This window comes from Blastococcus carthaginiensis, assembly GCF_030731085.1.
GTDB classification, from domain to species: Bacteria; Actinomycetota; Actinomycetes; order Mycobacteriales; family Geodermatophilaceae; genus Blastococcus; species Blastococcus carthaginiensis.
Window position 1 is genome coordinate 1 of record NZ_JASNFN010000032.1, and the last position, 57,671, is coordinate 57,671.

51 protein-coding genes (1 of these 51 running past the window's edge) are annotated in these 57,671 nt (G+C 75.5%); 28 read left to right on the plus strand and 23 right to left on the minus strand.

Features of this window, described 5'->3' with window-relative positions; translation table 11 throughout:
- Nucleotides 1-56 precede the first annotated feature (56 nt).
- A complete protein-coding gene (locus QOZ88_RS19585; RefSeq protein WP_305998273.1) occupies nt 57-1,514 on the plus strand; it encodes an IS110 family transposase in 1,458 nt (485 codons plus the stop codon).
- A gap of 4 nt (nt 1,515-1,518) precedes the next feature.
- Here QOZ88_RS19585 and QOZ88_RS19590 read toward each other — a convergent pair whose 3' ends face one another.
- Both QOZ88_RS19590 and pheA read right to left on the minus strand, forming a co-directional pair.
- Nucleotides 1,519-1,869, minus strand: coding sequence for a hypothetical protein (locus QOZ88_RS19590; RefSeq protein ID WP_306001383.1), 351 nt, complete (start codon nt 1,867-1,869; stop codon nt 1,519-1,521).
- A gap of 60 nt (nt 1,870-1,929) precedes the next feature.
- Entirely contained in the window at nt 1,930-2,877 is a 948-nt protein-coding gene (pheA, locus tag QOZ88_RS19595) for a prephenate dehydratase (RefSeq protein ID WP_306001384.1), read from the minus strand.
- 107 nt (nt 2,878-2,984) lie between these two features.
- Here pheA and QOZ88_RS19600 point away from each other — a divergent pair, with 107 nt between their 5' ends.
- The 4 genes from QOZ88_RS19600 (at nt 2,985) to yczE (ending at nt 9,381) form a co-directional block, all read left to right on the plus strand.
- Nucleotides 2,985-4,658 carry a GGDEF domain-containing protein gene (locus tag QOZ88_RS19600; RefSeq protein ID WP_306001385.1) on the plus strand — a complete coding sequence of 558 codons (1,674 nt, stop codon included), beginning with the start codon at nt 2,985-2,987 and terminating at the stop codon, nt 4,656-4,658.
- A gap of 101 nt (nt 4,659-4,759) precedes the next feature.
- Nucleotides 4,760-7,357, plus strand: a complete 2,598-nt coding sequence (locus QOZ88_RS19605) for a diguanylate cyclase domain-containing protein (RefSeq protein ID WP_306001386.1) — start codon at nt 4,760-4,762, stop codon at nt 7,355-7,357.
- Nucleotides 7,354-8,559: a nickel pincer cofactor biosynthesis protein LarC gene (larC, locus tag QOZ88_RS19610; RefSeq protein ID WP_306001387.1), complete on the plus strand. Its 1,206-nt coding sequence runs from the start codon at nt 7,354-7,356 to the stop codon at nt 8,557-8,559. The genes QOZ88_RS19605 and larC overlap by 4 nt, the downstream gene beginning before the upstream one ends.
- Nucleotides 8,560-8,646: 87 nt before the next feature.
- Complete coding sequence (yczE, locus tag QOZ88_RS19615; RefSeq protein ID WP_306001388.1) at nt 8,647-9,381, plus strand: membrane protein YczE; 735 nt, start codon at nt 8,647-8,649, stop codon at nt 9,379-9,381.
- On the opposite strand, the gene QOZ88_RS19620 is transcribed toward yczE, so the two are convergent.
- A complete protein-coding gene (locus QOZ88_RS19620) occupies nt 9,274-10,335 on the minus strand; it encodes an MFS transporter (protein WP_306001389.1) in 1,062 nt (353 codons plus the stop codon). The two genes, yczE and QOZ88_RS19620, sit on opposite strands and share 108 nt — an antisense overlap.
- Nucleotides 10,336-10,605: 270 nt before the next feature.
- Here QOZ88_RS19620 and QOZ88_RS19625 point away from each other — a divergent pair, with 270 nt between their 5' ends.
- Both QOZ88_RS19625 and QOZ88_RS19630 read left to right on the plus strand, forming a co-directional pair.
- Nucleotides 10,606-12,105, plus strand: coding sequence for a sensor domain-containing diguanylate cyclase (locus QOZ88_RS19625; RefSeq protein WP_306001390.1), 1,500 nt, complete (start codon nt 10,606-10,608; stop codon nt 12,103-12,105).
- 93 nt (nt 12,106-12,198) lie between these two features.
- Nucleotides 12,199-12,795, plus strand: a complete 597-nt coding sequence (locus tag QOZ88_RS19630) for a TMEM165/GDT1 family protein (protein WP_306001391.1) — start codon at nt 12,199-12,201, stop codon at nt 12,793-12,795.
- Nucleotides 12,796-12,804: 9 nt separating this feature from the next.
- On the opposite strand, the gene QOZ88_RS19635 is transcribed toward QOZ88_RS19630, so the two are convergent.
- Entirely contained in the window at nt 12,805-13,692 is an 888-nt protein-coding gene (locus tag QOZ88_RS19635) for a haloalkane dehalogenase (RefSeq protein WP_306001392.1), read from the minus strand.
- Nucleotides 13,693-13,737: 45 nt separating this feature from the next.
- A complete protein-coding gene (locus tag QOZ88_RS19640) occupies nt 13,738-14,439 on the minus strand; it encodes a class I SAM-dependent methyltransferase (protein ID WP_306001393.1) in 702 nt (233 codons plus the stop codon).
- Between the two features lie 90 nt (nt 14,440-14,529).
- On the opposite strand from QOZ88_RS19640, the gene QOZ88_RS19645 reads away from it, so the two are divergent.
- Nucleotides 14,530-15,282, plus strand: coding sequence for a MerR family transcriptional regulator (locus QOZ88_RS19645; RefSeq protein ID WP_306001394.1), 753 nt, complete (start codon nt 14,530-14,532; stop codon nt 15,280-15,282).
- Between the two features lie 73 nt (nt 15,283-15,355).
- Here QOZ88_RS19645 and QOZ88_RS19650 read toward each other — a convergent pair whose 3' ends face one another.
- From QOZ88_RS19650 to QOZ88_RS19665, 4 genes are read right to left on the minus strand one after another with little or no spacing between them, the layout of a single operon-like run.
- Nucleotides 15,356-16,333: a glycine betaine ABC transporter substrate-binding protein gene (locus QOZ88_RS19650; protein ID WP_306001395.1), complete on the minus strand. Its 978-nt coding sequence runs from the start codon at nt 16,331-16,333 to the stop codon at nt 15,356-15,358.
- Nucleotides 16,333-17,148: an ABC transporter permease gene (locus QOZ88_RS19655; RefSeq protein ID WP_306001396.1), complete on the minus strand. Its 816-nt coding sequence runs from the start codon at nt 17,146-17,148 to the stop codon at nt 16,333-16,335. Before QOZ88_RS19655 ends, QOZ88_RS19650 begins: the two co-directional genes overlap by 1 nt.
- Complete coding sequence (locus QOZ88_RS19660) at nt 17,145-18,332, minus strand: ABC transporter ATP-binding protein (RefSeq protein WP_306001397.1); 1,188 nt, start codon at nt 18,330-18,332, stop codon at nt 17,145-17,147. The genes QOZ88_RS19655 and QOZ88_RS19660 overlap by 4 nt, the downstream gene beginning before the upstream one ends.
- Nucleotides 18,325-18,966, minus strand: coding sequence for an ABC transporter permease (locus tag QOZ88_RS19665; protein ID WP_306001398.1), 642 nt, complete (start codon nt 18,964-18,966; stop codon nt 18,325-18,327). Before QOZ88_RS19665 ends, QOZ88_RS19660 begins: the two co-directional genes overlap by 8 nt.
- A gap of 394 nt (nt 18,967-19,360) precedes the next feature.
- Between QOZ88_RS19665 and QOZ88_RS19670 the strand changes: the two genes are divergently transcribed.
- Nucleotides 19,361-20,449, plus strand: coding sequence for an FUSC family protein (locus QOZ88_RS19670; protein ID WP_306001399.1), 1,089 nt, complete (start codon nt 19,361-19,363; stop codon nt 20,447-20,449).
- Nucleotides 20,450-20,453: 4 nt separating this feature from the next.
- Here the strand turns inward: QOZ88_RS19670 and QOZ88_RS19675 are convergent, their stop codons facing one another.
- Nucleotides 20,454-21,248, minus strand: coding sequence for a methyltransferase domain-containing protein (locus QOZ88_RS19675; RefSeq protein ID WP_306001400.1), 795 nt, complete (start codon nt 21,246-21,248; stop codon nt 20,454-20,456).
- A 146-nt stretch (nt 21,249-21,394) separates the two neighbouring features.
- The gene (locus tag QOZ88_RS19680; RefSeq protein ID WP_306001401.1) at nt 21,395-22,894 is read right to left on the minus strand and encodes a glycerol-3-phosphate dehydrogenase/oxidase; all 1,500 of its coding nucleotides are present in this window, start codon (nt 22,892-22,894) and stop codon (nt 21,395-21,397) included.
- A gap of 38 nt (nt 22,895-22,932) precedes the next feature.
- On the opposite strand from QOZ88_RS19680, the gene QOZ88_RS19685 reads away from it, so the two are divergent.
- Entirely contained in the window at nt 22,933-24,585 is a 1,653-nt protein-coding gene (locus QOZ88_RS19685; protein WP_306001402.1) for an FAD-binding oxidoreductase, read from the plus strand.
- A 159-nt stretch (nt 24,586-24,744) separates the two neighbouring features.
- Here the strand turns inward: QOZ88_RS19685 and QOZ88_RS19690 are convergent, their stop codons facing one another.
- Nucleotides 24,745-26,193: an FAD-binding oxidoreductase gene (locus QOZ88_RS19690; RefSeq protein WP_306001403.1), complete on the minus strand. Its 1,449-nt coding sequence runs from the start codon at nt 26,191-26,193 to the stop codon at nt 24,745-24,747.
- A 384-nt stretch (nt 26,194-26,577) separates the two neighbouring features.
- On the opposite strand from QOZ88_RS19690, the gene QOZ88_RS19695 reads away from it, so the two are divergent.
- Complete coding sequence (locus QOZ88_RS19695; RefSeq protein ID WP_306001404.1) at nt 26,578-29,898, plus strand: AfsR/SARP family transcriptional regulator; 3,321 nt, start codon at nt 26,578-26,580, stop codon at nt 29,896-29,898.
- Nucleotides 29,899-30,034: 136 nt separating this feature from the next.
- On the opposite strand, the gene QOZ88_RS19700 is transcribed toward QOZ88_RS19695, so the two are convergent.
- Nucleotides 30,035-30,802 (minus strand): SDR family oxidoreductase, encoded by a 768-nt coding sequence (locus tag QOZ88_RS19700; RefSeq protein WP_306001405.1) that lies wholly within the window; start codon nt 30,800-30,802, stop codon nt 30,035-30,037.
- 119 nt (nt 30,803-30,921) lie between these two features.
- Here QOZ88_RS19700 and QOZ88_RS19705 point away from each other — a divergent pair, with 119 nt between their 5' ends.
- The 3 genes from QOZ88_RS19705 (at nt 30,922) to QOZ88_RS19715 (ending at nt 35,191) form a co-directional block, all read left to right on the plus strand.
- On the plus strand, nt 30,922-32,148 hold the full coding sequence (locus tag QOZ88_RS19705) for an arginine deiminase (RefSeq protein WP_306001406.1): 1,227 nt from the start codon (nt 30,922-30,924) through the stop codon (nt 32,146-32,148).
- Between the two features lie 119 nt (nt 32,149-32,267).
- Complete coding sequence (locus QOZ88_RS19710) at nt 32,268-33,752, plus strand: MFS transporter (protein WP_306001407.1); 1,485 nt, start codon at nt 32,268-32,270, stop codon at nt 33,750-33,752.
- The gene (locus QOZ88_RS19715) at nt 33,749-35,191 is read left to right on the plus strand and encodes a M20/M25/M40 family metallo-hydrolase (RefSeq protein ID WP_306001408.1); all 1,443 of its coding nucleotides are present in this window, start codon (nt 33,749-33,751) and stop codon (nt 35,189-35,191) included. The genes QOZ88_RS19710 and QOZ88_RS19715 overlap by 4 nt, the downstream gene beginning before the upstream one ends.
- Nucleotides 35,192-35,567: 376 nt before the next feature.
- Here the strand turns inward: QOZ88_RS19715 and QOZ88_RS19720 are convergent, their stop codons facing one another.
- Complete coding sequence (locus QOZ88_RS19720; protein WP_306001409.1) at nt 35,568-36,500, minus strand: DUF5926 family protein; 933 nt, start codon at nt 36,498-36,500, stop codon at nt 35,568-35,570.
- A 184-nt stretch (nt 36,501-36,684) separates the two neighbouring features.
- Here QOZ88_RS19720 and QOZ88_RS19725 point away from each other — a divergent pair, with 184 nt between their 5' ends.
- The 4 genes from QOZ88_RS19725 (at nt 36,685) to QOZ88_RS19740 (ending at nt 40,992) form a co-directional block, all read left to right on the plus strand.
- Entirely contained in the window at nt 36,685-37,893 is a 1,209-nt protein-coding gene (locus tag QOZ88_RS19725; protein ID WP_306001410.1) for a cytochrome P450, read from the plus strand.
- Between the two features lie 120 nt (nt 37,894-38,013).
- A complete protein-coding gene (locus tag QOZ88_RS19730; protein ID WP_306001411.1) occupies nt 38,014-39,630 on the plus strand; it encodes a long-chain fatty acid--CoA ligase in 1,617 nt (538 codons plus the stop codon).
- Nucleotides 39,631-39,709: 79 nt separating this feature from the next.
- Nucleotides 39,710-40,216, plus strand: a complete 507-nt coding sequence (locus tag QOZ88_RS19735) for a SigE family RNA polymerase sigma factor (RefSeq protein ID WP_306001412.1) — start codon at nt 39,710-39,712, stop codon at nt 40,214-40,216.
- Complete coding sequence (locus QOZ88_RS19740; protein WP_306001413.1) at nt 40,213-40,992, plus strand: hypothetical protein; 780 nt, start codon at nt 40,213-40,215, stop codon at nt 40,990-40,992. Before QOZ88_RS19735 ends, QOZ88_RS19740 begins: the two co-directional genes overlap by 4 nt.
- 116 nt (nt 40,993-41,108) lie before the next feature.
- On the opposite strand, the gene QOZ88_RS19745 is transcribed toward QOZ88_RS19740, so the two are convergent.
- A complete protein-coding gene (locus tag QOZ88_RS19745) occupies nt 41,109-41,438 on the minus strand; it encodes a rhodanese-like domain-containing protein (protein ID WP_306001427.1) in 330 nt (109 codons plus the stop codon).
- A gap of 69 nt (nt 41,439-41,507) precedes the next feature.
- On the opposite strand from QOZ88_RS19745, the gene QOZ88_RS19750 reads away from it, so the two are divergent.
- Nucleotides 41,508-42,047, plus strand: a complete 540-nt coding sequence (locus QOZ88_RS19750; RefSeq protein ID WP_091933486.1) for a PH domain-containing protein — start codon at nt 41,508-41,510, stop codon at nt 42,045-42,047.
- 6 nt (nt 42,048-42,053) lie between these two features.
- Complete coding sequence (locus QOZ88_RS19755; protein WP_306001414.1) at nt 42,054-43,604, plus strand: PH domain-containing protein; 1,551 nt, start codon at nt 42,054-42,056, stop codon at nt 43,602-43,604.
- A 75-nt stretch (nt 43,605-43,679) separates the two neighbouring features.
- Here the strand turns inward: QOZ88_RS19755 and QOZ88_RS19760 are convergent, their stop codons facing one another.
- Nucleotides 43,680-44,396: a response regulator transcription factor gene (locus tag QOZ88_RS19760; RefSeq protein ID WP_306001415.1), complete on the minus strand. Its 717-nt coding sequence runs from the start codon at nt 44,394-44,396 to the stop codon at nt 43,680-43,682.
- Nucleotides 44,397-44,457: 61 nt separating this feature from the next.
- Here QOZ88_RS19760 and QOZ88_RS19765 point away from each other — a divergent pair, with 61 nt between their 5' ends.
- The 3 genes from QOZ88_RS19765 to QOZ88_RS19775 all read left to right on the plus strand — a co-directional run bounded on the left by QOZ88_RS19765 (nt 44,458) and on the right by QOZ88_RS19775 (nt 46,545).
- Nucleotides 44,458-45,195, plus strand: coding sequence for a sensor histidine kinase (locus tag QOZ88_RS19765; protein ID WP_306001416.1), 738 nt, complete (start codon nt 44,458-44,460; stop codon nt 45,193-45,195).
- A 106-nt stretch (nt 45,196-45,301) separates the two neighbouring features.
- A complete protein-coding gene (locus QOZ88_RS19770) occupies nt 45,302-46,162 on the plus strand; it encodes a manganese catalase family protein (protein WP_306001417.1) in 861 nt (286 codons plus the stop codon).
- Nucleotides 46,163-46,263: 101 nt separating this feature from the next.
- Nucleotides 46,264-46,545, plus strand: a complete 282-nt coding sequence (locus tag QOZ88_RS19775; RefSeq protein ID WP_306001418.1) for a hypothetical protein — start codon at nt 46,264-46,266, stop codon at nt 46,543-46,545.
- Between the two features lie 192 nt (nt 46,546-46,737).
- Here QOZ88_RS19775 and QOZ88_RS19780 read toward each other — a convergent pair whose 3' ends face one another.
- From QOZ88_RS19780 to QOZ88_RS19810, 7 genes are all read right to left on the minus strand, one after another.
- Nucleotides 46,738-48,351, minus strand: a complete 1,614-nt coding sequence (locus tag QOZ88_RS19780; protein WP_306001419.1) for a solute symporter family protein — start codon at nt 48,349-48,351, stop codon at nt 46,738-46,740.
- Nucleotides 48,344-48,736: a DUF485 domain-containing protein gene (locus QOZ88_RS19785; RefSeq protein WP_091933497.1), complete on the minus strand. Its 393-nt coding sequence runs from the start codon at nt 48,734-48,736 to the stop codon at nt 48,344-48,346. The genes QOZ88_RS19780 and QOZ88_RS19785 overlap by 8 nt, the downstream gene beginning before the upstream one ends.
- A gap of 270 nt (nt 48,737-49,006) precedes the next feature.
- Nucleotides 49,007-50,527 (minus strand): sodium/solute symporter, encoded by a 1,521-nt coding sequence (locus QOZ88_RS19790; protein WP_306001420.1) that lies wholly within the window; start codon nt 50,525-50,527, stop codon nt 49,007-49,009.
- Between the two features lie 25 nt (nt 50,528-50,552).
- Nucleotides 50,553-50,927, minus strand: coding sequence for a hypothetical protein (locus QOZ88_RS19795; protein ID WP_091933502.1), 375 nt, complete (start codon nt 50,925-50,927; stop codon nt 50,553-50,555).
- A 3-nt stretch (nt 50,928-50,930) separates the two neighbouring features.
- A complete protein-coding gene (locus QOZ88_RS19800; protein WP_091933505.1) occupies nt 50,931-51,674 on the minus strand; it encodes a LytR/AlgR family response regulator transcription factor in 744 nt (247 codons plus the stop codon).
- Nucleotides 51,675-51,747: 73 nt separating this feature from the next.
- Nucleotides 51,748-52,872, minus strand: coding sequence for a histidine kinase (locus QOZ88_RS19805; RefSeq protein ID WP_306001428.1), 1,125 nt, complete (start codon nt 52,870-52,872; stop codon nt 51,748-51,750).
- A 126-nt stretch (nt 52,873-52,998) separates the two neighbouring features.
- Nucleotides 52,999-53,148 carry a hypothetical protein gene (locus tag QOZ88_RS19810; protein ID WP_306001421.1) on the minus strand — a complete coding sequence of 50 codons (150 nt, stop codon included), beginning with the start codon at nt 53,146-53,148 and terminating at the stop codon, nt 52,999-53,001.
- Nucleotides 53,149-53,256: 108 nt separating this feature from the next.
- Between QOZ88_RS19810 and QOZ88_RS19815 the strand changes: the two genes are divergently transcribed.
- From QOZ88_RS19815 to QOZ88_RS19835, 5 genes are all read left to right on the plus strand, one after another.
- On the plus strand, nt 53,257-53,844 hold the full coding sequence (locus tag QOZ88_RS19815; protein WP_306001422.1) for a copper chaperone PCu(A)C: 588 nt from the start codon (nt 53,257-53,259) through the stop codon (nt 53,842-53,844).
- Between the two features lie 75 nt (nt 53,845-53,919).
- Complete coding sequence (locus tag QOZ88_RS19820; protein ID WP_306001423.1) at nt 53,920-55,116, plus strand: sensor histidine kinase; 1,197 nt, start codon at nt 53,920-53,922, stop codon at nt 55,114-55,116.
- Nucleotides 55,113-55,808 carry a response regulator transcription factor gene (locus tag QOZ88_RS19825; protein ID WP_306001424.1) on the plus strand — a complete coding sequence of 232 codons (696 nt, stop codon included), beginning with the start codon at nt 55,113-55,115 and terminating at the stop codon, nt 55,806-55,808. Before QOZ88_RS19820 ends, QOZ88_RS19825 begins: the two co-directional genes overlap by 4 nt.
- A 287-nt stretch (nt 55,809-56,095) precedes the next feature.
- Complete coding sequence (locus tag QOZ88_RS19830) at nt 56,096-56,869, plus strand: ABC transporter ATP-binding protein (RefSeq protein WP_319946901.1); 774 nt, start codon at nt 56,096-56,098, stop codon at nt 56,867-56,869.
- Nucleotides 56,870-56,873: 4 nt separating this feature from the next.
- A protein-coding gene (locus tag QOZ88_RS19835; protein ID WP_306001425.1) for an ABC transporter permease crosses the window boundary here: on the plus strand, nt 56,874-57,671 show its 5' end (the start). It continues 1,662 nt past the right edge of the window; 798 of the gene's 2,460 nt are visible here — the first part of the coding sequence; the start codon lies at nt 56,874-56,876; its stop codon lies off the right edge, out of view.

Genomic DNA, 57,671 nt, shown 5'->3' on the forward strand with positions numbered 1-57,671 from the left:
AGCCGCCCGTCTCGGGCCGCCGGAGCGGAATGTCCGGTGGGCTCGAGGAGGAACAGATGCAACGACGGCTGGTCGGGATCGACCTGGGGATCGCCAGCGCGCACACGGTACGGGTGCTGGCCGAGGACGGCCGGGAGGTGTGCCGTCGCCGGTGTGAGCCAACGGTGGCCAGCCTGGCCGCGATCGAGTCCGCGGCGCTGGCCGGCACCGAGCCGGGAACCCACCTGGAGGTGGTGTTCGAGCCGACCGGGCCGGCGTGGTTGCCGGTCGCGGTCTTCTTCACCACCCGCGGCCATCTGGTGTTCCGGGTGTCCAGTGCCAAGGCCGCCGACCTGCGTCGGTTCCTGTCTCGACACGCCAAGAGCAACGGCATCGACGCCGACACCCTGGCCCGGCTGCCGCTGATCGACCCGGCCGGGCTGCAGCCGCTGGAGCTGCCCGGTGCCGAGGCCGCGGCGCTGGATCGGCGGGTTCGTGCCGCTGACCGGCTGACCCGGGCCGCCAGCGAGCACAAGGTGCGGATCAAGGACCTGGTCCGCCAGCTGATGCCGTGCTCGCCGTTGACCGGCGACCTCGGCCAGGCCGACCTGGCGGTACTCGAGCGCTGGGCCGACCCGCGGGCGCTGCTCAAGGCTGGGCCGGCCCGACTGACCGCGCTGATCGCCAAGGCATCGAAGAACCACCTCGGTGCCGACCGCGCCGAAGCGTGGCGCGCTGCTGCCGCCGCGGCCGTCGAGCTCTACGGGGACCACCCGGCGCTCGCCTTCGCTGATCTGGCCGCCGAGGTCGCCACCGAGGTCCGGCTGCTGCGCGCGATCCAGGCCGAGCTCGGCGCCCACGCCGCCAGCCGGGAGGAGGCCTACCGGTGGGCCGATCCAGGCCAGCTGGCCCGCTCGCTGCCCGGCCTGGCCGAGGTCGGCGCGCCGGTCGCGGCCGCCGGCATCGGCCGCCCCGGCCGGTTCCCCTCCGGCCCGCACTTCAAGTCCTACCTGGGGCTCGCCCCGCGGGCCTCCGAGACCGGCGACACCGACCGCAAGGGACAACCCATGTCCAAGGCCGGCTCGTCGCTGATGCGCAGCACGTTCATCCGCGCCGCCGACCACGCCCGCAAGCAGGACCCCCAGCTGGCCCGCGTCTACTACGTGCAGATGGTCGAACGCGGCGCCGAGCACCTCAAGGCTCTCTGCGTGGTCGCCGGCCACCTCGCCGAACGCTTCTGGGCGGTGATGAACCGCGGCATGCCCTACGTCGTCTGCGACACCAACGGCACCCCAGTCACCCCAGAGCAGGCCAAGGCCAACATCGCCGAACAGTGGACCGTCCCCACCGACGTCCGCGCTCGCCGGCGCAGCCGCAAGAAGGCGGGGAAGGCCCCTCAGCAAGCCCCTACGGGACATGTCAGGTCAGGCACTCGAGGTGCCGACGAACGAGGCGACCTTCCCCGCCCCTCATCGTCGAAGAGCGCCCACCGCACCGTCAAGCGCGACCCCCTCTTGACAGCCGATCCCCGATAGGGAATCAGCCGGCGGTGAAGATCCAGGCGAGCACGGCGCCGCCGACGACCACCCAGAGCAGCGGCACCCGGTTCACCCAGCGGGCCGCGGCCTCGTGGCGGGTGCCGAAGAGCACCCAGGCGGTGACCATCGTGCCCACGGCCACGAACGGGTAGCCGAACCAGGCGTAGATCAGCAGCGCCGCGAGCGTGGTGCCCGCGCTGCCCGCGGCCATGACGCCGCCGATGGCCACCATGAACCACGGGAGCAGGAAGAGCACGTAGAGCCCCTGCAGCACGCCCAGCTCGATCGCGGCGCGACGCCGCACCGCCGGGTCGGCCGACGGCAGCGGGACGGGCGGGATCCAGACGGTCACGGCGCCGGAGCGTAGCGGCGAGGACCCCCTGCGTGGCCGCGCGCAGCGGCGAGCCGCGGCTCAGATCTCGCCGGCGCGCACCCCGGCCAGCCACTGCCCCGCCTCGACGAACGCCTCGTCGGACGACTCCGGCGGCACCGCCCGGTTCTCCCGCCCGTCGGCGCGGGCGTAGGAGCCGAGGAAGCGGACGTCGTCGCACACCCGGTGCAGCGCGGCCAGCGCCTCCCCCACCCGGGAGTCCGCGACGTGCCCCTCGCAGTCCATGGAGAAGGAGTAGAACCAGTGGCGCTCCCGGGTCGGCCGGGACTCGATGCGGGTCAGGGAGATGCCGCGGACGGCGAACTCCCGCAGCAGCTCCAGCAGCGCGCCGGTGCGGTCGCCGACGATCGCGACCAGCGACGTCTTGTCGTTGCCCGTGGGCGCGGGCAGCGGGCCGGGGCGGCTCACGAGGACGAACCGGGTCACGGCGCCCGGGTGGTCGGCGACGTCGTCGACCAGCGTGTCGAGGCCGTACCGCTCGGCCGCGATCGCCGCGCAGACGGCGGCGTCCACCTCCCCCGCGGCCACCGCCGCGGCGGCCGCGGCCGTCGAGGCGGAGGGCAGCGGGCTGAGCCCCGGCAGCAGCTCGGCCAGCCGCCCGCTCGTCTGGGCGAGGGCGTGCGGGTGGCTGGCCACCGACCGGACGGCGGCCGGCGCCGTGCCGGGGCGGACGGCGAGCACGAAGGCCACGTCCAGGTAGACCTCGCGGGTGATCACCAGCGGATCGCCGTCGGCCAGCCCGTCCATGGTGGCCGGCACCGAGCCCTCGACGGAGTTCTCCAGCGGCACGAGGGCGGCGTCGGCGTCCCCCGAACGGACGGCGGCCAGCGCCGCGGCGACACTCGGCTGGGGGTCCCGCCGTCCCCCGGCAGTGGCGATCGCCCTGCTCAGGGCCGCTTCGGCGAAGGTACCCTCGGGCCCCAGGTAGGCGAACCGCGGCGACGACGGACTGGGTGGCATCCCGGGCATCCGACGAGGGTAGTGCGCACGGGACGACGCGGTCGCCCGGCCCGGGTAGGGGTGCCGGCGACCGGCACCACCGGCCCTCCGGGGCCCCACCGCGGAGGGAGGGATGCGTGACCCCCGGACCGTCACACGTCGCCCCCGGCGACCTGCAGAGCGCCCTGTGGCGGCTGCTCGACGCCAGCGACCGTGAGGACCACGCCCCCTTCCTGGCCCTCGTCGACCAGGCGGCCGGCACCTTCCCCGACGCCGGCCGGCCGTCCTGGCAGGCCTGGCGGCACGCGTTCGGCGCCCGACGCGCCCTGGTCGACGGCGACGTCGCCGCCGCGGCGGCCGCGATCGCGGCGGCCCGCGAGCAGCTCGACGCCTGCCCGACGTCGGCCGGGACGGCGCTGCTCCTGGCCTACCTGGCGCACGTCGAGACGACCGCCGACCACCTCGACTCCGCGATGCTGCTCGCCGTCGACGCCAGCCTGCTCACCGACGGGCCGTCGGTGCCGCCCTCGCGCGCGCTGCTGCAGGCGCACCGCTGGCTGTCGATGACGCTCTCGGGCCTCGACCTGGAGGAGCTCGCCGTCCACCACGCGGTCCGCGGGCACCAGGTGGCCGCGGCGCTGCCCGACGTCGGTGACCGCGGGTCGCTGCTGCTCCTGGCCGCCCGCCAGCACGTCGAGCTCGCCCAGACGATGCGCCGCCGCGGGGAGGCCGAGCGCGCCGCCGAGCTGGCCGGTGAGGCGATCACCTGCGCCACCGGGGCGCGCGCGCTGGACTGGTCGCCCGAGCAGGCCGACGCCGACCTGCTCGACGTCGTGCAGGCCTGGGCGCTCATGTGCAGCGGTGACCCGGACGCCGCCGTCGGCCCGCTGCGGCGGGTGCGTCGGGCGCTGCAGCGGGACGGCGGGCTCTGGCTGCGCGGGTACACCGACCTCGCGCTGGCCCGGGTGCTGTCGGCGCTGTCCGCCCGCGACGGCCGCGCCGCCACCGGCGAGGAGGCCATCGACCTGCTGGTCGACGCGTCGGGGGCGTTCGCCGCCGCCGGTGACCGCCGCCGCTACCGGCAGAGCCTGCTGGAGCTGGGGCAGGGCAACGCCGACCTGGGCCGGCCCGCCGAGGCGCTGCACTGGCTGGAGGCCTACCGCGCCGACACCGGCCGGGCGCACGCCCGCAGCCGTGAGCTGTGGGCGGAGATGTTCGTCCGCCGCAGCCGGCTGCGCGAGGCCGAGCGGCAGGAGGCGGTGCTGCGCCGGCACGCGCTGGAGGACCCGCTGACCGGGCTGGGCAACCGGCGCAGCGCCGAGCGCCGGCTGGGTGCGATCCGGCTGGGCGAGGAGCCGCTGTCGCTGGCCGTCGTCGACGTCGACCGGTTCAAGGAGGTCAACGACGACACCTCGCACACCCACGGCGACGCCGTGCTGCGCCGGGTCGCCGACCTGCTGCGCGAGCACAGCCGCACCGGCGACGAGGTCTACCGCTGGGCCGGTGACGAGTTCCTCGTGGTGCTGCCCACGGCCACCGAGGGGCAGGCGGTGGTGGTCATGGAGCGGCTGCGGTCGGCCGTCGCCGAGGCCGACTGGGGGGACCTGCAGCTCTCGGCGCCGGTGACGGTCAGCATCGGCGTGGCGACGGCGCCGGCGGCGACCGAGGGCCGGCCGAGCCCGGTCGCCGGCTGGCGTTCGCTGTTCGACACCGCCGACCTGCACCTCTTCTCCGCCAAGCGCCTGGGCCGCAACCGGGTGCGCGCGCACGGGCCCACCGATGCGCCGGCCGACCGCGGGGCGGGCGCGTGACCACCCTGCACGCGTGGGGCGGGAGGGACGCGGCGGACGGCGGACGGCGCGTTTCCCGTGACGTCCTCGACACTGTCGGTGACGACATGCACAGTGCGCTCGTGCCACCGGGAGCCCTGCACCACCGGGTGACCGCCGCCCTCAGCAACTGGCAGCTCGACGACGCCGAGCAGCTGCTCGCCGGGGTCGAGCGGGACCCGTCGCCCTACGTCGCCGCCACCCCGGCCGCCGACGCGCCCGAGGGCACCCCCGTGTCGCTGGGCCGCGCCTGGGCCGACACCCTGCGCGCCGAGCTGCTGGTGCGCCGGCTGCGCGTCGCCGGGTTCACGCTCGTCGGCGACCCCGTCTCCCCCGCCGAGCCGGCCCTCGACCTGCACGCCGGTGTCGCCGGGCTGATCGACGGCGCCACCGAGGGCTCCCCCGACGGCCCGGACGCCGACCCGCGCTCGGAGCAGGCCTCCCGTGCGGCGCTGGCCATCGCGCTGGTGCGCTCGGCGAAGGCCGCGTTCGACGCCTCCGACGACGCCCTGCAGCGGGCCGCCGGCCTGGCCCGGCACGCCCGCATCGAGCTGCTCTCGCGGCGCATCGACGCCGCGATGGACGAGGCCGTGGAGGCCGCGAGCCTGCTCGACCCGGGGCTGACCCCGAGCCCGCTGCTGGTCGACACCCTCGGCACGCTGGCCGGGGTGCTCGCCGACCTGGAGCTGATGCCGCTGGCGCTGGACTACCAGCGGCGCGCGCTGGAGGCCGCGCAGGCGGTCGCCACCGACGCCGCTGCGGAGAGCGACCCCGACGTGCTCGTCGCCGTGGCCGCCACCCGGCTCGGGGAGCTGTGCGCCGAGCTCGGCGAGGGCCTGCTCGACGACGGCGCCCCCGAGTCCGCCGCGCCCTACTTCGCCGAGGCGCGCGCGCTGGCCGAGCAGGCGCTGGTGCAGCTGCCGCCGGAGTCGTCCGGCGTCGTGCCGGCCCAGATCGTGCACGGGTGGGCCCTGGTCGGCATGGGCGAGCAGGCGGCGGCGGTCGGGCCGCTGCGCGCCGCCGTCCGGCTGTCGACCGCCACCGCCGACCGCGACCGCCTGGCCTCGGCCCAGCTGGCCCTGGGCCGGGCGCTGCGCCGGCAGGGCGACGGGCGGACCGCCGACGAGCACCTGGTCGCCGCGCTCACCCTGGCCACCGACCACGGCCTGCCCCGGGTGCGTCGCGCCGCGCTGCGCGAGCTGTGCACCCTGCACGCCGACCTCGACGACGCCGGCCGCGCGCTCCCCTACCTGCAGGCCTACCTCGCCGACGAGCTGGACCGCGTCGACGAGCGGCGCACCCGCTGGGTGGAGCTGTTCGGCCGGCGCAAGAGTCTGCTGGAGACCGAGCGCGCCGCCGGGCAGCTGCGCCGGCAGGCCTACGAGGACCCGCTCACCCACCTGCCCAACCGGCGCTACGCCGAGGCTCGCCTCGACGGGCTGCTGGCCGCCGGCGACGTGCCGGCGCTGGCCGTGGTCGACGTCGACAACTTCAAGACGATCAACGACACCGCCGGGCACCCCGCCGGGGACGCCGTGCTGCGCACCATCGGCGAACTGCTGGTCGCCGGCGTGCGCGACACCGACGAGGTGTGCCGCTGGGCCGGCGACGAGTTCGTCATCCTGCTGCCCGAGACCACCGCGGAGCAGGCCGAGCGGGCGCTGGAGCGCATCCGAGCCTCGGTCGCCCGCTACCCGTGGGTGGACCTCGGCCTCGACGTCCCGGTGACCATCAGCGCCGGCATCGCCTCGGCCACCCGGGGCGACGACCCGAAGACCCTGTTCGCCGCGGCCGACGGGGTGCTCTACGACGCCAAGCGCAGCGGCCGCGACCGCGTGGTGCGGCTCTCCGCGCTCACCCAGACCCGGGCCGCCGACGGCGCCGCCCCGGCACCCGCCCCCGAGACCCCCGCCCCCGAGACCCCTGCACCGGAGGCCCCGGCCGACGACGCCGTCCGCGCCGCCGCCGCCGTCCGCGAGGAGGCCGCCGGCTTCGCCGCGCTGCTGGGCGACCCCCACCCCCCGCTGGGCCGCGCCCGTCCCGGCGAGCCGCTGCTCGCGTCCGACGCGACCGCGCGCCGCCCCGCCGGGGAGGTCGGCCCGGCGGTGGTCCGGGCCGCGGGCCGCAGCACCGCGCAGGTGCTCGCCCTGGTCGGCCAGGCCCGTCGCGACACCCCCGACCGCGCGGTGCTCGTCGTCCGCGCGTCCCCCGAGACGCTGGTGGCGCTGGCCACCGAGCACGGCTCCGGCACCACGGTGGACGGCGCCGCGATGGCCGCCGCCGTCGGTCCGCTGCCCGGGCCGGCCGGCCGCACCACCGTGCTGCGCGCCGACGGTGCCGACGCCGTCGTCGCCGCCGAGGCCGCCTTCGTGGCGCGGGTCGCGGGCACGGAGGTCGTCCTGGTCGACGACGGCCCGTTCCCGGAGGACACCGACTGCCTGGTGGTCGTCGCGGGCGCCGACGCCGCGCAGGCATCCGGGATCGCCGCGCGCACCGACATGCCGGTGGTCGCGGTGCCGACGTCGGCCGCGCACCCCGGCGGGCTGGGTGGCCTGGGGGCGCTGGTGTCGATGCTGCACCCGGCCGGCTCCGGCGTCGTCGTCACCGCGGTCGACGACGGCTGCTCCGCCGGCATCTTCGCCGCCCGCGTCGCCCGGAGGAGCGCACGGACGTCGCCATGACCACCGGGTGGCTGGATCTGGCGGCCGGGGCGTCGGGCGACATGCTGCTGGGCGCCCTGGTCGACGCCGGGGTGCCGCTGGACGTGCCGGCGAGGGCGGTGGCCGCGCTGCCGGTCGAGCCGGTGCGGCTCACCACCGAGCAGGTGACCCGCCACGGCCTCGGTGCCACCCGCGTGCACGTGCACGCCCCGCCGTCGGACGTCCTGCGCACCTGGGCCGACGTCCGCGCGCTGCTGCACTCCTCGGCGCTGCCGCCACGGGTGCGCGACGGCGCGCTCGCCGTGTTCGAACGGCTGGCCGTCGCGGAGGGCCGGGTGCACCGCGTCGAGCCGGCGGAGGTGCACTTCCACGAGGTCGGCGCGCTGGACGCCCTGGCCGACGTCGTCGGCGTGGTCGCCTGCCTGGAGCACCTGGCGCTGTCCCGGTTGACCGCCTCTCCCGTCGCGCTGGGCAGCGGCTCGGCCCGCGGTGCGCACGGCGTCGTCCCGATCCCGGGCCCGGCGGTGCTGGAACTGCTGACCGGGGTCCCGGTGCACGCCGGCGCGGTACCCGCGGAGATGTGCACGCCCACCGGCGCCGCCCTGCTCGCCGCCCGGGTGGACGAGTGGACGACGCTGCCCGCCCTCCGCGTCCAGCGGGTGGGCGTGGGCGCCGGCGGCCGCGACCCGGCGGAGCTGCCCAACGTCGTCCGGCTGGTGCTGGGCGACGCCGCCGAGCCCGCGCCGGCCCGCCCGGTCGTGCTGGAGGCCAACGTCGACGACCTCGACCCGCGGCTGTGGCCGGGCGTCCTCGACGGCCTCCTCGCCGCGGGTGCGTCCGACGCCTGGCTCACCCCGATCCTGATGAAGAAGGGCCGCCCGGCGCACACCCTCTCGGTGCTCTGCCGGCCCGAGGTGGTGCCCGCCGTGCAGGCCGCCGTCTTCGCGACGACGTCGACCATCGGGTTGCGGGTGGTCGAGATCGGGAAGGTCGCCCTGGAGCGGGCGCACGCCACGGTGGAGGTGCTCGGCGCCCCGGTCGGCGTGAAGCTCGCCGTCGCCGTCGGGCGGGTGGTGAACGTGAGCGTCGAGTACGAGGACGTCGCCGCCCTGGCCCGCGACCGGGACCTGCCGGTCAAGGAGGTGCTGCGCGCGGCCACGGCCGCCGCGGAGGCGGCCCACCCGGTGGGGCCGCGGGCCGAGATCCCACCGCTCTGGGGCTGACGCCCACCGACAGGGCCGGCCACGGCACCAGGCCACCTGCGCGATTGGCCTGCAGACGGCCGGCCGCGTCCGGGTGAGGATCACCCGGTGATCGACCGCTTCCTGCTCGCCGGCGCCCCTGCCACCGTCGGCGGCACCGCGCGGCGGCTGCTCCAGCTCTATGCGGGGCTGGCGCTGTACGGCGCCTCGATGGCGCTGCTGGTCCGCTCCGCGCTCGGCGTGATGCCCTGGGACGTGCTCCACCAGGGGCTGGCGGGCCGGCTCGGGTGGTCGCTGGGCACGGTCACCATCGCGGTGGGGGCGCTGGTGCTGCTGGCGTGGATCCCGCTGCGGCAACGCCCCGGGCTGGGCACGGTCAGCAACGTCGTCGTCATCGGCCTCGCCGTGGATGCCACGCTCGCCATCCTGCCCGCACCGACGGCGCCGGCGGCACGGGCGGGGTTCCTGGTCGCCGGCGTCCTGCTCAACGCCGTCGCCACGGCCGCCTACATCGGCGTCCACCTCGGCCCCGGGCCGCGCGACGGCCTGATGACCGGCCTGGTGCTGCGCACCGGGCGGTCGGTGCGGCTGGTGCGGACCTCGGTGGAGATCGGCGTCGTCGCGACGGGATGGCTGCTCGGTGGCACCCTGGGCGTCGGCACCGTGGTCTACGCGCTGGCCATCGGCCCGCTGGTGCAGGTGCTGCTGCCGCGGCTGTCGCTGCCGCTGGCCGGATCAGCACCGGCGACGCAGCCCGACGGCCACGGCGGGGACGACGGCGAGCACGAGCAGCGCGACCGCCCCGCTGCCGCCGCAGGCCCATGCCGCGAAGACCAGCAGTGACGACAGCTCCACCCCGACCCCGGCCACCGAGGTGATCGTGGCGCGGTACGGGCCGCTGATCCGCCGCTGCAGCTCGGCCTCCGCGGCCACCAGCACCGCCAGGTACACGCCGTAGGCCACCCCGAGCGCGGCGACCACCAGCAGGCCGGCGGTCGCCGCGGCGAGCAGCAGCCCCGCGCCCGCGGCCACGAGCAGCGCACCCAGGAGCCGGCCCGGGGGCCGCACCAGCCGGCCGCCCAGCGCGGCGCCGGCGGCCCCGGCGAGCGAGACGACCAGCACCGCGGTGGGCACCGCGAGAGCGGGCACACCGCGCTCGGCCACCAGCACCGGGAAGTACTCCTCCATCCCGTCCAGCCCGCCGACCAGCGCGACGGCCACGACGGCGGCCAGCAGCGCGGGACGGCGCAGCGCGGCGCCCGGGCCCGGGGACGGGTCGTCGTCGTCCCCACCGTCGACCGTGGCCCCGGGGAACCGCAGCGCCAGCCCGGCGGCGGCCAGGCAGAGGGCGGCGCTGACCCACCCCACCAGCGCGAAGCCGCCGAGGGCGTGGAGCGCGGTCGCCGCGAGCGCCGTCGGCACCTGCACGAGCAGTTCGGCGGCGGTCATGGCGGCGTTCACCCGGGCGAAGCAGCCCGCCGCCCCGACCTCGGCCAGGCCGTCGTGCACGACGGCCTCCGCGGTGCCCGACGTGCCGGCGCCGGCCAGGCCCCACAGCACGAAGCCGAGCGCGAAGGCGCCGGTCGAGGGGGCCACGGTCCAAACGACGAAGGCCGCGGCCTGCAGCACCCCGGCGAGGAACAGCACCCCCCGGCGCGACCACCGGTCGGCGAGCAGCCCCGCCGGCACCTCCGCCACCAGACCGGTGACCGACCAGAGGCCGAACAGCAGCGACAGCTCGCCGGCGGACACCCCGGCGTCGAGGAACAGCAGGGCGTACAGCGGGTACAGCGGCACCCACTCGGAGAGCGCGGCCCAGCCGATGGCCAGCCGGGCGAGCGGCCTGGCCGCCGGGGGCAGCGGGGGCGGTGCGGATCAATGTCGGCGCATGACCGGGACGGTAGACCGGACGCGGCGCCCGCGCACCGTGGTTCCACGGGAAACCAGCGGCCCGCGGGTGACCCGTGCGGGGGAAGTGACACGCCGGGGCTCAACCGCCGAACCTGGCGCGCCGTTGCGAAACTGGACGGGCCGGATGCGCCGGTTCCGCCCGCGGAGGGACACGAGATGACGAGCACGGCCGGGCACGCGCCGGTGCCCGCGCATCCGAATGCCTACGAGCCGGAGCCCGAGCTGCCCGTCATGGACGCCGACCCCGCGCTCCAGGGCCTGGTGCGGGTGGCCGCCGCGGTCACCGGGACGCCCTACGCCTCGGTGATCACCATGGACACCGCCGTCATGCACGTCATGGCGGCGCACGGCTTCCGCGGCGTCCCGTGGCCGCGCGAGGGCTCCATGGTTGCGACCGTGCTCGAGCGCGGACCGGGGGTACAGACCTGCGACGACCTGGCGCTCGAGCCGGCGTTCGCCGGCAGCCCGTGGCTGGACGGGCGCCGCGCACGGATGCGCTCCTTCGGCACCGTCCCGGTGGTCGTCGACGGCCGCACGGTGGCGGCGGTCTGCGTGTTCGACGTGGTGCCGCACGCCTTCACAGGCACCGAGCGCGAGCGGCTGGCCGACGTCGCGACCGCCGTCGCCTCGCTCGTCCGGGCCGGGCAGCAGGCCCGCCAGCTCGCCGACCTGGCCGCGGCAAGCCAGCTCGCCCGCGCCGAGACCGCACGCGCCCACCAGGAGCTGGCCCGGTCCACCGCCTTCACGCACGCGCTGCTCGAGGTGCTTCCCGTCGGCGTGGTGGGCGGCGACGCCGAGGGCCGCGTCGTGCTCTTCAACGCCGCCAGTCGCCGCTGGCACGGCGTGGACGCCGACCCGGGCGTGGACCCGGAGGACGTCCCGGGCGCCTTCCGGCTCACCGACGCCGACGGGGCACCGCTCCCGGCGGAGCAGGTACCGCTCCGCCGGGTCTACGCCGAGGGCCGGGTCGACGACGTCGAGACGGGCATCGCGGTGCCCGGCGAGCCGTTCCGCCACGTCTCCAATTCGGGCGTGCAGGTGCACGACGCCGACGGTGCTCTGCTCGGCGCGGTGATCACTCTCTCCGACGTCACCGAGCAGCGGGCTCTCGAGGCCGCGCTGCGGGACGCCGCGCTGCACGACCCCCTCACCGGCCTGCCCAACCGCAACCTCCTCCTCGACCGGCTCGACCAGACCCTCGCCGCCGCCGAGCGGGCCCGCCGGCCGATGGCGGTGCTCTACTGCGACCTCGACGGGTTCAAACCGGTCAACGACACCGCCGGGCACGCCGCCGGCGACGAGGTGCTCGTGGAGGCAGCCCGCCGGCTGACCGCCGCGATCCGCCCCGGCGACACGGTCGCGCGGATCGGCGGCGACGAGTTCGTCGTCCTCTGCCCGGAGGCCGGCTCCGAGCGGGCCGCCCAGGTCATCGCCGACCGGATCACCGCCGCCTTCGACGCGCCGCTGCGCCGCGCCAACGGCGACGAGCACGCCGTCGGCATCAGCATCGGGGTGGCGCTGTGCGGGCCCGGGGAGACGCCCGACTCCGCGCTGGCGGCCTCCGACGCCGCCATGTACCGGGTGAAGGCCGCCCGCCGGGGCGCCCGCGTCCCGGCGCCCCGGACCGTCGCCGACCCCGGCGTCCCCGCTCCCTGACCCGGCCGCCCGACCGGCGACCGCTACCGTGGACCGCCGAGAAGGTCGCCTGCCCGAGCCCCGCCCGGCAGTGCCGTGCGAGGAGGGTCCACCGTGGTCTGGTCGGTCGTGCTGGCCGCGTTCGTCCTGGTGCTGCCCGTCGAGCTGCCCGACAAGACGCTGTTCGCCAGCCTGGTGCTGGCCACCCGCTTCCCGCCGCTGCCGGTGTTCGTCGGCGTCGGCACCGCCTTCGGCCTGCAGGTCGCGATCGCGGTCACCGCGGGCTCGCTGCTGTCGCTGCTGCCCCAGGCGCTGGTCACCGGCGTCGTCGCGCTGCTGTTCCTCGTGGGCGCGGTCATCCTCTGGCGCAGCGCAACGGCGGGCGCGGAGGACACCGGCGAGGCCGCCGACGCCCGCGAGCAGACGTCGTTCCTGCGGGCGGCGGCCATCTCCTTCGGCGTGCTGTTCGCCGCCGAGTGGGGCGACCTCTCCCAGCTCGCCACCGCCGGCCTGGCCGCCCGCTACGACGCGCCGGTGTCGGTCTTCGTCGGCTCCTGGGCCGCCCTGCTCGTCGTTTCCGGCCTCGCGGTGTTCCTGGGCAAGAAGCTGGCAGACCGGCTGCCGATCGCGCTCATCCGCCGGGTCGCCGCCGGCCTGTTCCTCCTCTTCGCCGTCGTGGCGCTCGTGGAGACGGTCCGCGCCCTCGCCTGAGCTGGGCGTTCAGTCCAGGCCGGAGATCCAGTCGGCCACCGCGCGGCCGATCTCGTGCGGTGAGTCCTCCGGGACGAAGTGGCTGCCGGCCACGGTGACCTCGGTGAGCGCCGGCCAGCTGCGCACGAGGTCCCGCTGCCGGCCGACCAGGATCGAGCCCGGGTCGGCGTCGATGAAGAGCTTGGGGACGTCGCTGCCGGCCAGCCACGCCCCGTAGCGCTCCACCACCTCGACGACCGCCGCGGGCTCGCCCTCGATCGGCAGCTGGCGGGGCCACTCGAGCGTCGGCCAGCGGTCCTCGCGCCGGGCGAACGGGGCGCGGTAGCGGTCGTGCGCCCCGGGGGTGAGCCCGCGGGCCACCGACGCCGGCAGGATCCGCTCGACGAAGACGTTCTTGTCCAGCACCGCCGCCTCCCCGTCCGAGCCGCGCATCAGCTGGAAGATGTTGCGGGCGTCGGCCGGCCAGTCGTCCCAGGTGACCGGCGCGACGATCGCCTCGGTGAACGCGATGCCCCGGACCCGGTCCTGATGGCGTTCGGCCCAGTCGAAGCCCAGGCCCGAGCCCCAGTCGTGCAGGACCAGCGTGACGCGGTCGCCGACGAAGGTGCGGTCGAGGAACTCCTCCAGGTAGCCGGCGTGCGTGGCGAAGGAGTAGGTGCCGGGACCGGCGTCGGGCAGCTTGTCCGACTCCCCCATGCCGATGAGGTCGGGGACGATGCAGCGGCCGAGGTGCTGCACGTGCGGGACCACGTTGCGCCAGAGGTAGGACGACGTCGGGTTGCCGTGCAGGAAGACGATCGACTCCCCCGTGCCGACGTCGACGTACGCCATCTCGGCGTCCTTGACGGTGATCCTCGTGCGGGGGAACGGGTCCTCGGGCGAGACGTCGTCGGCCATGTCCCGATCCTCACACCGCCCGGGGATTCCCGCCGGTCGCCGTCCTCAGGCCGGCCGCGCGACGAGCACCCGGAAGAGGTTGCGCAGCCGGTAGCCGCCGTCGGCCGTGCGGTAGGGCGCCAGGTGCTCGAGCACAGTGTCCCGCAGGGCCTCGGGCTCGGCCCGCCGTACCGCCGAGCGGGCGACCGGCGTGGCCATGAGCGGCCCGAGCAGCTCGTCGGCGTCGGCGTAGTCGAAAGGCACGACCACCTCGTCGAGCCGCTCGACCACCAGCCCCGCCCGCTCCGCCATCGCCCGCAGCCGGGCGGGCTCGCTGACCGCGGGCGCCCGGCCGGGCCGGCGCGGGGCCAGCGCCTCCTGCAGCACGCGCAGGTCGCACTCCCGGTCCCGGCCCCACACCGTCGCGGCGACGACCCCACCGGCCCGACCGGCCCGGTGCAGCACCGCGACCGGGTCGGCGACGTGCATCAGCACCTGGACGGCGGCGACGACGTCGAACCGCCCGGGCGGCGGGTCCTGCGCGTGCCGCACGAGGAAGGTCCCGCCGGGCACGGCTGCGGCCGCCTGCGCGACGGCGTCCGGATCGGTGTCGACGCCGGTCACCCGGGCGCCGCGGTCGGTCGCACGCCGGGCGAGACCGCCCGCGCCGCAGCCCAGGTCGAGCAGGCGGGTGCCGGTGGTCACCGCGGTGGCGTCGAGCACGGCCTCGTGCAGCGTCGCGCCCCAGCCGTCCGCTCCCCCGCTCACCGGGTCGACCCTAGGCGGTGCGGAAACGCTGCTTGACCCTGACGCGACGTCAGGCCGCACGCTCGTCGTCGTCAGAGGAGGAGGGACCCGATGAACGTGGGCGAGGTCGCCGCGATGGCCGGCGTCACGGTGCGCACGCTGCACCACTACGACCGGATCGGCCTGCTCTCGCCGTCCGGGCGGACGGCGGCCGGCTACCGGCAGTACGCACCGGCCGACCTGGACCGGCTGCACCAGGTGCTGCTCTACCGCGAGCTCGGGTTCCCCCTCGAGGAGGTCGCGACCCTGCTGGACGACCCGTCCGCCGACCCCGCGGCGCACCTGCGCCGCCAGCACCGGCTGCTGCGGGACCGGCTGGAGCGGACGCAGGCGATGGTCGCGGCCGTCGAGAAGGAGATGGAGGCGAGAGCCATGGGAATCGCTCTGACCCCGGAGGAGAGGTTCGAGGTGTTCGGCGAGCACGACCCGGAGCAGTACGAGGCCGAGGTCCAGGAGCGCTGGGGCGAGACGGACGCCTACGCGGAGTCGAAGCGCAGGACCGCGGCGTACTCGAAGGAGGACTGGCTGCGGGTCAAGGCCGAGGGCGACGACGTGGAGCGCCGGTTCGCCGAGGCGCTGGCCGCCGGCGCCGCGGCCGGCTCGGAGCGGGCGATGGACCTCGCGGAGGAGCACCGGCAGCAGATCAGCCGGAACTTCTACGACTGCCCGCCCGAGATGCACGCCGGCCTGGGCCGGATGTACGTCGACGACGAGCGGTTCACCGCCCACTACGAGCAGCGTGCACCCGGTCTGGCGCGGTACGTGAGCGCCGCCGTCCAGGCCAACGCCGCCCGCCAGGGCTGAGCGTGGGCGCCGGCGCCCGGTTCCACCGCCTGGAACGGGGCGCCAGCGCACACGCTCAGGCCTCCACCGCGGGTCAGCCGCGGGTGACCAGCCCCTCGGACACCAGCCAGTCCAGCGCCACGTCGGCGGGCTGCTCCCCGCCGACGTCGACCCGGCTGTTGAGCTCGATCATCACCTCGTCGGTGAGCCGGGGCGTGATCTGCGCGAAGACGTCGGCGATCTCCGGGTTCTCCTCGAGGACCTCGGTCAGCACCACCGGGGCCGCGTTGTAGGCCGGGAAGTACCCGAGGTCGTCCTCGAGCACCGTCAGGTCCAGGGACTCGATCCGGCCGTCGGTGGTGAAGACCTCCCCGAAGTTGCACGCCCCGTCGTCGGTCGCGGTGTACACCGCGCCGGTGTCCAGCACGCTGACATTGTCCCGGGGCACGCCCTGCGGGTCGCCGAGCGGGATGCCGTAGGCCTCGAGCATCGGCTCGAACCCGTCGCCGCGGGTGGCGAACTCCGACTCGACGCAGAACGTCCGCTCCTCCACCGGCAGTTCGGCGATGTCCGAGAGGCTGTCGATCCCGCCCAGCTCCGGCACCGCCTCGCTGCGGACCGCGAAGGCGTACGTGTTGTTCAGCGGCGCCGGAGGCAGCCAGGTGAGCCCGTTGGCCGCGTCGGCCTCCCGCACCGCCTCGTACTGCTCCTGCTGGTCGGGGATGCCCTCGGCCATCCCCAGGTAGTTGAGCCACCCGGTGCCGGTGTACTCCCACTGCACCTCGACCTCGCCGTCGAGCATCGCGGCCCGGGCCGGCGCCGCACCGGGGATGCCGCTGCGGTCGACGACCTCGAAACCCGCGACCTGCAGCGCGATCGCGGCGATCTTGCCGAGGATCAGCGCCTCGGTGAAGTTCTTGGTGCCGACGGTGAGCTCCGCGCCCGGGTCGGCGACGGGCTCGATCGCGCCGGGCTGCGCCTCGGGGGTGAAGGTGTTGGCGCTCTCCAGCCCGCAGCCGGCCAGCAGCGCGATGGACGCGAGGACCGCCGCAGCGGCGCGGTGGACGCGCATCACAGCCCCTTCGGCCGGGCGACGTGCTCGACGACCCGCCCCAGCCAGTCCACGGCCAGCGCGAGGAGCGCCACGAGCACCGCCCCGCTGATCAGCAGCGAGTCCAGCGACAGGGTGATCCCGGTGTTGATGAGCACGCCCAGCCCGCCGCCGTCGATGAAGGTGGCCAGCGTCGCGGTGCCGACGAGCAGGACGAGGGCCGTGCGCACGCCGGCGAGCAGCACGGGCACGGCCAGCGGGAGCTCCACCCGCAGCAGCACCGCCAGCGCGCTCATCCCCATGCCGCGGCCGGCCTCGACCAGGCGGGCGTCGACACCCTCGATGCCGACCATGGTGTTGCGCAGCACGGGCAGCGCCGCGTAGACGACGAGCGCGACGACCGTCGTCCCGAAACCGAAGCCCAGCCAGGTCGCCAGCAGGACGAACAGCCCGATCGCCGGCGCGGCCTGCCCGGTGTTGGCGATGCCGATGACCAGCGGGCTGTACCGGCGCAGCGGGCGGCGGGTCAGCGCGATCCCGAGCGGGATCGCGATCAGCAGCACGATCACCGCGGCGACGACGGTCAGGTACAGGTGCTCGCGGATGCTGGTGCCGAGGACGGTCCAGCCGAGCTGCCGGTCCTCGGTGTCGCTGAGGTCGGCGGTGAGCCGCCAGACGAGGAACGCGGCGACGCCGAGGACCACGAGCACCGGCTGCAGCAGCAGGGCGCGCCAGCCGGCGTCCCCCGACGCGGACCGGTCGGCCCGCCGGGCGGTCTCCTCCGGAGGGGTCCCCCCGGGCGCACCGTCCGCGGGCAGTTCGGTGGCGACGGTCATCCGGCGGCCTCCGTGCGGCTGCGCTGGATGGCGGCCATCACCGTCTCCACCGCCATCACCCCGGCCAGGCCGTCCCGCCGGCCGGTGACCACGACGCCGCCCTGACTCGCCGCGAGCATGGTGTCCAGCGCGTCGTTGAGGGTGGACCGGAGCCCGACGACGGGGAGCCGCTCGTCCACCGTGTGCGGCACCGTCGTCGTCCGGGCGAGCTCCGCCACCGTCGGCCAGCTGATCGGCCGGCCCCGGTCGTCGAGCACCACGACGAAGCCGTCACCGGCAGCCTGCGCCGCGGCCACCGCCTCCGCCGACGACGAGCCCGCGGCCGCCGTCGTCACCTGCACGAGGTCGACGTCGGCGACCCGGGTGAGGGTGAGCTGCTTGAGCGTGGCGCCCGCACCGACGAAGTCGGCGACGTACTCCTCGGCCGGCTCGGCCAGGATCCGCTCGGGTGTGTCGTACTGCACCACCCGCGCGCCGACGTCGAAGACGACGATCTTGTCGCCGAGCTTGACCGCCTCGTCGAAGTCGTGGGTGACGAAGACGATCGTCTTCCCCAGCTCCTCCTGGATCCGCAGCAGCTCGTCCTGCAGCCGCTGACGGGTGATCGGGTCGACGGCACCGAACGGCTCGTCCATCAGGAGCACCGGCGGGTCCGCGGCCAGGGCGCGGGCCACGCCGACGCGCTGCTGCTGCCCACCGGAGAGCTCCCGCGGGTACCGGTCGCGGTAGACCGCCGGGTCCAGCCCCACCAGGTCCAGCAGTTCGTCGATCCGCGCGGCGGTGCGCGCCTTGTCCCACTTCAGCATCCGGGGGACCATCCCGACGTTCGTCCCGACCGTCATGTGCGGGAACAGCCCGCCCGCCTGGATCACGTAGCCGATCCGCCGGCGCAACTGGTCGGCGTCCTGGTCGGTGACGTCCTCGTCGCCCAGGTGGATCCGCCCGCCGGTCGGTTCGATGAGCCGGTTGAGCATCTTCAGCAGGGTGGTCTTCCCGCACCCGGACGGGCCGACGAACATCACCGTCTCGCCCGCGGCGATCTCCAGGGTGACGTCGTCGACGGCCGGCTGCTCCTGCCCGGGATACCGCTTGGTGACGCCGTCCAGGCGGATCGCCACCCCGCTGATGTGCCGGCCCTCGGCGGCCACCGTTCCGGCCGACGGTGCGGAAGCTGTCTCAGACACGGATCCCCCTGGGGGTGGTGAGCCGACCCGCCAGCACGAGCAGCAGGTCGAGGACGAGGGCCAGCAGGACGATCGCGATGGTCCCGGTGAGCGCGGAGTTGAGGGCGTTGGCGCCGCCCAGCCGGGACAGCCCGGAGAAGATGAAACCGCCGAGACCGGGGCCGAGCACGTAGGCGGCGATGGCGGCGATGCCCATGACCATCTGGGTGGAGACGCGGACCCCGGCGAGGATGACCGGCCAGGCCAGCGGCAGCTCCACCCGCAGCAGGGTGGCCGCGCGGGTCATCCCGATACCCCGCGCCGACTCCACCGTGGCCCGGTCGACGCCCGCGAGGCCCACCACGGCGTTCCGCAGCACCGGCAGCGCGGCGTAGAAGGTCACGGCGATGACCGCGGGGGTGATGCCGAACCCGAACGGCGCCAGCAGGATCCCCAGCAGCGCGAACGCGGGGATGGTCAGGCCTACCGCCGACATCCCGTTCGCCAGGGCCGTCGCCCTCGGGTCGCGGTACACCAGCACGGCCACCGCGACACCGATCAGCGAGCCGAGCAGGACGCACTGGACGACGAGGCTGACGTGCTGGAACGCCTGGAAGGCGATGAGTTCGGCACGCTCGGTCACGTACTCCCACATGGGCCGCACCTCTCCGCACCCGCGTCGGGGCCATGTCCTCGTCGTCCTGCTCTGCGAGCCACCCACCCGGCCGGGGCGGTCAGCGGCCTGCGCCACTCCGGACAGACGGCGACCCACGACACGCGACTGTCGACTCTGGCACAGATCGCCGGGGCAGAGGAGCCGATGACCATGACGGTTGCGTGACATCGCGAGCGGTCCCCGGGCTCCACCCTGCCGGGATCGCCGCCGCCGGCTGCGCACGGGTGCGGCGCGGGGGCCCGTCGCCGTCCCCGCCCACGGTCACCGGCCGGGCGGCCACGGCTCCCCGTCGTCGGGTGCGCGTGCGGCGCTCCCCTCCCGGCGCCCCTCACCCCGGGGACGGGACGCCGGGAGGGGAGCGCATCCTGGCGGGGTGGGATGGGTGGTCGCGCGGCTGCAGCAGCCGTGGGTGCAGCGTGCGGTACGGGCAGCGCTGGCAGCAGGCCTGTCGTGGCAGGTGGCCCTGCTGCTGCCCGGGACCCTCTCCGACTACGCCTACTACGCCCCGCTCGGTGCGGTGATCGCGGTCAGCCCGACCGTCGCGGACTCCGCGTCGGCGGCGTGGCGCAGCCTCCTGGCCATCCTGCTCGGCTTCGCGCTCGCCGTCGCGGTCTACGAGCTCACCCGGGCGGTGCCCAACGCGCTGACCATCGCGCTGATCGTGCTGCTGGCGATCGTCGTCGAGCAGTGGCGGGCCCTGCGGGAACAGGCGAGCTGGGTCAGCTTCGCCGCCGTCCTCATGCTCACGGTGGGCACGGCCGATCCGGCCGACTACGCGGTGCGCTACGCCGGGCTCACCTTCCTGGGCGCGGCGATCGGCGTCCTGGTGACCACCGTGCTCTTCCCGCCGCTGCAGCTCACCACGGCGGTCCAGCGGATCCAGGCGGCTCGGGCGCTCATCGCCGACCACCTGGCGACGATGGCGGCCGCGCTGCGCAGCGGCCTGGTACCGGCGCCGGACGAGTGGGACGCGCGCGGGACGGAGCTCGACCGCGCCCTGGAGCGGATGCGGCACGCGGAGCTGGTCGTCGAGCGCGCGCGGCGGGCCAATCCGCGGGCGCGGAAGTGGCACGGGACCGCCGCCAGCATCCGGGAGCAGTCCCGGGCCCTGGACCGCGTCGCCGTCCTGATCGACGACCTCACCACGCTGGTCGTCGAGTTCCAGCCGCACCGCCGCGGCCTGGACCGCGTCGACGACGGGACCGGCTGGGTGCTGGCCGACGCCCTCGACGGCCTGGCCGGCGTCGTCCGCACCCCGTACCACGCCACGGGCACCGGGCCGGACGCGCGCGACCGGGCCGTCGACGAGGCGCTCGCCGCGGCCGGGCGGCTCACCGCGCTGGTGCGCGACTCCGCCATCGGTGACGACCAGGGGTTCTTCGCTCTCGGGGCCGTGGCCGTCGGCCTCCGGCGCAGCCTGGCGGCCCTCGATGCGCACCACCACCGGCAGGAGGTGACCTGAGGGGTCAGACGCGGACGAGCAGCTCCCCGTGCAGCATCCCCAGCCAGCCGTCGTCCGCATCAGCCCAGCGCAGCCACGCGCCCGCGATCCCCTGCAGCTCCCCCGGCGTCGCCAGGCCGTAGGCCACCGCCTGCTCGGCGAACGCCGACGCCGTCGCCCGCCCCGCCCACGAGCGCCCCCACCACTCCCGCTCGGCGGGGGTGGCGAAGCACCAGGACGACGTCGTCGCCGTGACGTCGCGGAGCCCCGCCGCGTGTGCCCACGCCAGCAGCCGGCGCCCGGCGTCGGGCTCGGCGTCGTTGCGGCGGGCCACCTGCTGGTAGAGCGCCAGCCAGCGGTCCAGCCCCTCGTCGGCGGGGAACCAGGTGGTGGCCGCGTAGTCGACGTCGCGGACGGCGACCAGCCCGCCCGGCCGGCAGACCCGCGCCATCTCCCGCAGCGCGGCCACCGGATCGGTGAGGTGCTGCAGCACCTGGTGGGCGTGGACGACGTCGAACGAGGCGTCGGGCAGGTCGAGGGCGTAGACGTCGCCGACGGCGAAGGTGACCTCGACCCCCGCGCGGTCGGCGCCGGCCCGGGCCTCGTCGAGCGGGTCCGCCGAGAGGTCCAGCCCCAGCACGCGGCCGGGCGCCACCCGCGCGGCGAGGTCGACGGTGATCGTGCCGGGCCCGCAGCCGACGTCGAGCAGGTCGAGGCCGGGGCGCAGCGCAGGCAGGAGGTGGGCGGCGGAGTTCTCGGCGGTGCGCCACCGGTGCGACTGCAGGACCGGCTCGGCGTGCCCGTGCGTGTAGGTGTCCACGAAGGCAGTGTGGCCTCCCATCCCGCAGAGTGGAATCGCCATCTCATGTAGTGAGATACCGTCCACCCCCGCCGCAGCGCGTCCTCCCTCAGCGCCCACGGTGCGGGAGGACGCGCCATGATCAGGGAACCTGATCATGGCGGCGGTCAGCCCTCGGCGAGCACCTGCTCGGCCACCGGCACCGCGCGCTCCCGATCGGCGGGCACCAGGCCGATGCGGGTGCGGCGGTCGAGCAGGTCGGCCACGGTGCGCGCCCCCTCGTGGCGGACGGCGAACCGCAGCTCCCCCACCGTTTCCGGCCGCCCCGCGACGACCAGCGCCGGCCCGAGCGCCTCGACCGCCGGCGCCTCGGTGCCGTACCGCGCGACCAGCCGGGGCGGCGCTCCCAGCCGGTCCAGCGCCACCCGCGGCGCCGCCCCGACGAGCGCCAGCCGCGCGCTGAGCGACCGGGCCGCCCCCCGCCCGAGCCGCGCCACGACGGCGTCGACCGCCTCCTCGGCCATCGCGCGGTAGGTGGTCAGCTTCCCGCCGACCACGGAGAGGACCGGTCCGTCCCACGCCAGCAGGTGCCTGCGGGACAGGTCGGCGGTCGCGCTGCCGGGGGCCGCCGCCCCGGGCAGCACCAGCGGCCGGTAGCCGGCGTAGGCGCCCACCAGGTCGGCGCGGGTCAGCGGCTCGGCGAGCACCGGGTTCACGGTGTCCAGGAGCTGACGCACCTCGGTGTCGGACGGCGTCGGGTCGTCGTCGGGCACCGGCCCCTCGACCGGCTCGTCGGTGAGCCCGAGGTAGACCAACCCGTCCGGCTGCGGCAGCGCGAAGACGTACCGGGAGCGGGAGCCCGGCAGCGGCACGGTCAGCGCGGCCGACGGCGAGCCCAGCCGCACGCCGGGCACCACCACGTGCGAGCCGCGCGAGGGCACCAGCCGGATGCCGGGCGCGAGCCGCTGGGCCCACACCCCGGCGGCGTTGACCACCGCCCCCGCCCGCACGGTGAACGGCGGCCCGTCGTCGGTGGTCACGTGCACGTCCGCACCGTCGACGGCGGTGACCGTGGCCCCGGTGAGCACCCGGGCGCCGTGCGCGGCCGCCGTCCGAACGAGGGCGACGACGAGGCGCGCGTCGTCGACCAGCTGCCCGTCCCAGAAGACGACCCCGCCACCCCCGGGCCGCACGCCCGCGACCAGCCGGCCGACGTCGGCGGCGCCCACCCGCCGGGTCGGGGGCAGGGACCGCCGCCCGCCGGGCACCGAGAACCGCACCGCGTCGCCGAGCCGCCCGCCCAGCCCGGCGAGCGCGGTGACGTCGCGGCCCACGGCGTCGGGGACCAGGAAGGGCAGCGGGCGCACCAGGTGCGGCGCCGTCGCCCCCATGAGCACGGCGCGCTCGCGGGCGCTCTCCCGCGCCAGCCCGAGCTCACCGTGGGCCAGGTAGCGCAGCCCGCCGTGCACCAGCTTCGAGGACCACCGGCTGGTGCCCGCCGCGAGGTCGGTCCGCTCGCAGAGCAGCACCGAGAGCCCGCGCGACGCGGCATCCAGCGCCACCCCGGCACCGGTCACCCCGCCACCGACGACGACCACGTCGACGGCGCCCCCGGCCACCGCCGCCAGGTCACGCGTACGGCGCGCGGGTGACAGGGAACCGATCACCCGGTCCTCCAGCGCTGCGGCACCGGCAGACTGTAGCCGTGCCCGAGCAGCCGGAACTGACGATCCAGGGCTGGGGCCCGCGCCCCGCCACCCCGGGGGACGAGAGCCCCGACGGCGTCCTGACCAAGGCCGCGCGCCGCTACCTGACCCGCGAACTGGGCTGGGAACCGCGGGCCACGCCCCCCGCGGCGGTGGAGGAGATCCGGCTCGCCCCGTGCCGGCTGCCCGAGGAGGACCGCGCGGCGCTGGCCGGCCTGCTCGGCGAGGACCACGTGCGCACCGACCGCGACGCGCGGCTGCGGCGGACCGGGGGCAAGAGCTACCTGGACCTGCTGCGCCGGCGGGAGGGCGACGCCTCCGACGCCCCCGACGCCGTCGCGCTGCCCGGCACCACCGAGGAGACGGCCGCGCTGCTGGCGCTGTGCAGCGAGCGCGGCGTCGTCGTCGTCCCGTTCGGCGGGGGCACCAGCGTCGTCGGCGGGTTGGCCGGGGTCGACCCCGACGACCGGCCCGTGCTGGCGGTCGACCTGTCCCGCATGGCGTCGGTGCAGGCGCTGGACGTGCCCTCGTCGCTGGTCACCGTCGGGCCGGGCATGCGCGGGCCGGCGCTCGAGCAGGCGCTCGCCCGCGAGGGGCTGACCCTCGGCCACCTGCCGCAGAGCTGGGAGTACGCCACCCTCGGCGGGTACGCAGCGACCCGCTCGGCGGGCCAGTCGTCCACCGGCGTCGGCCGGTTCGACGAGCTGGTCGCCGGCCTCACCCTGGCCACGCCGTCCGGGGTGCTGGAGCTCGGCCACCCGCCGGCGTCGGCCGCCGGGCCCGACCTGCTCGGCCTGGCGCTGGGCTCGGAGGGGACGCTCGGCGTCATCACCGGGCTGACGCTGCGGGTGCGCCCCAAGCCCACGGCCAGCTCCTACGAGGGCTGGTCGTTCCGCACGTGGGCGGCCGGGCTCGCCGCGCTCCAGCAGCTCGCCCGGCACGACCTGCTGCCCGACGTCGTCCGGCTCTCCGACACCGACGAGACGCGGGCGAACCTGCTCATGGCGGCCGGGGCCGGCGCCAGGGCGCTGCGCGGCAGCCTGCGGGCACGGGGGCGCGGCGAGGGCTGCCTGCTCGTCGTCGGCTGGGAGGGGGTGCCCGATCTCGTGCGCGCCCGTGTGCGCGCCGCGTCGTCGCTGCTGCGCGACGGCGGCGCCGTCCGGCTGGGCCGCCGGGTGGGCGACTCCTGGCGCCGGCACCGGTTCGAGGCGCCCTACCTGCGCGACCGGCTCCTGGACGGCGGCCTGCTGGTCGAGACGCTGGAGACCGCGGCCACCTGGACGGCGCTGCCGGCCGTGTACGACGCGACCCGCCGGGCGCTGCAGGAGTCGCTGGCCCGCGGCGGGCACCGGCCGCTGGTGATGGCCCACGTCTCGCACGGGTACGCCACCGGCGCCTCGCTCTACTTCACCGTGATCGCCGACCGCGACGACGCGCTGCCCATCCAGCAGTGGCTCTCCGCGAAGCGTGCCGCCACCGATGCGCTGCTGGCCGCGGGCGGGACGCTCACCCACCACCACGCCGTCGGGGCCGACCACCGGCCGTGGCTCGAGCGCGAGGTGGGGCCGCTCGGCGTCGAGGTGCTGCGGGCGGTCAAGCAGCGGCTGGACCCCCACGGCGTCTGCAACCCCGGCGTCCTGCTCCCCGACTGACGGCGGTGTTGATCAGGTGACCTGATCATCTGTGGTCCTGGCTCACCACCGGTGGTGAGCCAGGACCCGGAACGACCAGGTCACCTGATCAACAAGAGGCCGGCGGCGCCGGGGGCCGGGGTCAGGAGCCCGCGACGCCGGCGGCGAGCCCAGGCGGGCTCAGATGGCGTGGCCGAACGAGAAGACGCGCTCCGGGTCGACCGCCGCCTTCACGTCGGCCAGCCGCTGGTGGACGCCGGGCGGGTAGGCCGCGGCGACCTCCCCGGGCCCCGACACGTCACCCAGGAAGTTGATCACCGTCTCCGGTGACCTCCACGGTCCGAGCACGGCGAGCACTCCCCGCACCACGGCCGGCACCACGTGGGCCAGCTCCGGGATGCCCGGCCCGATGGCGTACACCGCGTAGGCACCGCTGCGCCCGGGAACGGCGTTGGGCACCGGCGCCGGGCGGGCCAGCGCCCCACCCATCAGCCGCACCTCGAGCATGGCCAGCGGGATGTCGAGCTGCGGGCCCGCGGCGCCCAGCAGCGCGTCGACGATCTCCTCGGTCAGGTCGGCGAGCAGCAGGCCCTTCTCCCACGCCGGCATCGGGTCGACCGGGTCCATGTGGATGGCGTCGGTCTCGTCGGTGCGGATCGGCCCGATGAAGCCCAGCAGGGCCCGCCCGGCGGTCCGCATCGGCTCGACCAGCCGCTCGCCCTCGTCCAAGTCCGTGCCGCAGTAGGCGTAGCGCAGGTGGACGGCGGTCTGCCCGCGCAGCGGCGGCGGCACGAACTCGGCATCGGGCATCCGGAGGATCGCCACCGAGGTGCTGACCTCCTCCGGCAGGGCGGGCGCCCACCGCCGGAAGGCGTGCAGCACCGCCGCCATGTCCTCGCCGGCGAAGAAGATGCCGCCGGCGTAGAGGCCGGTCAGCGGCACCAGCTCCAGCTCCAGGGCGGTGACGACGCCGAAGTTCCCCTTGCCGCCCCGGACCGCCCAGAACAGCTCGGGCTCGGAGTCGGCGGATAGCGTGCGCTGCCGGCCGTCGGCGGTGACGATCTCGACCGCGCGGACGTGGTCGGCGGCGAAGCCGTGCTTGCGGCCGAGGGAGCCCAGCCCGCCGCCGAGCGTGTACCCCACGACCCCGACGTCGGACGACGAACCGCACAGCCCCGCCAGGCCGAACTCGGCCGCGGACTCCATGAGCCGCTTCCACTTCACCCCGGCCTCGACGCGGACGGTCCGCCGCTCGGGGTCGATGAACAGGCCCTGCATCCGGCGGGTGGTGATCATCATCGAGCCGGCGGCGTTGCGCACCGGGCCGTGGCCGGTGGCCTGGACGGCGACGCGCAGGCCGCGGGCGACGGCCCAGGAGACGGCGGCGGCGACGTCCGCGGCGCACGTGGCGCCGACCGCGATCGCCGGGGTGCGCTGCACCGCGACGTTCCAGGTGGCCACCTCCGCGGCCAGCCCGTCGTCGCCGGCGGCGTAGACGGGGCCGTGGACCAGGCCGCGGAGCTCGTCGACGTCGGCCGCGGGGAAGGGCGGGACGAGGCTGTCGATGGCGTCGGCGTCCAGGAGTGCGACGGGTTGCTCGGGCTCGCGGGGGAGCTCGGTGAGGGACATGCGGATTCCTCTTCGCTGCCGCGGCGGTCACCGCGGGTGGGGCACCGCGGGCGGGCCGCGGTTTCTCGGGACGGAGGAAGCCTGCGGGGCTCCCCTTGCCGGGCACTTGGAGCCGACTTGGACGCCGACTTGCAGGGAGACCCGGCGCTTCCCCGCCTCTGGCCGGGGTGCGGCCGGTCGACCGTCCGTCCAGCCGCGCCGTGACCCGGCTGGACGTCCGGCGGCCCGGCTCCACCTCCGGCCGGGACGTCCGGCGGCCCGGCTCCACCTCCGGCCGGGACGGCCGGCAGGCCCGCCCCGGCTCCCCACCCCGGGCAGGAGGCCGTGGGCCCACCGCGCAGGAAAGGGTCCCGCCGGGGACGGCGCGCTGGGAGCATCCGCGGCGTGCGCTTCCGAGTCCTCGGACCGCTCGAGGTCGCCGGTCCCGACGGCCGTCCCGTCGACGTGGGCGGCGCCAAGCCCCGGGCGCTGCTGACCCTGCTGCTGGCCGACGCCGACCGGGTCGTCGGCATCGACCGGATCGTGAGCACGCTCTGGGGCGACGAGCCGCCCCCGACGGTCACCGGCACCCTGCAGGCCTACGTCTCCCACCTGCGGCGGGTGCTGGAGCCCGACCGGGGCCCGCGCGAGGCGCCGACCGTGCTGATCACCCGCCCACCGGGTTACCTGCTGCGCGCCGGCGCCGACGACCTGGACGTGCTCCGCTTCACCCGGCTGATCGAGGCCGGTGACCGCGCGGTGGCCGGTGGCGCGCCCGCGCGCGGGGTGGCCCTGCTGGACGAGGCGCTGGGCCTCTGGCGCGGGGAACCGCTGGCCGAGCTGGGCGACCTGCCGGCGGCCGCGAGCGACCGACTGCGGCTCACCGAGCTGCACGTGCGCGCCCGCGAACGGCGTTGCGACGCGCTGCTGGCCGTGGGCCGCCCGGAGGCCGCCGTCCCGGACCTGCAGCACCTGGTGGCCGAGCACCCCCTGCGCGAGCGGTTGTGGGCCCGCCTGGTCACCGCCCTGTACGCCGCCGACCGGCAGGCCGAGGCACTCGACGCCTGCCGCCGGTGCGCCGAGCTGCTGCGCGACGAGCTTGGCATCGACCCCGGGCCGGAGCTGCGCGACCTGGAGCAGGCGGTGCTGCGGCAGGACCCGCGGCTGCTGCAGCGGCTCCCCCGGCCGGTGCTGCCGCCCGCCCCCGTCCCCGCGCCGAGCACCTCGGCCGACGCGCTGGTCGGCCGGCGGGCGGAGCTCGACCAGGTGCGCGCGGTCGCCGAGCAGGTGGCCGGCGGGCGGTCCGCCGTCGTCGTGGTCGAGGGCGAGGCCGGCATCGGGAAGACCCGGCTGGCCGGGGCGATCGCCGACGGCGCCCGGCTGCTGGGCTGGCCGGTCGCGTGGAGCCGGTGCGCCGACGACACGGGTGCGCCGGCGCTGTGGCCGTGGACGCAGGTGCTCGAGCAGCTCGGCCAACCCCAGCTGGTCCCCGACGCGGCCGCACCCGGGGACGACGCCGACGCCGCCCGGTTCCGCCTGTTCCAGGACCTGCGCACCCGGCTCACGGCGGCGGCGTCCCGCCCGGTGCTCGTCGTCCTCGAGGACCTGCAGGGCGCCGACACCACATCGGTGCAGCTGCTCGGGCTGCTCGTCCGCCACCTCCCCCGGGCGCCGGTGCTGCTCGTGGTCACCGCGCGGAGCGTCGGCGAGCGGCTGCCCGAGGCCGTCGCGGACTGCCTGGCCCGGCTGGCCCGCGAGCCCGCCGTCACCTGCGTGCGGCTGCGCGGGCTGGACGCCGACGACGTCGCCGCGCTCCTGACCGCCCAGCTGGGCTCCCCCGGCGACCGGGCGCTGGCCACCGCCGTGCACGACCGCACCGGCGGCAACCCGTTCTTCGTCGTCGAGCTGTCGCGCTGGATGGTCGGCGCCCACGACCTCCACCTGGACGCCGTCCCGGTGCCACCGTCGGTCGGGGAGGTGCTGCGCACCCGGCTGGCCCGGCTGCCCGCGGGCGCCCGCGAGGTGCTGGAGGTGGCCGCCGTCGCCGGCCGCGAGGTGCCCCTGGGCCTGCTGGAGGCGGCCGGCACCTCCGTCGACGACGCGCTCACGGCGATGGACTCCGCCCTCGCCGTCGGCCTGGTGGTCGAGGGCGGGCGGCCGTGGAGCTGGCGGTTCGCCCACGCGCTGGTGCAGGAGGTGCTGGCCGGCGACCTGCCCGCGGTGCGGCGGGCCCGGCTGCACGCCCGCGTCGGCGAGGCGCTGGAGCGGCGGATCGCGACGTCGAGCGACGACGGGCTCGTGGAGCGGCTCACCCACCACTTCGTCGAGGCGCTCCCGGTCGTGGGGCCCGGCCCGGCGCTGCTCTACCTGGGCGCGGCCGCCGGCGCCGCGCGGGCCCGGCTGGCCCACGGCGAGGCCGCCGCGCACGGTCGGCGGGCCCTGCAGCTGCTCGACCCGGAGGCGCCGGACGCCGCCCGCACCCGGCACGACCTGCTCACCGCGCTGGGCGGCGACCTGCTGCGCAGCGGCCAGCTCACCGAGGCGCGCGAGGTGGTGGCCGAGGCGATCTGCCTGGCCCGCCAGCTCGACGACCGGGAGTGCCTGGCCGAGTCCGCGGCGGTCTGGGGCAGCGTCACGCTGTGGAACTGGCGGCCGCACGGGGTGGTCGACGAGGACATGGTCGCCGTCCTGGAGGACCTGCTCGCCGAGCGCACCGACGGCGACGACCCGACCACCGCCCGGCTGCTCGGCACCCTGGGTGTCGAGCTCGCGTTCGGCCCGGACGACCGCGGGGTGCGGGCGGCCAAGTGGGCGGTCGCGATGGCCCGCCGGATCGGCGACCCCGAGCTACTGGGGCGGACGCTGAACAACTTCAGCCTGGCGGTGTGGGGGCGGCCCGGGGCGGCCGAGCTGCGCCTCGCCGCGGCCGACGAGTCCCTCGAGCTCGCCGGGCGGGGGCTGCCGCGGCGCACCGAGTTCCTGGCGCACCTGCACCGGGCGGCGATCCGGCTGCACCTGGGCGACCTGGCCGGCTTCGAGGCCGACCACGACCAGGCCCGGCGGCTGGCGGTGTCGCTGAGCGGCCCCGAGGTGCGCCCGCACGTGCTCTGGCAGGCCGGCGGGCTGGCCTGGCTGCGCGGCGACGCCGACCGGGCGGAGGAGCTGACCACCGAGGCCTACGAGGTGTTCCGGCGGGTCACCCCGCACGCGCGGCACGCCTACGCGGCGCACCAGTTCACGCTGCGGCGGGCCGACCACCGCGAGGCCGCCACGCTGCCGCTGCTGGTCGAGACCGGGGACGAGGGCAACCCGCTGCTGCAGGAGATGGCGGTGCTGGCCGCGGCCGAGTCGGGCGACGTGGTGGAGGCGCGCCGGCTGCGCGCCCGCTGGGGCCGCACGCTGGTCCGGGACTGGGCCAGCGACGTCGCCCTCTACCTGCAGGCGGAGAGCTCGCTGTGGCTGGGCGACGAACCCGACTGGGCGGCGGCGCTGGCGTCGCTGCTCCCCTACCACGGCCGGCAGGCGGTGCTCGGGACGCCGTCGCTCACCCTCGGCGCCTACGACGAGCTGCTGGGCCGGATCGCCGAGCGGCTCGGTGACCCGGCCGGCGCGCGGCGGTGGTGGACGGCGGCGCGGGAGCAGGGCGGGCTCGTCGGCTCACCGCACCAGGTCGCGCTGGCCGAGACGCACCTGCGCCGGGTCGCGGCCGAGCCGAGCCCCGCGTGAGGCCCGGGCCGGTGCTCCGCGCACCATCCTGGCTCACGGTTCCGGGTCCTGGCTCACGGTTCCGGGTCCTGGCTCACCGTCGATGCTGAGCCAGGACCCCTGTCGATCAGGTCACCTGATCGTGGACGATCCGCCGCTACGCCGTCGTGGCGATCCCGCCGTCGACCGGGATGACCGCGCCGGTGACGTAGGCGCCCGCCCGCGAGGCGAGGTAGACGACGACGCCGGCCATGTCGTCGGGGCGGCCGATGCGGCCCAGCGGCGACTTCGCGGCGATCTCGGCCCCGAAGGCGTCGAGCGTGGCGGCCATCATCTTCGACTCGAAGGGCCCGGGGGCGACGGCGTTGACGGTGATGCCCCTGGGCCCGAGCTCCCTGGCCAGCACGCGGGTGAGCTGGTGCAGCCCGGCCTTGCTGGCGGCGTAGGAGTAGGTCGGCATCGGGTTGACGTGCAGGCCGTCGATGCTCCCGACGTTGACGATGCGCGCCGGGTCGCCCTCGGACGCCGCGGCCTCGAGCCTCGGCAGGAACGCCCGGGTGAGGAAGAACGGCGACTTCAGGTTGAGGTCGAGCAGCTTGTCCCAGGCCGACTCGGGGAAGGTCTCCAGCGGCTCACCCCAGGTGGCGCCGGCGTTGTTGACGAGCACGTGCACCCGCTCCTCGTGCCGGCCCACCTCCTCGGCCAGGCGCGTGCACTCGGCCTCGGTGGAGAGGTCGGCCGGGATCGAGACGACGGTGCCGAACTCGGCGAGCTCCGCGGCGGCGGCCTCCCCGGCCTCGGCCTTGCGGGAGCTGATGTAGACCTTCGCCCCCGCCTGCAGCAGGCCGCGGGCCATCATCAGGCCGATGCCGCGGGTGCCCCCGGTGACCACGGCCACCTTGCCGGTCAGGTCGAACAGGTCCACGGGTACCTCCGGTTCGGCGTCGCGGCGCCGTCGTCGGCACCGACCCCGGCACCCTAACGAGGCGGGGAAAGGGGCCGTCCACGACGCCGTCCCCGCCGGCCTGTGCCAGCCTGGCGGTCATGATCGGATCCGCCGCGACCCCGGGGGCCACGAGCGAGGTCGGCCCGCTGCGCACGGTGATGCTGCACCGGCCCGGCCCCGAGTTGCGCCGGCTGACGCCGCGGAACAACGACGAGCTGCTCTTCGACGGCGTCCCCTGGGTGGCGCGGGCGCAGGACGAGCACGACGCGTTCGCCCGGGCGCTCGCCGACCGCGGCGTCGAGGTGCTGCACGTCGCCACGCTGCTGGCCGAGGTGCTCGCCGTCCCCGCCGCCCGCGACGAGCTGATCGGCGCCGCCGTCGACGACCCACGGCTCGGCGCCACCCTGCAGCGCGACGCCACGCGGCACCTGGCCGCGCTCGCCGCCGAGGACCTGGCGACGGCGCTCATCGCGGGGCTGGCGCACGATGAGCTGCGCGGCTCGGGGCTCGCCTACCAGCTCATGGACCGCTCTGACTTCGTCGTCCCCCCGCTGCCCAACCTGCTGTTCACCCGCGACTCCTCGGTGTGGATCGGCGACGAGGTGGCGGTGACCTCCCTCGCCATGCCCGCGCGGCACCGGGAGAGCACGATCACCGCCGCCATCTACACCCACCACCCGCGGTTCGCCGGGGCCGAGCAGCTGTACGGCCCGGAGCTGGAGCACCTGGAGGGCGGTGACGTGCTGCTGCTGGCGCAGGGCGTGGTGGCCGTCGGCGTGGGCGAGCGGACGACGCCCGGCGGCGCGGAGCGGCTGGCCCGCCGGCTGTTCGCCCGCGGCTTGGCGCACACCGCGCTCGTCGTCCCCATCGCGCAGGAGCGGGCGACGATGCACCTGGACACGATCGCCACGATGGTCGACGTCGACGCGATGGTCATGTACCCGGCGGTCGCCGACTCGCTGGCCGCCTGGACGGTGCGCGCGCCCGAGGGCTCCTCCCCCGAGGACGCCGGCACCACCGACCTCGCCGTCACCGGGCCCGAGCCGTTCGTCCGCGCGGCCGCGAGCGCGATGGGCATCGACAAGCTGCGGGTGATCGACACCGGGCTGGACCCGGTCACCGCCGAGCGCGAGCAGTGGGACGACGGCAACAACACCCTCGCCCTGGCCCCGCGGCTGACGGTCGCCTACGAGCGCAACACCGTCACCAACGCCGCGCTCGAGGCAGCCGGCATCGAGGTGGTGCGGATCGCGGGCTCCGAGCTCGGCAGCGGCCGGGGCGGCCCGCGCTGCATGTCCTGCCCGGTCTCCCGCGCCCCTCTCTGAGACTTCGCCGACGTCACGACCTGGGGACTTTTCCACGGAGGGCCCGATCCCGGCGGCGTCGATCACTACGCTGCCAACTCTCCGCGCCGGGCCCGGCGCCTCGGGAAAGGGACGGCGCGGTGGCGACGACGGGGACGGCGCGCAGGACGGGGCGGATCGCGGGGATCGGCGGCGGGCTCGTCGGCTACCTGGTCTTCGTCGAGTTCACCAGCGGCGTGCTGCAGGGCTACTACATCCCGCTGCTCACCGACATCGCCCGCTACCTGGGGGTCAACGACGCCGACGTCAACTGGCTCGAGGCAGCCCAGCTGATGCTGTCGGCGATCGCCGTCCCGGTGCTCGCGAAGCTCGGCGACCTGCACGGGCACCGCAGGGTGCTGCTGTGGTCGGCGGTCGCCACGGCGCTGGCCACCGTCGCGCTGGCGTTCGCCACCAGCTTCCCGGTGTTCCTCGTCGCCTGGGCGCTGCAGGGCCTCTACGTCGTCTGGCTGCCGCTGCAGGTGGCGCTGATCTGGGACCGGTCGCGCCGCACGCCGGGAGCGGCCGGGCAGACCCGCCGCGCCACCGGGCTGATCGTCGCCGCGCTGCAGGCCGGCGCGATCGCGGGCGCGCTGGGCGGCGGCCAGATCGGGCAGAGCCTCGGCGACCACCTGTGGCTGGTGCTCGTGCTACCCGCGGTGCTGGTCGTCGGCGTCTGCCTGGTCGTGGCGTTCCGGGTGCCCGAGAGCGAGGACCGCACCGGCGGCACCGTCGACGCGACCGGCGTCGCGCTGCTCAGCGTGATCCTTCTGGTGATCACCGGCGGGCTGAGCTTCGTCCGGCTCAACGAGGGCGCGCTCTGGCCGTGGGCGGTGGCCGCGGTCGGCATCCTGCTCGTCGTCCCGTTCGTCGCCTACGAGCTGCGCCAGGACGACCCGCTGGTGGACTTCCGGGTGCTGCGCAGCCCCGCGATGTGGCCGGTGCAGCTCACCGCGGGCCTGTTCGGGGTGAGCGTGCTCGGCGCCCAGGGCCCGCTGTCCACCTACGCCCGCACCGACCCGGCGGTCTACGGCTACGGGCTGGGCCTGTCCACCAGCGAGGTCTCGGTCGTGATCGGCGCGTACGTCATCTCGATGCTGGTCGGCGCCAGCCAGTTCTCGCGGGTGAGCCGGCGCACCACGCCGCGGAGCACCCTCATCGGCGCAGCGACGCTCACCGGCACCGGCTACCTGCTGCTGGTGCCCTTCCACGACACGCTGGCCCAGATGCTCTCCTGCATCGCGATCGCGGGCCTCGGCTCCGGCGCGCTGGTGGCGGCGCTGCCCGCCGCGGCCGCGGCCGCCGCACCGGTCGGCCGCACCGCGGTCGCGACCGGTCTCACCAACACCACCAAGGTGATCGGCGGCTCGTTCGCCTCGGCGGCGTTCGCGATCGCGCTGGCCTCGAACGTCCCGCTGCTCGCCGACGGGTCGGCGGGCACCGCCGGTTCGCTGTCCGGTTACATCACGGTGTGGGTGATCTGCGGGACGACGGCGCTGCTGGCCGCACTGGCGCTGCTCGTCGTCCCGAAGCTCGCCTTCTCCGACCCCGCCGTCCCCGAGACCGCCGAGGAGTCCCGAGCATGAGGCGCGCGCTGGCCCTGGCCGCGACCGGAGCCGCCGCCGCGGCCGCCACCACGACCGCCCGCCGGGTCGCCCGCTTCCGGCCGGTGGAGCAGCCCGCCGTTCCGGTCGACCTGGACGGCCTGGACGCCGACGCCGTGGCGCAGCGGCTGGCCGAGCTGATCCGCATCCCGACGGTCTCCTCGAGGGACCCCGGCCAGGTGGACGCCGCGGCCTTCGAGACCTACCGCGCCCGGCTGGCCGAGCTGTACCCGCGCACGCACGAGGCGCTGGAGCGCGAGGTGCTCGGCGACGGCGCGCTGCTCTACCGGTGGCGCGGCACCACCGACGAGCCGCCGCTGGTGCTCATGGCGCACTACGACGTCGTCCCGGTCGCCGGGCAGGAGTGGAGCCGCGACCCGTTCTCCGGGCTGGTCGAGGACGGCTGCGTGCACGGCCGCGGGGCCATCGACGACAAGGGCTCGATGGTGGCGGTCCTCGAGGCGGTCGAGGCGCTGGTGGTCGAGGGTTTCACGCCCCGGCGGGACGTCTACCTGTCGTTCGGCAACGACGAGGAGGTCGCCGGGGTCGGGGCGCGGCTCGCCGTCGAGGCGTTCACCGCCCGCGGCATCCGGCCCTGGGCGGTGATCGACGAGGGCGGCGCCGTGGTGAGCGGGATGTTCCCCGGCGTCCCGGGACAGGTCGCCGTGGTGGGGCTGGCCGAGAAGGGGCTGCTGGACGTCGAGCTGGTCACCACCGATGCGGGTGGGCACGCCTCCTCCCCCGCCCGCGGTGGCGCGCCGGCGCGGCTGGCCAAGGCGATCCTCGCGCTGGAGGCCGACCCCTTCCCCGCGCGGCTGCACGACGTCGTCGTCGGGATGATCGACGCCGTCGGACGGCAGGCCCCGCTGGGCTACCGGGCGCTGTTCGCCCACGCCGCCCAGCTCCGCCCCGTGCTCGCTTCGGTGCTGGCCCGGGCGGGTCGCGAGGCCGGCGCCATGGTGCGGACGACGGTGGCGGTCACCCGGCTCGAGGGGAGCAGGGCAGCCAACGTGCTGGCCACCCGGGCGCTGGCGCACCTGAACATCCGGATCGCGCTGGGCGAAAGCGTGCAGTCGACGGTGGAGCGGCTGCGCCGGGTCATCGACGACCCGTCGGTCGAGGTGCGCGTCGTGTCGGGCAACGACCCGTCCCCGGTCTCGCGGGCGGACAACGAGGCGTTCGCGCTGCTCGGGGCGGCCGCGCGGGCGACCTACCCCGAGGCCGTCGTCGCGCCGTACGTGATGGTGCAGGCCAGCGACGCCCGGCACTTCAGCCAGATCTGCGACAGCGTGTACCGGTTCATGCCCTTCGACCTGAGCCGGGAGGAGCTGTCGGCGCTGCACGCCGCCGACGAGCGCATCTCGATCGCCGCCCTGCACCGCGGCGCGGGGTTCTTCCGGCACCTCATCCGCAGCGTCTGAGGGCGCCGCCGCGCCCGACCCCGGCGACGACCCCGGTACGGCAGCACGTGGGCGGTCCTGCGAGCCCGTCACCGGCCGACGAAGTGCGCTGAACCCGAGCCCCCGTGGAAGTGGGCTTCGGCGCACATCATCCGAGGCTCGACCGTGCCGGACGACCCGTTCCGATCTCACTCGTGTCACGAGGGGCGCACAGGTCAGAAGGCTGGTTGGAGCGTCGGCTCGGACCAGCGGGCCCTGACCAGGGTGTCCCCAGGGCCAGTCGTCCTCTGCCCACACCCGCGGGGCAGAGCGCTACTGCGCCCGACCCCATCTCCGCCTGGCGGCAGCGACCCGGGCAGCTCGCCCGCACGACGTCGTCCGGCGGCGCCGGGGGGGGTCAGCGCAGAGTGATCTGGCGGGAGAGCAGCCCGGCGCGGGCGCGCCGCTCATCGGCGGTCAGCGGCGCGGTCTCGGCGAGCGCCTTCTCCAGCCGGGCCTGGAACTCCGTCGCGGGGCCCACCCAGTCGGCGGCGGGGACGTCGGCGGGGAGGTCCCACACCGGGACGACGAGGCCGTGCGCACGGAAGGCCCCGGCGTAGCGGGTGCCCTCGCCCAGCAGGATCTGCTCGGCGGCCGACAACCGGGCCAGCGCGTCGAGGAGCTGCTCCTCCTTCTCCGCCCGCACCCAGCGCAGGTGCGCCCGCTCGTTGCCCGGGCGCACCCAGTACGCGGCCTCCAGCCCCTCGAGCCGGACGGTGGGCAGGATCGCCTCGTTGGCCTGCGTCAGGCCGGCCCGCGCCTGGGGGCTGGGGTCGGTGCCCTCCAGCCAGAAGTCGAAGGTGTCGTGCACGGTCACCTCCAGCGGCGCGGTGAGGTCGAGGACCTCCTGCAGCCGCGGGCCCGCCGACCCGGCGCCACCGATCGGGCCCGGGTCCACGGGCGCGCCGGCGGGGGCCTCCAGCGCCGCGGCGATCGCGGTGCCGAGGTCACGGCTGACGTCGTCCGACGACGTCGCCAGCTGCGCGCCGACGAGGATCTGACCGCTGGCGCGCACCAGGCCGGGGGCACCCCCGGGCAGGACGCTGGCCAGCGTCAGCTCGCGGCCGCCGGCCGAGCGGAGCGTCGCCGTCGCCGCCGGCACCAGCTCCCGCAGCGCCACCCAGTCGGCCTCGCCCGGCAGGCCCTCGAACGGGCGGGTGACCGGCGGGGCGTAGCCCGAGCCGTGGCAGTGCTTGTAGCGGCGGCCCGACCCGCAGGGGCAGGGCGCCTTCGGGTTGACGCCACCCTCGGCGACGGGGGCGGTGGCGGTGGAGCGCTTGCGGGAGGCCATGCGTGCAGCGTAGGTGGCGGCACGCGGGGCCCCGCCCTGAGGCCGAGCGCGCCGGGGCGCGTCACCGGAGCCGGGTGCGACGAACTCGTGGCCATCAGCGGTTGATCACCACGACTTCGTCACACTCGTCGGGAGCCCACCGGTGCCGGACGCTGCGGGCGGGCTCCTAGCTAGGCTTCCCGGCGTGACCGTGTCCGTCGACGCGCTCGACCTCCGCGCCCCGTCGTTCGTCGCCGACCCGTACCCGGCCTTCGCGCGGGCCCGGGCGCAGGCGCCGGTGCAGTGGCACGAGGGGCTGGGGCTGTGGCTCGCGCTCACCCACGCCGAGTCCAACGCCGTGCTGCGCGACCGGCGGCTGGGCCGCATCTGGCGGGACAAGGAGCCGGCCGAGCGGTTCGGCAGCTTCAACCTCATCCACCGCAACGCCATCCTGGAGCTGGAGCCGCCGGACCACACGCGCCTGCGACGGCTGATCACCAGCGCGTTCGCCCGGGGGCACGTGGAGCGGCTGCGGCCCTGGGTCGAGGAGCTGGCCGGCCGGCTGGCCGACGAGCTGGTCGAGCGCTCCGCCGGGTCCGAACCGGTCGACCTGCTCACCGGCATGGCCGAGCAGCTGCCGGTCGCCGTCATCGCCGAGCTGCTGGGCGTGCCCGAGGCCGACCGACCGCTGCTGCGGCCGTGGTCGAACGCGATCGTGAAGATGTACGAGTACGGGCGGACGGCGGCCGTCGAGGAGGCGGCCGAGCGCGCGGCGGACGAGTTCGTCACCTACCTGCGGCAGCTGGCCGCCGAGCGCCGCACCGCCCCCGGCGAGGACCTGCTGTCCCACCTGGTCTCGGTGCGGGACGCCGACGGCGACAAGCTCACCGAGGACGAGCTGGTCACCACCTGCATCCTGCTGCTCAACGCCGGCCACGAGGCGACCGTCAACGTGACGGGCAACGGGATGCTCGCGCTGCTCCGCCACCCCGACCAGCTGGCCGCCCTGCGCGCCGAGCGCGACCTGCTGCCCGCGGCGCTGGAGGAGCTCATGCGCTTCGACCCGCCGCTGCAGCTGTTCGAGCGCACCGCCACCGCCGACGTGCAGATCGGCGGCGTCACCGTGCGGGAGGGGCAGAAGATCGCCGCCCTGCTCGGCGCGGCCAACCACGACCCCGCCGTCTTCACCGAGCCCGAGACCCTCGACGTCCGGCGCATCGACAACCCGCACATCGCCTTCGGCGCGGGCATCCACTTCTGCATCGGGGCGCCGCTGGCGCGGGTCGAGCTGCAGGCCACGTTCGGCGCGCTGCTGACGCGGACCTCGGTGCTGGAGCTCGGCGGCGAACCCGTGCGCCGGCCCGAGTTCGTGATCCGTGGCCTGGAGACGCTCCCCGTCGCCCTCGGCCGCTGACCGCGGCACGGATGGCGTCCTCCCTCACCGCCCACCGCGAGGGAGGACACGCGATGGTCAGGTCAGCTGATCATCGCCGCACCGCTGGAAGGTGAGCGCGGTCACTGGCAGGATCCGACCATGCGCGGCTTGATGCAGGACAGCCCACTGACCGTCGACTCGATCTTCCGGCACGTCGAGCAGCACTACGGCGACGGGACGATCGTCACCAACAACCCCGGCGGGGTGACCCGGGCAACCTACGCGGAGTGGGCGCAGCGCACCCGCAAGCTGGGCGGCGTCCTCGACACGCTCGGCATCGGCGCCGACGGGCGGGTCGGCACGTTCGGCTGGAACAGCCAGCGGCACCTGGAGCTCTACTTCGCCGCGCCGTGCACCGGCCGCGTGCTGCACACGCTCAACGTCCGGCTCTTCCCCGAGCAGCTGACCTACATCGCCAACCACGCCGAGGACGAGGTCGTCTTCGTCGACCGCACCGTGCTGCCGCTGCTGTGGCCGCTGATCGACACCATGAAGACCGTGAAGCACGTCGTGGTCATGGACGACGGCGGCGACAACGAGATCCCCGACGACTCCCGGGTGCTCGACTACGAGACGCTCCTGGCCGACGCGCAGCCGGTCGAGTTCGCCGTCACCGATGAGTGGCGCGCGGCCTCGATGTGCTACACGTCCGGCACCACGGGCAACCCGAAGGGCGTCGTCTACTCGCACCGCTCGACGTTCCTGCACACGATGGGCGTGATGGCGCCCAACGCCTTCGGCCTGGGCATCAACGACGTCGCCATGCCGGTCGTCCCGATGTTCCACGCCAACGCCTGGGGCATCGCGCAGGCGGCACCCGCGGCCGGCTCCTCGCTGGTCATGCCGGGCGCGCTCATGCAGCCCGAGGCGCTGGCGAAGCTGATCGTGGAGGAGGGCGTCACCTTCACCGCCGGCGTCCCGACCATCTGGCAGGGCGTGCTGCCGCACCTGGCCGGCCGGCCGCACAAGCTCCGCGACATCGGCTGCGGCGGCTCCGCCGTCCCCAAGGCCCTGTCCGAGGCCTACCGGGAGCAGGTCGGCATCCCGATCCTGCAGGCCTGGGGCATGACCGAGACCCACCCGGTCGCCTCCTCCGGCGTGCTGCCCAAGCGCTACCAGGATGCCGACGACGAGACCAAGGCCGCCCAGCGCGCCCGCGCCGGCATCCCGTTCCTCGGCGTCGAGGCCCGCATCGTCGACTCCGACACCCTCGAGCCGCAGCCGTGGGACGACAAGGCCACCGGTGAACTGCAGGTGCGCGGCCCCTGGTGCGCCCAGGACTACTACAACCCCGACGCCGGCGTGGAGCTCACCACCGCCGACGGCTGGATGAAGACCGGCGACGTCGCCGCCATGGACGCCTTCGGCTCGATCCGCATCGCCGACCGCACCAAGGACCTCATCAAGTCCGGCGGCGAGTGGATCAGCTCGGTCGACCTGGAGAACGCGATCATGAGCCACCCGAAGGTGAAGGAGGCCGCGGTCGTCGGCATCCCGCACCCGAAGTGGGACGAGCGCCCGCTGGCCTGCGTCGTGCTCAACGCGGGCGAGGAGGCGACCGAGGAGGAGATCCTCGAGCACCTCAAGCCCCTGGTGGCCAAGTGGTGGATGCCCGACGCCGTCGAGTTCATCGACGAGGTACCCAAGACCAGCGTCGGCAAGTTCTCGAAGAAGGACCTCCGCGCCAAGTTCGCGGAGTACGAGCTGAAGAGCTGACCTCCGGTGGCAGGCGCGGTGGAACCGCGCCCGCCCCCGGACCCGTCATGCTCTCCAGAGGACGACTTCCGGAGGGCGAGTGGAGCGGGACGAGGCGTTCACGCGGTACGTGGACGAGCGCTGGCCGGTGCTCGTCCGCTCCGCGGTGCTGCTCGGCTGCGCCCGCCCGGAGGCCGAGGACCTGGTGCAGACGGCGCTGGTGCGCTGCTACGTCGCCTGGGACAAGGTCGGCAGCGCGGCCAACCGGGACGCCTACGTCTACCGGGTGCTGGTCAACTGCCATCACGACAGCCACCGCCGGCGCTGGTGGGGTGAGCGGCCGACCGCCGAGGTGCCGGACGTCGCCACCGATGACGGCACCGCGCAGGTGGACGACGCCGACGCCGTCCGCCGGGCGCTGGCGCGGTTGAGCCCGGCGCACCGCGAAGTCGTCGTCCTGCGCTACTACGCCCACTTGGGCGAGCAGCAGATCGCCGCCGCGCTGCGCATCGCACCGGGAACGGTGAAGAGCCGGCTCTCCCGCGCGCTGGCGCAGCTGCAGACCGATCTGGACGTCGCCGAGCTGCGGGGAGGGAGGGCATCGTGACCGACCGGGAGACCTCGACGTTGCTGGGGGAGCTGGCCGACCGCGTGCCGGTAGGCCCGGCGCCGGTGGGGCAGCTGCTCAAGGCCGGCCGCCGTGCGCGCCGGCGCCGGACCGCAGGTGTCTCGCTCGCGGTCGCCGCGGGCGTGGCCGTGGTCGCGGGCGGCGTGGTCACCGTCGTCGACCCGCCCGGCGGGCAGGGCGACGCCGCCGACTCGGCGGCGGCGCTGGTCGCCGAGGAGCCGCGCGAGGGCGCTCCGGAGGCGGCCGACGGCGACCCGGGCACCGGCATGCCGCCGGCGGACGGCGGCGACGAATCCGGGACGGCGGCCGGGAGCGAGCTGTCGCAGCTCGCCGAGGACCCGACCGCCGGGCGCACCGGCCCGCTCGCCGACACGGAGATGAGCTCCTGCGCCGTCGAGTACAGCCCCGCCGCGCTGAGCAAGCAGGACTTCGCCTTCGCCGGCGTGGTGGTGGACATCGGGCGCGCCGTGACGACGCAGCCGGGTACGCCCGGGCCGCCGGAAGACCTGGTGGGGGTCACCTTCGCCGTGGAGGAGTGGTTCTCCGGCGACTCGGGGGAGGCGGTGACGGTGGACCTGCCGGCGCCGTACGACCCGGCCGCGGGCAGCAGCACCCCGGGCCCGGTCTACGGGGTCGGGTCGCGCCTGCTGGTCAGCGGCGCCGACCGGTGGGAGGGCGCGCCGCTGGAGCCGATCGCCTGGCTGTGCGGCTTCACCCGCTACTACGACGAGGAGACCGCGGCCGCCTGGCGCTGAGCTCAGACCAGTCGCCGGGCCCCGTTGACCCGCGCCACCTGACCTGAAGCCGCGCCACGGCACGGCTCGACGTCCGTCCGAGCGGCTCAACCCTCGCAAACGACCGGCGCTGAACGTCAGCGGACGAAGGGCTCCTCGCCGGTCTCGCTGACCATCGGCTTGCCGGCGGCCTGCCACTCCCCCATGCCGCCGGCGACGTTCACCGCGTCGAAGCCGTTGGCGTTGAGCCAGGCGGCGACCCGGGCCGACCGGCCACCGCCGCGGCAGGTGACGTAGAGCGGATCGCCCTCGGGCAGCTCCTCGAGCCGCGCCGGGACGTCGCCCATCGGGATGTGGGTGGCGCCCTCGATGTGGCCGTGCACCCACTCGTCGTCCTCGCGGACGTCGAGGACCACGGCGTCCTCGGGCAGCTCGGAGGCGGGCACGGTCGGGACCTGCTGCGGCATCACGCTCCCCATCGTGGCACGGGCACCGGTTGCGCGACCGGGGTCCACCGCACTGGGAGGATGGGCCCGATGTCCCCGAGCCACCGGGCCGCCCCGAGCGGCGCCCGCCCGACGCCCGTGCGCGAGCCCGCCTGGGAGCTGCCGCGCTCGGCGATCGGCCTGTGGGTGGTCGAGAGCCTGATCAGCACCGCGTTCGTGTGGCTGGCGATCGGCGCGTTCCTCCTCTTCGTGCCCGCCGACGCCGGCGACCCGCTGCCGCTGCTGCGCCGGCTGGTCCCGCTGGCCGGCGCCGTCTACGCGGTGGTCGCGCTGAGCATCCGCCCGTGGTTCAAGCACCGGGTGTACCGGTGGGAGATCACCAACGAGGCCGCCTACACGCGCACCGGCTGGCTCACCCAGACCTGGACGCTGGTGCCGATCTCGCGCATCCAGACCGTCGACGTCACCCGCGGCGTGCTGCAGCAGATGTTCGGCCTGGCCACCGTCGCGGTGCTCACCGCCTCCAGCCAGGGGACCGTGCGCATCTGGCACCTCGAGCAGGGCGTCGCCCAGCGCGTCGCCGACGACCTCGCCCGCCGGGCCGAGCTGGTCCGCGACCAGGCCACCTGAGCCATCGTGCAGCCCGCGCCCCCACCCCCGCGCCGGCCGGCCGGCCCGCTCCCGCCCTGGCCGCCGCCCCTCGGCCCGCCGCCGGCCCCGCCGACCGCCGGCGCGCCCCGGCGGCTCTCGCCCCGCGTCATCGCCGTCCACACCGCGACGTTCCGGCAGGCCCGGGCCTTCGTGCCCGCGGTCATCCCGATCATCGCGGCCACCGGTTTCGACGGCGGGCTGCGCACCGTCGTCCTCCTCGCCGTCGGCGTCACCGTGCTCTCCCTGCTCACCGCGACGCTGAACTGGTGGCGGTTCAGCTACGCCGACGGGCCGGCCGCCGTCGTGATCACCCGCGGGCTGCTGGCCCGCTCGGTGCGCACCGTGCCGAACGACCGCATCCGGGGCGTCGACGTCGAGGCGCCGCCGCTGCACCGCGTCTTCGGCCTGGTGCGCGTCCGCATCGACGCCGCCGCCGGAGCGGTCACCGACGGCGACGAGGAGCTGCTCGTCGACGGCATCCCGCGCGCGGAGGGCGACCGGCTGCGCGTCGCCGTCCTCACCCACCGCGCCGCCACTGCACCGGCCGGCACCCCCGACGGCGCCCCGGCGGCCGAGCCGGTCGAGGAGGAGTACGCCCGCTTCGACCACCGCTGGCTGCGGTACGCGCCGCTGGTCGGCACCTACCTCGCCGTGCCGCTCGCCGCCGTCGGCGCGCTGTTCCGGCTGGCCGAGGAGCTGCCCGAGCAGTGGACCCCCGAGTTCCAGGAGCCCGACCTCTCCGACCTGCGGCTGGTCGGCGCCGGGCTGGTCATCGCCCTGCTGGTGCTGCTGGTCGGGTCCGTCGTCGGCGCGGCCGTGGTCAACTGGCGCTTCCGCGTGGTCCGCCGCGGTGCGTCGCTGGTCGCCTCCCGCGGGCTGCTCACCCGCCGGCACACCGAGCTCGAGGTCGACCGCATCCGCGGGGTCACCGTCATCGACGGACTGGGCATGCGGCTGGTGCGGGCCGCCCGGGTCAGCGCGCTGGTCACCGGCCTCGGCGACGCCGCCGGGCGCGGGCAGCTGTTCCCCCTGGGGCCGCGCACGGAGGCGTGGGCGCTGGCCCGGCGGGTCACCGACGACCCCGGCGCGCTCGTCGCGCACCCACCCGCGGCCCGCCGCCGCCGGGTGCTGCGCGCCGTCGCCTTCGGGCTGCTGGTGACCGCGGGCGGCGGCGTCCTCCTGGCCGGCGAGGGCGCGTGGTGGCTGCTGGCCGCCGGCGCCGGGCTGACCGCGCTCGGCGTCCCCGTCGGCCTGGCCCGCTACCGCTCGCTCGGGCACGCCGCCGGGCCGCGCACCTTCGCCGTCCGCAGCGGCTGGCTGGTGCGCGAGCAGGCGGTGCTGGAACGGCGGGCGGTCGTCGGCTGGCAGGTCCGGCAGTCGTTCTTCCAGCGGCGGGCGGGCCTGGCCACCGTCACCGCCTGCGTGGGCGCGGGCAGCGGCGGCTACGCGGCCCTCGACATGGCCGCCGACGAGGTGCCCGGGTTCGCGCTGGCCGCCTCCGAGCCCTGGGCCGGCGCGCTCGGCAGGGGTAGGTGAGGGAAACCTTTCCGAGACCGGCGGTTGTCGATCACGGCCCCGGGTAGCTGGCCCGGCGATGACGTCCTGGGGAGCTCAGCCCGCGGGGCCACCGGTGTGCCGCACCGGCTCGCCGGCGCCCAGGCCCACCCGGCCGGCCAGCGCCGCCGCCTCCACCCGCGTCGCCACCTGCAGCCGGCGCAGCAGGTGCGCCACCAGCCGCTTCGTCGTCCGCTCCGAGACGTGCAGCGTCGTCGCGATGTCCACGGTGCCGGTGCCGTCGGCGATCAGCCGCCACAGCCGCCGCTCGTCGGCGGTCAGCTGGTCGACGATGCCCTGCTCCCCCGCCGGCGCGGCGTCCGCCAGGAGCTGGCGCAGCAGCGCCTCGGGCAGCACCGACCAGCCGTCGAGGACGGCCAGCAGCGGCCGCACCAGCGCCTCCGGGTCCGCCGTCTTGGGCAGGAAACCCGAGGCCCCCGCCCGCAGCGCCTCGATGGCGGCGTCCGCCTCGGCCAGCCCGGAGAGCGCGACCACCCGCACCATCGGGTCCGCGCGCCGGATGGCGGCGATCGCCCTCGTCCCCCCGGGGGGCGGCATGTGCAGGTCGACGATCGCCACGTCGGCGTGGTGCCGCTGCACCATCGCCGCGGCGGCCGACGCGTCCTCCGTCGTCGCCACGACCCGCACCCGGCCCTCGCTGAGCCCCGGGAGCAGCAGGCTCAGCCCACGCGTGAACAACGGGTGGTCGTCCACGACGACCACGTCCACCGGCGGCCTGCGGTCAGCAGCGGCCGCGTCGTCGGTCTGCCCCACATCGCTCCTGACGGTCGGTGCGTCTCCCGGCGCCGCTGACCGGACTCCCGAGGAGGTGCCCGTGACCCTGGCTGCCGACACGCAGGCGTCGACGCGGAGCCGCGGACTGCTCAACGATCTCGCCCGGGTGCTGCGCGCGCATCTCCCGCGCCCGCGCCGGACGACCGTCCCCGACCCCGAGACCCCCAGCCCCGAGGACGCCGTCGTCCGCGCGCTCTGCCACGACATGCGCAGCCCGCTCGCCTCGCTGGAGGCGGTGCTGGGCTCCCTGGACCGCGCACCCGGGCAGGCCGGTGAGCTGCTCGCGCTCGCGCGGGCCCAGACGGCGCACCTGTCGTCGATGCTGCGCACGGCCGACGCCACGGGAGGCGCTGTCCAGCGCTCGCGCGGCACCCGCCGCCTCTGCGACGTCCTGCGGGCCTCGGTGGCTGCCTCCGGCCTCCCCCGGTCCCAGCTCGCGCTGGAGGTCGAGGACGGCGCGGGGGACGTCGCCGTCGCGGACGCCCGCGTGCAGCGCATCCTCGTCAACCTGCTGGAGAACGCCCACCGGCACGGGAACGGTGCACCGGTCCGGCTCCGGGCGACGGCCCGCGCCGGGTGGGTGGACCTGGCGGTCACCCAGGGCGGCGTCCCGGCCGAGCGGGTCCTCCAGCACCTGCGCACCGACCGGCCACCGGTCGACCTCACGGGGCTCGGGCTCTGGTCGGTGCGCCGGCAGGCCGGCGAGCTCGGGGGCCGGGTGCTGTGGTCGGCGGACGGCGACGACTTCACCCTGACCGTGCGCCTCCCGGACCGCTGAGGAATTGGCACCGGCGGGCCACGGGACGGCACCGGTGGGCCACCGGGGGCGGGCAGAACCACGTCGTCACCGCGAACGCGGTGGAGCGACGACGCAAGGAGAGCCCGTGTTCACGCACACCCACGCCCTGCAGTACGAGGCCAAGCCCGACGGCCCCGACGCCGCGTTCGCCCGCCGGATGCAGGAGATCCTGGGCGGTCAGTGGGGCGAGATGACCGTCGCCACGCAATACCTGCTGCAGGGCTGGAACTGCCGCCTGCCCGGCAAGTACAAGGACATGCTCCTGGCCATCGGCACCGAGGAGCTGGCCCACGTCGAGATGATCGTGACGATGATCGACCGGCTGCTGGACCACCAGCCGCTCAAGCCCGACGCGGCCGACCGCACCAACGAGGCGGCGGCCGGCTTCGGCAACACGAACCCGCAGCACGCGATCGTCAACGGCGGCGGCGCCTACTACCGCGACTCCATGGGCCTGCCCTGGAGCGGCGGCTACGTGACCGCGAGCGGCAACCTCATGGCCGACTTCCACTACAACGCCACCGCCGAGATGATGGGCCGCCTCCAGGTGTCGCGGCTGTACAACATGACCGACGACCCGGGCGTCAAGGAGATGTTCAAGTTCCTCATCGCCCGCGACCACATGCACCAGATGCAGTGGCTCGCCGCGATCGAGGAGCTCAAGGCGGACGGGCTCGAGGGCATCCCGGTGCCGGAGGCCTTCCCGCTGGAGGAGGAGCCGGACAACTTCGGCTACGCCTTCATCGACGCCTCCGACGGCCCGGACGCCGCCGCCGGCCGCTGGGCCTCCGGACCGGCCGTCGACGGCCGCGGTGAGATGCGCGCCGCCCCGATCGAGGCGACCGCCGACGCCCCGATCCTGCCCCCGGGTGACCCGCGGCTGTTCGGGACGCCGCAGATGGAGGGCCAGTCGATGCTGCAGAAGGCCAAGGACATGCTGAAGTAGGCCCTGGCCCCGTCCGTTGCGCCGTCGCCGTGCCGGCGGCCCGCCCTCGCCCGGGCGCGGCCGCCGGCCCGGCGGGCCCAGCCCCACCCGGAGGTCCTGCCGTGCACCTGCACCTGCCCCGCCTGCCCGTCCCCGCCGTCCTGCTCTCGCTGGTCTACCTGGCGGCGGTCGCCGTCGCGATCAGCGCGCCCGGGCAGCACGCCCTCGCCGGCCTTGTCGTGCTGACCGGCCTGATCGCCCGCTGGGTCGTCCGCGCCCGCCGGTCCGGGCGCGCGGCCGCCCCCGTCGCGCTCGCCGTCGCGGGCACCACCACCGCGGTCGACGCCGTCCTGCCCGCCGACCCCGCCCCCGCCGCGGCCCCGGCGCACGCCACCGCCGCCTGACCGGCCTCGCCGCACCGCCGCCGTCCTCGCCGCACACCGCGAGGGCGACGACCGCACTGCGAGGTCGACGCCCGCAGCGCACGAGGCGCGCGCCCCCGACCGGGGACGCGCGCCACGTGACGTGCTGGAACGGCCTGCCTCCCGGGGCCCGCGCCGAGCGCAGCGAGGTGCGGGGAGGATCCAGGCCCTCCTTCAGTGCTGGACGGCCTTCTCCGCCCCGATGCCGGTGAGGGCCCGCACCTCGAGCTCGGCCCACTTCGCCTCGTTCGGCTTCTCCTTGGTGAGCACGGTGCCCAGCCAGCCGAGGAAGAAGGACGCCGGGATGGAGACCAGGCCCGGGTTGCGCAGCGGGAACCAGGCGAAGTCGACGCCGGGGAACATCGACGTCTCGGCGCCCGAGACCACCGGGGAGAAGAGGATCAGCCCGATGCAGATGATCAGCCCGCCGTAGATCGACCACAGCGCGCCCTGGGTGGTGAACTTCTTCCAGAACAGCGTGTAGAGGATCGTCGGGAGGTTCGCCGAGGCGGCCACCGCGAACGCCAGCGCCACCAGGAAGGCGATGTTCAGCCCGGCGCGCAGCGCCAGGATGCCCAGCCCGATGGAGACCGCGCCGATGACGACGGCGGTGATCCGGGCGACCTTGACCTCGCCGTTCGGCGGGACGTCGCCCTTCTTGATCACCGACGCGTAGACGTCGTGCGCGAAGGACGCCGAGGCGGTGATGGTCAGGCCCGCGACCACCGCGAGGATGGTCGCGAAGGCGACGCCGGCGATGATGCCGAGCAGCACCGTGCCGCCGAGCTCGAAGGCGAGCAGCGGGGCGGCAGCGTTGACCCCGCCCGGGGCGGCGACGATGGTCTCCGCACCGACCATGGCGCCGGCGCCGTAGCCGATGATCAGGCTGAACAGGTAGAAGATGCCGATCAGCCAGATCGCCCAGACCACCGAGGTCCGCGCGGCCTTCGCCGTCGGCACGGTGTAGAAGCGCATCAGCACGTGCGGCAGGCCGGCGGTGCCGAACACCAGGGCCAGCGCCAGGCTGATGAAGTCCAGCCGGGTGGTGTCGCTGACGCCGTACTGCGCGCCGGGGTTGAGCACGCCCGTGGTGCCGGCCCGATCGGCGGCGCCACCCAGCAGGGCGGAGAGGTTGAAGCCGTAGTCGGCGAGCACCCACAGCGTCATCACCAGCGCACCCGCGATGAGCAGGCTGGCCTTGATGATCTGCACCCACGTCGTGCCGCGCATGCCGCCGACGAGGACGTAGAAGATCATCAGCGCGCCGACCACCGTGACGACGAGCGCCTCGGCCACCGGGCCGCTCACCCCGAGCAGCAGCGCGACCAGGCCACCGGCGCCGGCCATCTGGGCGAGCAGGTAGAACAGCGAGACCGCCAGCGTCGAGATGGCGGCCGCGGTGCGCACCGGGCCCTGCCGCATCCGGAAGGCCAGCACGTCGGCCATGGTGAAGCGGGCGGTGTTGCGCATCAGCTCGGCGACCAGCAGCAGCGCCACGAGCCACGCCACCAGGAAGCCGATGGAGTAGAGGAAGCCGTCGTAGCCGTAGATGGCGATGGCGCCGGCGATGCCGAGGAACGAGGCCGCCGACAGGTAGTCGCCGGCGATGGCCAGGCCGTTCTGCTGGCCGGTGATGGTGCGGCCGGCGGCGTAGTAGTCGGCGGCGCTCTTGTTGTTGCGGCTGGCCCGGAAGGTGATGGCCAGGGTGATGACGACGAACGCGCCGAAGATCGAGATGTTGATCGCCGGGTTGCCGATGGTGGCGTCGGCGGCGAGGAGGTCAGGCACGGGTGGCCCCCTGGGTGCGGGTGTCGCCGGCGGGCGCGCCGGGCGCGTAGTCGTGGGCCTCGAGGCGGTCGCGCATCTCGTCGGCGATGGGGTCGGTCCGCTTGTTCGCGTGCGCCACGTAGAGGTGCGTGATCACGAACGTGGTCACGAACTGGCCGAGCCCGAACAGCAGGCCGACGTTCACGTTGCCGAACACCTGGGTGGACATGAAGTCCGAGGCGTACGTCGACAGGAGGACGTAGAGCAGGTACCAGACGAGGAACGCCACGGTCATCGGGAAGGCGAAGCTGCGGAAGCGCTTCTTCAGCTCCACGAACTCCGGCGAGTCCTGCGCGGCGCGGTACTCCTCGGGCGTCAGCAGACGCCGTTCCTGTGGATCGGTCAAGGTTCGAGCTCCTGGTTCGATCGAGCGGGGCGTCGAGATGCGGGCAGTCGGAACTGTGAGCGCTGTCACGGTAGGGCTGGGGATCCCCGCGGGGCGCCGGTCGCGCCGCCGCTGCGCCGAGCGGTGAGCAGGAGTCGTCGTACGGCAGGTCCGGCGAGACGAGCGGTCGCGCGGTCGCACCACGGCACCGCGCGAGCGCACCGTGCTCGGCGCGATCCGGCCGCACCGGTGCCGTCCCGTCGCGGGCTCGTCGAGGTCAGCGAGCCGGGTTCACCGCGGCAGGACGCCGCGGTCGAGCTGCACCGCCTCGGGAGCGTGCAGCCGGACCATGGTCCGGGCGGTGTGCCGTGGCACCCGCCGGGAGGTGGCCAGGGAGACCCCCACCATGGTGAGGAAGGCCAGCGGGACGGTCCACGCCGCCGGCTGGGCGAGCAGCGCGCCCGGCCAGCCGGTGGGGGCCATGCCGAGCAGGGTGGCGATCACCGCTGCGCCGGCGCAGCCGCCGCCGACGAGCATCCCGGCGATCGCGCCGGCGTCGGTCAGCCGGCGCCACCAGATGCCGAGCACGAGCAGCGGGCAGAAGGTCGAGGCGGCGAAGGCGAAGGCCAGCCCGACCGCCTGCGCCACGCCCACCCCCTCGGCCAGCAGGGCCAGGCCCAGCGGGACGAGGACGGCGACGACGGCACCGGCCTGGAAGGCGCGCACCCCACCGAGCCGGCGGCCCAGCCCGTCCTGGCTGATGACGCCGGCCACCGCGACGGTCAGCCCGGACGACGTGGACAGGAACGCCGCGAACGCCCCGGCGGTGGTCAGCGCCGACAGCAGCTCGCCCAGCGTGCCGGCCAGCATCCGGGACGGCAGCTCCAGCACCACCGACTCGGTGTCGCCGCTGGCGATGAGATCCGGCGCGTAGAGCCGGCCCAGCCCGCCGTACACCGGCGGCAGGAGGTAGAAGAGCCCCAGGAGTGCCAGCACGAACAGGGTCGTGCGCCGCGCCGCGGCCCCGTCGGGGTTGGTGTAGAAGCGCACCACGACGTGCGGGAGACCCATCGTGCCGAGGAATGTGGCGAGGATGATCGAGTACGTGGTGTAGAGCTGGTGGTCGCCGGTCCCGGCGAGCGGCGACTCCCAGGAGTCCCCGGGCGTGGTCCCGGTCGAGGCGGGGGACACCCCGCCGTCGCCGAGCCAGATGGTGACCATGAACAGCAGCGGGAACAGCAGCGCGGTGAGCTTCAGCCAGTACTGGAACGCCTGGACGAACGTGATGCTGCGCATGCCGCCGAACAGCACGTTGACCAGCACCACCGTCGCGACGAGCACGCCACCCAGCCACGGCCCGGTACCGGTGGTGGCGGCCAGTGCGAGGCCCGCCCCCTGGAACTGCGGCATGAGGTACAGCCAGCCGATGGCCACGACGAGCAGCGCGGACAGCCGGCGCACCGCCCGCGACTCCAGCCGGCTCTCGGCGAAGTCGGGCAGGGTGTAGGCGCCGGAGCGTCGCAGCGGCGCGGCCACGAGGACCAGCAGGACGAGGTAGCCCGCCGTCCAGCCGACCGGGTACCACAGCATCTCCGTGCCGAACGCCAGCACCAGGCCGGCGACGCCGAGGAAGGACGCCGCGGAGAGGTACTCCCCGCCGATGGCCGAGGCGTTCAGCCCTGGCCGCACGGTGCGGGAGGCCACGAAGAAGTCGCTGGTGGTGCGGGAGAACCGCCAGCCGTAGGCGCCGACCGCCAGCGTGGCCACGACGACGGCCGTGACCGCGACGATGCTGTAGCCCGCGGCGCTCACGACCGGCCGCTCGCCGGCCGGGGGGTCACGACCGGTCCAGCACGTCGGTGAAGGCGCGTTCGTTGCGCTCGGCGGCCCGGACGTAGAGCCAGCCGATCGCGAACAGGAACGGGTAGACGGCGAACGCCAGGAGCAGCCACGGGAGCGGCACGGCGAGCACTTCGACCGTGGACAGCTCGGGTGCGAGCCAGAACAGCAGGGGGATGCCGCCGACCACCACGGCGAGGGTGGCGAGGGCGAGCAGCGCCAGCCGGAGCTGGGAGCGCAGCAGCGAGGACATGTACACCTCGCCCAGGGCGGTCTGGGCCTCGATCTCGCGGGCGACCGGGACCCGCTGCACGCGTGCGGCGCCGGTGCGCGGGCTGGTGACGCGCACCCGGCGGGGCGAGGTGTCCGGCACCGGTCAGCCCCGGCCCTGCGTGCCCGGCCGGGCGCGCCGCACCAAGAGGTCGCGCAGTTCCCGGGTGTGCCGCCGGCTCACGACCAGCTCCGTGCCACCGACGACGACCGTGCACCGCCCGGCGTCCATCCGGACCTCCTCGACGTGCTGGAGCGCGACCAGCAGCGACCGGTGGATCCGCACGAAGCCGGCGTCCTTCCAGCTCTCCTCCAAGGTGGTCAGCGGCACGCGGACCAGATGGCTGCCCGACGCGGTGTGCAGCCGGGCGTAGTCGCCCTGCGCCTCGACGTACCGGACGCTGGAGCGCGGGACGAACCTCGTCACACCGCCCAGTTCCACGGCGATGTCGTCGTCCACCGCCACCGGTCCACCGGCCCGCGCGCCGACCACCCGGCGGACCGCCTCGGACAGCCGGTCGTCGCGGACGGGCTTGAGGACGTAGTCGACGGCGCCGAGCTCGAACGCGTCCACCGCGTGGTCGTCGTACGCGGTGACGAAGACGACCGGCGGCGGCGCCTTGAACCGGGAGAGCACGCGCGCCAGGTCGACTCCGCTGAGCCCGGGCATCCGGATGTCGAGGAAGACGGCGTCGACCGCCCGCTCCTGGAGCAGGCGCAGCGCCTCCGTGGCCGAGTCGCTGGTCAGCACGGTCCCGATCCGCCCGTCCCGCTCGAGCAGCCAGCGCAGCTCCTCGAGGGCCGGGCGTTCGTCGTCCACCACCAGGACGGTCAACCGGTCTGCGGTCACGGCACCTCCTCGCCGGCGGTCGTCGGCGTCGTGACCGACGGTGCCCTGCTCATGCGTGACCTCGCCGGCTCGGTCACGTGTGCACCCCGGGCGCGAACTTGGGGACGCGCACGATGACCTTCGTCCCCGCGCCAGGGGCCGTCTCGACGACCAGACCGTAGTCGTCCCCGAACGCGGTGCGCAGCCGGGCATCGACGTTGCCCAGCCCCACCGAGTCGACCGAGACGTCACCGGCAAGGGCCCGCCGCACCTTCTCCGGGTCCTCGCCGATCCCGTCGTCCTCGACCGAGATCAGGCACTCCCCGGCCTGGTCGGCGGCGATGATGGTCACGGTCCCGGTGCCCGGCTTGCGTTCCAGACCGTGCCGCACCGCGTTCTCCACGAGCGGCTGCAGGCAGAGGAACGGGACGGCGACCGGCAGGACCTCCTGCGCCACCCGGAGCGTGACCTGGAGCCGGTCACCGAACCGTGCCTTCTCCAGCACCAGGTACCGCTCGATCGACCGCAGCTCCTCGGCCAGGGTCGTGTATTCACCGTGGTGGCTGAACGAGTACCGGGTGAAGTCGGCGAACTCCAGCAGGAGCTCCCGCGCCCGCTCGGGGTCGGTCCGGACGAACGAGGCGATGGCGCTCAGCGAGTTGTAGATGAAGTGGGGGCTGATCTGCGCTCGCAGCGCCCGGACCTCGGCCTCCATCAGCCGCGTCCTCGAGGCGTCGAGCTCCGCCAGTTCCAGGTTCCCCGACACCCAGCGCGCGACCTCGGTGACGGCCCGGACGAGCCCGGCGGAGGCCGACGAGGTGAACGCCTGCAGGGTGCCGACCACCCGGTCCTCCACCACGAGCGGGCTGATGACGACCTGCCGCAGCCCGCAGCCGGCGTCCGAGCAGGCGAAGTCCCTGCGGTCCCGGACCACCGTGCCACCCGACTCCAGGACGATGCCGGCGAGAGCTGCCGCGTCCGGTTCGTGGTGGCCGAAGCGACCGTCCCAGGCCAGCGTCGTCACGGTGTCGGTCAACGCGACGGCCGGGACCCCGAGCAGGTCCCGCAGGTGCCGGATGGCGCGGCCGGCGGAGCCGCTGGTCAGGCCCTCCCGCAGCTCCGGCGCCGTCAGGGAGGCCGAGTGGAGGGTCCGGAACGTCGCCTGCTCCGCCTCCGTGCCGAGGTGACCGGGGCGCAGCCAGCGCAGCGCGTCGCGCATCACGGTGCCTCCCTCCAGGCAGCCCGGCCGACCGTCGGACCGTGGGCCAGCGAACCGTAGATCCTGGCGGCACGCGCACATCGGCGAACCGCGGAGCATCCCCCGGGGCGGGGGCTCCGCCCCGGCTCACCCCGCCGGCAGCTGCTCCCCGCACCGGGGGCAGACGGTGGGCGGGTCCTCGTCGGCCAGCCCGCCGCAGGCCGGACACACCCGGCGCAGCCAGCACGCCGGGTCGCCGCCGTCGTCGGGCACCGACCTCGTCCGGTCGTCGTCCACGCGCCCTCCCAATGCGACAACTCTGTTGCGGCCCGCCCGCCGAGGGATGCCGGTGCCGGATCGGGGGTAGCCAGCGACGGTCGTACGAAATCCCTCGGAAGGACCAGGATGACCCGCCGCACGCGCAGGAACGCATTCGCCACCCTGCTCCTCGCCACCACCCTGCCCCTCGCCGCCTGCGGTGGGGAAGGCGGCGCCGACAGCCCGGGGGTCGACGAGCTCGACAACCCGCTCGACGTGCCCGGCGACGAGGTGATCGGCGGCAATCCCGGCCCCGACGAGGCCGTGACCGAGGACATCAAGATCACCGCGGTGGGGCTCGCCTACCCGGACGACGGCGTGTGGGAGCAGGGCGAGGACGTCCGGCTCTACGCCGCGATCGCCAACACGGGGACCACCGGTGACCAGCTGGTCGAGGTCCGCGGCGAGGACTTCGCCGGCGCGGAGCTGATCCCGCTGGACGGTGCCGCCGGCACGATCGAGGTCCCCGAGGAGGACAACGTCTACCTGGAGCCGGAGGGGCCGCCGTCGGTGCTCCTCACGGACCTGTCGACGGACCTGCGCTCGTCGCAGTCGATCCCCGTCACCTTCGTCTTCGAGCAGGCCGGCGAGGTCACCATGGAGGCGCCGGTGGTCTCCGAGCCTCCCGGCCAGGGCGACTTCGAGGCCCCGGAGGACCCGACGTCGGAGAACTGATCCCCCCGCAGGACGACCCGCGGATCATCCCGAGGGGCGACGAGGCGGGCGACCGCGGTCCCTAGGCTTCCGCGCATGGAACGGTCGCCCGCCGTCGAGCGCCTGGCCCCGTGGCTGCAAGGCCGGGCGTTCGCCGTCGACGCCGGGCTGGCCGCTCTCATCGGCCTGGTCACCGTGGTGCTGCCCGGCCTCACCGGGGCCTACTTCTGGTCGGACCAGACCCGCGCACTGGTCCTCGGGTTGCTCCTGGTCGCCCCGCTGGCCTGGCGTCGGGTCGCGCCGGTGCCCGCGGCCGCGGCGGTCATCGCGGCCGGGCTGCTGGAGCTCGTCGTCTCCGACGAATTTCTGGCCGCCAACGTCGCGGCCCTGGTGATGGTCTACTCGCTGGCCGCCTACGCCCCGCGCTGGGCCGGGCAGTGCGGGTTGGCCGTCGGGCTGGTCGGCGCCCTCCTCGCCGCGGCGCGCTACTTCGGCGGCGACTTCTCCGACAGCACGCTCATCACGGCGGGGGCTATCGGCGTCTCGGTGGTCGCCGCCTGGGCGCTGGGCGACCTGCGGCGGGCGCGGCTCCAGCGGATGGCCGCGCTCGAGGAACGCGCGCAGCTGCTGGAGCTGGAGCGCGACCAGGAGATGCGGCTGGCCGCCACGGCCGAGCGGGCCCGCATCGCGCGGGAGATGCACGATGTCGTCGCGCACTCCCTGTCGGTCGTCATCGCGCAGGCCGACGGCGGCCGCTACGCCGGCAAGGCCGACCCGCAGGCGGCCACCGACGCGCTGGAGGCGATCGCCGCCACCGGCAGGCAGGCGCTCACCGACATGCGCGCCCTGCTCGGCGTGCTCCGGGACGGCGGCGGCGAGGAGTACGCCCCGCAGCCCGACGTCGCCGCGATCCCGGCCCTGGTCGAGGACGTGCGGGGCAGCGGCCTGGACGTCGACCTCATCGAGGAGGGCACGCCGCAGCCGATGCCGGCCGGCCCGCAGCTGGCCGCCTACCGCATCGTGCAGGAGTCGCTCACCAACGTGCTCAAGCACGCCGGCCCGGCCGGCCGCGCCTGGGTGCGGCTCCAGTGGCGGCCCGACACGCTGGAGCTCTCCGTCCTGGACGACGGCCGGGGCGCCGCGGCCGCGGTCACCGGCTCCGACGGCCTGGGCCAGGGGCTCCGTGGCATGCGGGAGCGCGCCCAGCTGCACGGCGGCCGGCTGGAGGCCGGGCCCCGGCACGGTGGCGGTTTCGGCGTGCACGCCGCCCTGCCCTACCGTGCAGGCCGATGAGCGCGATCCGGGTCGTCCTCGTGGACGACCAGCAGATGGTGCGGGCCGGGTTCCGCATGGTCATCGACTCCCAGGCCGACCTCACCGTGGTCGGGGAGGCCGGTGACGGCGCGGCGGCGGTCGAGGTGCTGGCCCGCACCCCCGCCGACGTCGTCCTCATGGACATCCGCATGCCCGGCACCGACGGCATCGAGGGCACTCGGCAGGTCACCGCGCTGCCCGAGCCGCCGCGGGTCGTCGTCCTCACCACGTTCGACCTCGACGAGTACGTGGTGGCCGCGATCGGCGCCGGGGCCAGCGGCTTCCTGCTCAAGGACGCCGCGCCCGAGGAGATGCTCTCCGCGATCCGCACCGTGCACGCCGGTGACTCGGTGATCGCGGCGAGCTCCACCCGCCGGCTGCTGCAGCACGTGGCGCCCATCCTGCGGGGCGGGGTGGCCGTCGCACCCGCCGGCGCCGACGACGGGGCCCTGGGCGAGCTGACGCCGCGCGAGCGCGAGGTGCTCGAGCAGATGGCCTACGGCGCGACCAACAGCGAGATCGCCGCGCACTTCTTCGTCAGCGAGGCGACGGTGAAGACCCACGTCGGCCGGGTGCTGGCCAAGACCGGCTCGCGCGACCGGGTGCAGGCCGTCGTCCTGGCCTACCGCACCGGGCTGGTCGCCCCCGCGGACCTCCTCCGCAACGCCTGAGCCGGCGCCGACCGACTCACGCCGACCGTCCGGCACCAGCCGGCCAGGTGACCCTCCAGGCGCTCTGCCTCTGAGTGCACCTGCACTCAGAGGCAGAGCGTGCCGAGGGGACCACCTGCCAGGGACGGGAGGCCCGGCAGCGGCCGGATCCACCCGCAGCATGACGGCCGGTCCACCCGGGGGACCACCGCGGGGTCGCGGAAGACCGGCCCCTGCTCCGACGCGGGGGGACGCCGCCGGGCGGGAGCGTGATCACCGTCGATGAAGTCCGTTCCCGGAGGTGCGCAGTGCCCGTCCCCGTCATGACCGTCCCCGGCGAGCCGCCGGCGTCCCTCGCCGGCGCCGCCGTCCGCGCCGCCGGCCTGCGCAAGACCTACGGCGGCGGCGAGACCGCCGTCCACGCGCTGGCCGGCGTCGACGTCACCTTCGCCCGCGGCGAGTTCACCGCGATCATGGGTCCCTCCGGCAGCGGCAAGTCCACGCTGATGCACTGCCTGGCGGGGCTCGACAGCGCCACCGCCGGGCAGGTGTGGCTCGGCGACACCGAGCTGACCAGCCTCCGGGACGACGAGCTCACCGGGCTGCGCCGCCAGCGGATCGGGTTCGTCTTCCAGGCGTTCAACCTGCTGCCGGTGCTGCCGGCGCGCGAGAACATCGTGCTGCCGATGCAGCTGGCCGGGCTGCGCCCCGACCCGGTCTGGTTCGACGACGTCGTCGCGCGGCTGGGGCTGCGCGAGCGCCTCGGCCACCGCCCGCACGAGCTCTCCGGCGGCCAGCAGCAGCGGGTGGCCATCGCCCGCGCGCTGCTCCCCCGCCCCGACGTCGTCTTCGCCGACGAGCCCACCGGCAACCTCGACTCCCGCAGCGGCGCGGAGGTGCTCGGCCTGCTGCGCTCCAGCGTCAAGGAGACCGGCCAGACCGTCGTCATGGTCACCCACGACCCGTCGGCCGCCGCCTACGCCGACCGCGTGGTGCTGCTGGCCGACGGCCGGCTGGCCGGCGAGCTCACCGACCCGACCGCGGCCTCCGTGCTCGACGCCCTGCGCGGGTTGGGGGCCTGACGTCGTGCGCGTAGTCACCCTGGCGAGCATCCGGGCGCACCTGCCCCGGCTGATCGCCTCCACCCTGGCGATCGTCATCGCCGTGGGCTTCGTGGTCGCCACCCTGGTGCTCAACGAGACCTCGCGCGCCACGGTCCTCGAAGCCGTGGGCGCCCCGTACGTCGGCACCGACGCGGTGGTCACCTCCGACGACGGCTCGGGTCTCGACGACGAGCTGGAACGCATCGCCGCCCTGGACGGCGTCGCCGCGGTCGACGCCACCTGGGAGACCGGCGTGCAGGCCCTGCTGCCCGGCCGAACCGGTCTGCAGTACCTGCTCGCCGAGTCGGTCGCCGACGCGCCGGCCCTCCGCTGGCAGTCGATGGCCGACGGCGAGCTGCCCGATGCGCCCGGCGAGATCGCGGTGAGCGAGCGCACCGGCGCCGCCGTCGGCGACACGATCGACCTCACGTACTCGGCGCCCGACGGCACCGAGCGGGACGCGTCCGTCACGGTCACCGGCGTCGTGGACCTGGGCGGCGACCCCACGGCGGGCATCTACGGCCGCATCTGGGGCACCGCCGACCAGCTGCGCACCTGGGGCGCCGTGGACCCGTACGAGCTGCGGGTGGCCGGGGCCGACGGCGTGCCGGCCGGGGACGTGGTGCAGCAGGTCGGCGCCGCCCTGGCCGACCGGCAGGTCGTGGTGCGCACCGGCACCGGGCAGGCCGAGGAGGCCGCCGCCCGGCTGACCGGCGACACGATGGCGCTCACCGCGGTGCTGCTGGTCTTCGCCACCGTGGCGGTGCTGGTCGCGGGCCTC

Coding starts and splice junctions, on each gene's coding strand:
- QOZ88_RS19585 (WP_305998273.1), top strand. CDS start 57: ATGCAACGACGGCTGGTCGGGATCGACCTGGGGATCGCCAGCGCGCAC.
- pheA (WP_306001384.1), bottom strand. CDS start 2,877: ATGCCCGGGATGCCACCCAGTCCGTCGTCGCCGCGGTTCGCCTACCTG.
- larC (WP_306001387.1), top strand. CDS start 7,354: ATGACCACCGGGTGGCTGGATCTGGCGGCCGGGGCGTCGGGCGACATG.
- QOZ88_RS19625 (WP_306001390.1), top strand. CDS start 10,606: ATGACGAGCACGGCCGGGCACGCGCCGGTGCCCGCGCATCCGAATGCC.
- QOZ88_RS19635 (WP_306001392.1), bottom strand. CDS start 13,692: ATGGCCGACGACGTCTCGCCCGAGGACCCGTTCCCCCGCACGAGGATC.
- QOZ88_RS19645 (WP_306001394.1), top strand. CDS start 14,530: ATGAACGTGGGCGAGGTCGCCGCGATGGCCGGCGTCACGGTGCGCACG.
- QOZ88_RS19650 (WP_306001395.1), bottom strand. CDS start 16,333: ATGCGCGTCCACCGCGCCGCTGCGGCGGTCCTCGCGTCCATCGCGCTG.
- QOZ88_RS19655 (WP_306001396.1), bottom strand. CDS start 17,148: ATGACCGTCGCCACCGAACTGCCCGCGGACGGTGCGCCCGGGGGGACC.
- QOZ88_RS19665 (WP_306001398.1), bottom strand. CDS start 18,966: ATGTGGGAGTACGTGACCGAGCGTGCCGAACTCATCGCCTTCCAGGCG.
- QOZ88_RS19690 (WP_306001403.1), bottom strand. CDS start 26,193: ATGTCCCTCACCGAGCTCCCCCGCGAGCCCGAGCAACCCGTCGCACTC.
- QOZ88_RS19705 (WP_306001406.1), top strand. CDS start 30,922: ATGATCGGATCCGCCGCGACCCCGGGGGCCACGAGCGAGGTCGGCCCG.
- QOZ88_RS19715 (WP_306001408.1), top strand. CDS start 33,749: ATGAGGCGCGCGCTGGCCCTGGCCGCGACCGGAGCCGCCGCCGCGGCC.
- QOZ88_RS19720 (WP_306001409.1), bottom strand. CDS start 36,500: ATGGCCTCCCGCAAGCGCTCCACCGCCACCGCCCCCGTCGCCGAGGGT.
- QOZ88_RS19730 (WP_306001411.1), top strand. CDS start 38,014: ATGCGCGGCTTGATGCAGGACAGCCCACTGACCGTCGACTCGATCTTC.
- QOZ88_RS19745 (WP_306001427.1), bottom strand. CDS start 41,438: ATGCCGCAGCAGGTCCCGACCGTGCCCGCCTCCGAGCTGCCCGAGGAC.
- QOZ88_RS19750 (WP_091933486.1), top strand. CDS start 41,508: ATGTCCCCGAGCCACCGGGCCGCCCCGAGCGGCGCCCGCCCGACGCCC.
- QOZ88_RS19805 (WP_306001428.1), bottom strand. CDS start 52,872: ATGCGCGACGCGCTGCGCTGGCTGCGCCCCGGTCACCTCGGCACGGAG.
- QOZ88_RS19815 (WP_306001422.1), top strand. CDS start 53,257: ATGACCCGCCGCACGCGCAGGAACGCATTCGCCACCCTGCTCCTCGCC.
- QOZ88_RS19820 (WP_306001423.1), top strand. CDS start 53,920: ATGGAACGGTCGCCCGCCGTCGAGCGCCTGGCCCCGTGGCTGCAAGGC.
- QOZ88_RS19825 (WP_306001424.1), top strand. CDS start 55,113: ATGAGCGCGATCCGGGTCGTCCTCGTGGACGACCAGCAGATGGTGCGG.